This window comes from Wolbachia endosymbiont of Laodelphax striatellus (assembly GCF_007115015.1).
In the GTDB taxonomy this organism is placed as follows: Bacteria; Pseudomonadota; Alphaproteobacteria; order Rickettsiales; family Anaplasmataceae; genus Wolbachia.
The window spans coordinates 279698-337368 of the sequence record NZ_MUIX01000001.1 but is presented as its reverse complement, the minus strand read 5'-3'; the positions used below and the strand labels follow the sequence as shown (position 1 = coordinate 337368).

Here is a 57671-nt window from a genome sequence, read left to right as displayed (position 1 = left end):
TAACATTTGCTCCATTTTTTATTAGCTCTGATACCATTTTTGCATTGCTATTTTCAGTAGCCCAATGTAAAACACTCCATTGAGAAAATGGCCCTTTTGAGTGAATATTGATTTCTTTTGCTTTACACAGAGCATTGAATACATTTATCAAGTTAAAATCCATAGCTAAACACAATAATGCGTATTGATCATACCCACTATGTATATCGTAATTTAATGTAAACCAATAATTTACATTAAATCTAGCTTTCTTCCACTCGTGATACACATCTTTACTTGCTTTCTTTAGCTTCTCTATTGCCTCTAGTATCTTTTGTGTATCTAACATCACTGGCATTTTCTCTGATGTTTTTCGCACATTCAGTACATCTTCTGTCGTCACTGCTTTTGATTTTTCTGATGTCTCTTGTACACCTAACTTTTTTAGTACTCTCTTTAATATCTTTTGTGCATCTGATACTCCTTGCTCTTTTAGTATTTTTTCTGATTTCTCTAATGTCTGTGGTATATTCTGCACTTTTAGTCTCTTTTTTAATGGCTCTGGTGTCTCTTGCACTATTGGAATCTCGTTTGATATTTCTAATTTATGCGATACCCCTTCTAACATTCTTAATACTTCTTTTCTCTCCAGTATCCTTGCTTTATTTAGTAGCTCTTTTATTTTTTCAATTACATTATCTTTGCTTAAATCTGCCTTCTGATCAACTATACCTAGTATTATTTCCCATTGCTCATATGACATTACCATAGCTTTACCTCATACTATAGAATATTATTCTTAACGCTATACATTATGATGTAATGGTCAATATATTTTTTCTATAAGTGCAACATTAGAGACTAAAGACCTGTGAAAACCAAGCTTGCTTAAAACCACTTAATTGGGTACAATTATAAGTTTTAAGGCAGCAAAATGACAGCTTTTATTCCTTTGGTTATTTTTTTAATCTTGTACCTTGGAAGTGGTATCTACTTTTCCTTTATCGGAATTGATAATCCGCTTCGCCAAGTTTCACCAGTAATTTGCCTACTACCTGCATTATTTTTTGCTGTTGCGCGCAATACAAGTAAAATTCAGCATAACATCGATACTGTTATTGAGGGTATGGGTGATAAAAATACCCTTACTATGTGTTTAATTTTTCTATTTTCTGGAGCATTTTCTGTGGTGACTCAATCAATTGGTAGTGCAGATACTGTTGCTGATTTAATTCTCAATTTTCTTCCAGCAAGATTACTACTGCCTGGAGTATTTTTGGCTTCCGCTTTTATATCAACTGCAATTGGTACGTCTATGGGAGTTGTTGTACTAATGGTACCAATAGCTGTTAACTTAGCGAAAAGTGGGGCTTTTGGTCTTGAAATAGGAACTGCAACTGTAGTTGGAGGTGCCGTATTTGGTGATAATCTTTCAATGATATCTGACACTACTATTGCATCTATTTCTTCACAGGGGGCCACGATAAAGGATAAACTTAAAGTGAATTCTAAAGTAGCATTTGTTGCCAGCGTTATAACGCTTGTCTATCTGGCAATTATGGCAGATAGTACAAAAATTATTCCTACATCAAATTTAGATTATTTATCAGTAATAAAGATTATTCCTTACATTTCTTTAATAATTATGGGGTTATTTGAAGTAACTACTTTAGTCACAATAACTGTAAATATAATTATTGCTAGTGTACTAGGGATAATTTTTTTTGACTATACTATCGTTCAACTCTCTCATAACATATATGATGGGTTCACAAAAGTAAACGAGATAGTGATATTCGCTCTATTTATTAGTGGATTAAGCCATATAATGTATAAGCAGGGTAAAGAGGCATTACATAGATTCATCGATGAAAGTAATATTACAAAAACTAAAGCTGAATTTGTAATAGCTGGAATAGCATCTATGTTTACTATCTTAGTTGCTAATAATACAATTGCTATTTTACTAAGTGGCGATATTGCAAAAAGGCTTGCGCAAAAACATGATATTCCACCGTATCGCAGCGCATACTTATTAGATATTTTTGCTTGCGTTACAAAAGGTATCTTACCTTATGGTTCCCAGCTGCTGCTAGCAGGTAGCATTGCTTCTGTTTCACCTATTTCTTTGTTAACGCAAGTATATTACTGCTTTATTTTGGCAGCAGTTACAGTAGGTGAAATAATCATCAATGGCAGACGTTGCGCGGCTACAACTTAATGTACGAAGATTTCTCTTCATGTTACATTTTTGTGCCCATAAGAAACGAGTTGCCATTTTCATCAGCTACTTGGATAATAGATATATTCACAAAATTGTTCCATTTTTCTCAATAGGTTTTGGTTTTCTTTTCCCCTTATTAGAAGAGCATAAAACTTAGCTTTTTAATAAATCTCATTTTAACTCCAATACACTAACTATGAAACAATCTATATTGCCATCAAAAACGGAATTTATATTGCCAACTTCATGTCCAGTCCTTAAATCCTTTACCATTTGATACGGATGCATAACATACGATCTGATCTGATTTCCCCAACCTATATCGCATTTCTTGCCATATTCTTCGGCCATTTTCTGTTCTTTTTTTTCCAATTCAATTTGATATAAACGTCCTTTAAGTAGTTTAAGTGCTTCATCTTTATTTTTATGTTGAGAACGACCATTTTGGCATTGAGCTACAACGCCTGTTGGAATATGCGTAATACGTACCGCGCTTTCAGTCTTATTTACATGCTGACCACCTGCTCCAGAAGCACGGTAAGTGTCGATCTTTAAATCCTTTTCATCCACAACAATATCTATTGAATCTTCAATCACTGGAGTTACTCCTACACTTGCAAAACTGGTATGACGTTTACCATTTGCATCAAATGGTGATATTCTAACCAATCTATGAATTCCACTTTCGCTTTTTGCCCACCCGTAAGCTTTTTCTCCGATGATCTTTATTGTTGTAGATTTTATACCAACTGCATCACCATCTAATTTTTCTACAACTTCAACTTTAAAATTGTGATAAATTTCTGCCCATCTTGTATACATGCGCATGAGCATCTCAGTCCAATCATTGCTCTCTGTTCCACCAGCTCCTGAGTGGATTTCTAAAAAGCAGTTATTGTTATCTGCTTCACCAGTAAATAAGGATTCTGTCTCTTTAAGTTTGATTAATTTCTCTAGCTTTACTAACTCACCTTTAACTTCAGAAAAAAATTCTTCATCATTCTCATCAATAGCAGATTTCATCAAGCTGATAGCATCGTTGTAATCGCTTTCTAGCTTTGAAAACGATTCTATGTCATGCTTAATTTTAGAGCGTTCTTTTAAAATTTCTTGTGCTTTTTGATTGTCTTGCCACAGATTATCATTCGACGCTTGAGAATCCAGCTCTTCAAGACGCAACTTCAATTTTTCTATGTCAAAGACACCTCCTGATAAGAGAAATACTTTTATTTAAGCCTTGAAAGTATTCAAGGATTTCTGGATGGGTTTTCATTATACTTTAGACTTTAATATATTTATTATCACTAACAATAACAGCAAACAAAATAGAAATTTAACCATATAATAGTTAATTCAAAATAATTTTATTATACTTGAATGTTCAATAAAATCAAGTGTGTATATTTATAAAAAAAATAAGGTAAAGTAATGAATATTAAAACAAGTTCTCATTATGGTTTAGACAAAAAGGCTATTGATGATTTAATAGAGTCTCTCGATAATCAAGAATTAGAGAATGTTCGTAATATTGTAAAAACGATAGATAGTGTTCAGTTAGCTTATTTTTTATCTACTTCGATCAGTGATCACAGGGAGAAATTAGTTAATATCCTCGATCAACATTTGTTAAGTGATGCCTTAGTACATGTAGTACCGGATTTACAAGTAGAGATCATAGAAATATTGGGAATAGAAAATACAGCAAAGTTACTAATGCTTCTTGATGTAGAAGATATAGTAGCCATAGTGAAAGATTTGGATAGAAAGTCTATAGAAAACGTACTTAACTACTTACCCAATGCAACTCAAAAATTAGTAGAGGAATTGTTATCATACCCAGAAGAAAGTGCAGGAAGGTTGATACATAAAAATATGGTTATAGCTCCGTATTATTGGACGATAAATCAGCTAATGGAATTCTTGCGCAATTATAAAAAAATACCAGAAACATTTTACCAAATCTTCATCATTAACTCGAAATTAGAACCTATAGGTAGTTTCAACTTAAATAAGGTAATATCTCACTCAGGAGAAACAATAATAAAAGAGATAATGAGTCAAGATATAAAAATAATTAAAACTGGAATGGACCAAGAAGAAGTAGCAAGAATATTTAAAGATTACTCTCTATTATCAGCTCCAGTAGTAAATAAGAGTGGTAAAATTATCGGTGTAATCCTTATTGAAGATGTAATCAAAATTGTTCAGCAAGAAGCAGAAGAGGATGTACTCAAAATAAGCGGTGTATCATCTAAATCTGATATAAATGCTCCTATACATAAAACTATAATTAAAAGGCTACCTTGGTTATTATTTAACCTCTTAGCTGCAACAATATGTTCTATAGTAGTTGGCTTTTTCGATAACGTAATAGAAAGTTTTATAGTACTACCAATAATTATGCCAATAATTGCATCAATGAGCGGAAATGCAGGATCCCAAACAGTAACACTAACTATCCGTGCAATCGCAACAAAATATCTAACTGAGCAAAATGCAAAAAGAATACTGATGAAAGAATTTTTAATAGGTCTTATAAATGGAGTGATTTTATCTACAATTTCGCTCGTAGTATTAGCAATAAGGTTCCATAGTTTAAAAGTAGAGATCATTTTCGTAGTTTCCATGATTGCAATGTCGATTATTGCAACATTTATCGGCACTTTCATTCCTATAATGCTTCATCGTTTAAGATCCGATCCTGCTGTTTCGTCTTCAATCTTAACATCAGCAACAACTGATATTCTCTCAGCTCTTATATTTTTTGGTCTAGCTACGATCTTTTTATTAAATAGCTGAATCTTGCTATATAAAAATTGCTTTACAAGCTTTAACTGCCACGTTATCATTGCTTCTAGATGTACCGCAGAAAAAATTTATGGTGCGGTTGTTGTAGATGAAGTTTAGATTTAACTGAAAGTATATTAAGTTTAATCCTAAAAAGTTTAAAAGATAAAAGAAAGGGTAGTGTTAATCAAGTAATACATCCTAATCTTTTTCTCAGTCAAAATAAATGTATAAAGTACATGAGTCTATAAATTTGGCTGTTTTAGTTTTAAAAATACAAACTAAAATAAAATGCTAAAATATGCTAAAAAGTTCTTGCTTTGCTAGATCTTTTTAGCCATAACAAAATTATATTTTACGTAATAAATGTGTGGGGTATTATGTTAAAGACATCACATTCTGTAGATTATTTTAAACAAGCAGTTAATCGATCTGAGTTAATAAAAGATACACTATCATCTAGTAGTCAACAAATACCTATTGATTTAGATTTGCCGGAAGATTTTATAATAGGGGAATCAATTGGAGAAGGAGATTGTTTCTTTGATGCAGTTGCACAAGGACTTAATCAATTAAAGCCTTTAGGGACCTTTACTGCAAAACTTGAAAGCTGATCTTCTTTTGTTTTGGGAAATTTAGGCAACTCAATAAATATAAAGTAAAAATCTTTTAAATCATGTTCATTAGTATTTTCATCGCGAATAGTATGCTTTGATTTGTACTCAGACTTATCAGGAAATAAAATACAATCTGCTATAGCAATAAAAATAATTTCCTTAAGATCATGGTATTGATCACCTTTATCAGCCTGTCTTGAGTAAGCTTTAGCAGCATAGTATTGGGCACGTTTTTCAAAGCCTTTGGTTTTAGCGACCAGGTCAGGTAAGGAAGCAGTATTACTACTACTCCCTCCCTTAGAAACGCAGCATGCAGGTTTCCCCACACTACGCTTGAGCCCCTTATCTAAGTTCTTCTTTTCTAGAACCGGCTTGTCCTTCATGATTCCTCAGGAAACATCATTCTTAATGGTGACACCAACAGTAGAGAACCTTCTCTTGAAAAGGAGCTTGCTAACATTCTTGTTCGTTTCACTCTCTCATCAAAATACTTTTTCCATTTTAAGTCAAGGGGATTTGCATCCGCTCTGATTTTAACATGTCGTCTGATAGGTATATCAATCAGCTTAAGCAGTCTTAAATACCGTATCTCTTTTGGTTTGTTCTTGCATATGGGTGCAGCAAAAACCCATTGGCGTTGACCCATTACTTTGAAGTAACGATTCTTTATCCAACGTAATCCTTTACGAGGATGTCTTTTCTTTGCCCATTTCCATAAACTATGCCAAATTTCATTGTCGATCTTTCTAAACGCTTTTTTAGCACACACATGGTGATAGTAATTTCCCCATCCTCTCAGTAGAGAGTTGAGTGACTTAATTACTATAGCCTGAGTGTTCGCTATATTTGCTTTTATCAATGTACGTGCTTTATTAAGAAGTCTTTTAATACTTTCTTTCGAAGGTTTAATAATTAACTTCTTATTATATCTACGTACATTACAACCAAGAAAGTCAAACCCTGTTGTAATAGATGTAATCTTTGTCTTCTCTTCTGACAGAATTAAACCTCGCTCATGAAGAAAGGATGATACTAAAGGCTTAACTTCCTTTTCCAGTACTTCATGTGTGAAACCTGAAATAATAAGGAGAGTAGACCAGCGGAACTTCTCCACCAGTCTCTCGCAGAACTGTACGGAAACCTCTCGGTTTATACAGCTCCCATTATTTAGCCCTTTGATCCTAACCCAAGTGTCCAATGATAGAAAATATTTGGAGACCTCTTTCTCACTTTTCCTAGAAATTGCTTTGCTAGTCTTCCATGATCTCGAAGTTTCTTATATTTGGTTCTGACCCATCTTATGAGGTATCTCTCTATATTTCTGAGAGATGTATACATCTCCGATTTATAAAACCTGCCATAGTACTGAAACCAGCCTCTGACTATTGGATCTATTTTCTTCGATATTTCCTCTAATGTGGTCCACGTAATCCGATGTATTCTCCATGACTTTATGGTTTTCTTGATCTTCTTCTTGGCTTTGTTGCTGATTGCAGGTAGAAATGAAACATAACACTCCCCCTTCTTATTCTTTGCTCCTCTAGCTCTAAAGGTATAGCCCAAGAAATCAAAGTTTTGTGTAGGAAACTCATCTCTCCTATTACCATCCTTACAGTACACTATCTGTGTCTTTTCGGGATGTAACCTCAATTTACACTTAGCCAATCTTTCTTCGATCATTACTTTCATAAATTCTGCCTGTCTCTTAGTTCTGCAGTGCACTATCGCATCATCCACATACCTCTCAAATGGTACTGTCGGGTAGTTCTTTTTCATCCATATATCAAACACATGATGCATGAATATATTAGAGATGATTGGGCTAACTGAACCTCCTTGCGGAACTCCTTTATCCCTAACTACCTTACTGCCATCTGCTTGCTGAATGGGGGCTTTCATCCACCTCTCAACATACAGTATGACCCATTTGCAGTCTGTGTGTTTCTTGATAGCCTGCATTGCTAAATCGTGGTCCAGATTGTCGAAGAATCCAGATATATCCAGATCTACTGTCCAATCATTTTTCCAACATCTCTTCCGTGCTGTATATACCGCATCCAATGCAGACTTATTTGGTCTATAACCATATGAATCCTCGTGAAATTTCGGCTCTACTATCGGTTCAAGATACATAGTAGCGGCTGTTTGTGCTACCCTGTCGGACACTGAAGGAACACATAAAGTTCTTTGTCCTCCCGTATCTTTCGGTATTGCAACAGCTTTTACTGGCTCGGGAAAATAACTTCCGGATGACATCCGATTCCATAGTTTGTACAAATTATCTTTTAGATTTTCCTCAAACTTTGTTATCGAGACCTCATCTACACCTGCAGCACCTTTATTTTTCGATACTTGTTTATAAGCTCTCCAAATAAGTTGCTTCGGTATATCAAAAGACTTTGTTTTATTCATTAATTCCTCCCATTACGGTTGACAAAATAATTAAAACTAAATAACTCAGCTCCTTCGCTCCATTTCCATTACAGAAACTTCTTCACTACTATGAGCTAATCCGCCCCTGTTTTTCGCATCGGTACTCTCATCCNGACTATCACTTGCAGCCCATTTTCATCTCTACAAAGAACATCGACAATGCTTTGTTTTTTAGAGGCAATATCAGGGTCTTGAATAGTACTTAAAAACTCTATATCCTTTATTGCACTTTTACCAGTGAAGCCAAGAATATCATTAAGAAAGTGAATAAGGATGTCCTTATTTTTTTCAGTACCAAAGATGCGCTTGAACGATATATCATTTTTTGGATCGAGAAACTTAGAAAGAGCCATGAGAAATTAACCAAGAAAGCATTAATAATTATACACAATTGTGAAGAAATATTCAACTAAAATGCAAACATTTTGTATATCTTTATTTGGTAGTATTAACTTGTATAATATTTATGGTAAATATCTCGATAAGGTATCAAATAGCACAAAAAGTAAGGAGCTGGAGGTTAAAAAGAAAATATATTCTGAAAGATTTAGTAGGCAAAACAGGCATAAACTATCATACACTGATAAGATACGAGCAAGGAACATGTGGCATTCCAACTGAAAGGCTAAAAGTGATAGCGGACGCATTATCAATTTCTATTAAAAATCTTTTTCCAAGACAAAAAGTACTCAAAGAAAACAGTTGTTTTGACAAAGCTAAGACCCAGGAAATGTATAATTTTATAGAAAAAACAGGAGGACACAAAGCAATTTATGCATTAACCAAATCTGTCCGAGCTGAGGAAGAAAGTAATATAAAAGCAGCAAGAATAAAAATTGCAAAGAATCTAGTTAAAGCAGGGTTTGATAATGACATTATCTATCGAGCAACGGGCTTATCAATTGAAGAATATGCTGATAAAGAGAGATACGAACCAAACGGAGGACAAGAGATAAAAAAGTGGAGAATAATTAGAGGATATACACAAGAAGAATTAGCAAAAAAGCTTAATATAGGTTCCTCACAGATACATCACTATGAACAAGGTAGTGTTACTATTTTAAGTGAAAGGTTATGGGAAATAGCAGAAAAGTTATCAGTGAATGCTGAAGATCTGATGAAGAAATATGAAGAAGATAATTATAAAGCAGAAAAAGAGCTATTAAGTTGGGTGAGAGAGTCTAAAAAAATTGACAATCAAGAATCACGAGATGAACTGGACATATGGGTAGAATTTTTATCGCAAAGAAAGCAAATTTACAAAGAAAAGATTTACAAAGCAGAGGCAAGAAAGGTTGCGAATAATTTACGTATGTTGGACGTTTCTATTGATGCTATTTCTAAAATAACAGATTTATCTATTAAGGAGCTTGAAAATTATGCTTTCAAAACTTAGCCTGGGTTAAAAACTGCAGTAGTTTACTTATGCATAAATAATATATTAAGATATAAGCAAAAGTAGTTAATATATCTACTCTAAACCCTTGTTTAGCTCTGCAGAATTTGACGTATCAAGATAAAACATCACAGAATTTATCTATCAGTTCCTGATTGTCCTCTATCATTGCCTTTGCCTCTTGTTGAAGAGATTTGATATTTTTTGATGTAATATTATCCATTTCAGGTGATGCTATTTTTAATTGTGATTGTATACGTATATATTTATCAGCTATAACTTGATCAAGTTGGTAATTTACTGAATCTAAACTTGAGGCAAACATCACATGTAATAGTGGTTTTATCCAGCCTATTTTTCCAAATCTCTTTGAATTGGCTATGCCTATGCTTCTATCTGTTCTTCCAGTACCTATCGATAACAGTAGAATATCATTATTTGGAAATAACCTCTTACCACTTGCATATGCACAAGCCGCTGGATTATTTGCAAATACCCCGCCATCCACTAATACTCTGTCTATCTGGTCAATTTTTAGATGTTTTGGTATGAAATAAGTAGGGGCAGCCGTTGCAGCTCTGAGTGCATCTTTCAGCTTAATATTACCTTCACATGGTAGATCATACGATTCCAAAATAAAAAGCTCTCACGCTTGCTGGTTTTGGGTACAGGAAATGGCTGTATCATTTAAGTTTTTAATGAAGTGTGAGATTAAGTGGATATTAATTTATTTAAAAATAGAAAAGAGCAGTTAGTGCATTGCAGTAAAAAAAAGAAGTGTATCTGCAAGCACTGGCTTTAGTTTTAAAAATACAAACTAAAATAAAATGCTAAAAAGTTCTTGCTCTGCTAGATCTTTTTAGCTATAATGTAATTCAATATAATGAATACATGGGGCGTTAGATGAATTGTATTATGTACATCATTCAGAAAGCAATCCTGGCTTTTTTAAGAATATACCTAGTCTAGTAAGAAATCAAAAGAAAGGCACACTGTTACTCAGCAATCAAAGTTACTTAGGGTTACCGTAAGACTTCTACAGCAAATTGGTTTGGTACAGCTGCATAAGAATCAAATGAATTAGATGTCAAAACCGATCTTCAGAAAAGAGGTTTACGACCAAACAATTCAAATATGAATATTAAAATATAGGGGGCTTTATGTTAAGTAAAGAAAATACAAAGGAACAAGTAACAGATAATCAATCTAGGTTAATAAGAATGCAAAAAGAAGACACACTGCCATCTAGTAGTCAGCAAATATTAAAGCTGCCAGAAGGTTTTACAATAGGGGAAGCAATTGGAGGAGGGGATTGTTTCTTTCACGCAGTTGCACAAGGACTTAAGCAATTAAAACCTGAAATGAACTTTACTGTGAAGTCTTTGAGGGAAGTTTGTAGGAAGCAAGCTTTAAGTAGTCAAGAAATGAAAAAAAAGATTATAGCAGATGCTAGAAACCGTGGAGATTCTAAAGTAGTACTTCCAGAGCCTGGTATTGATAATGATGAATTATGGAAAACTTATTTGATTTATATAGAATACAGTATTGAAGATATAGAAAAAATGCAGAGGGATAATAAGGACGTGTTTTCATCATTAACTGGTTTAAAGTATGGAAGTACGTTGCAGATTCCTATATGGGGTAGGCCTGAAATTGAGGGAAGAATGATTTGTAATGAATATAATGTTAAGCTGCATGTTATTGAAGATCTTCCCATATATGGATGGTCAGGGTCTCTTATTGATGGATTAGGATCCAAATTTGTAAGTACAGATTATAATGAAAAAGATACTATACATATAATAAATGGAGGATATTCTCATTTTGAGCCAATACTCAGAAAGGAAGTTCAGAAAACATTACCTTATTCTGACCTAACTCAAGTTCAGAGTATGTTGAAAGAACTGTCCTTGGAGCAAATATATGAAGAATTTATTAATACTATAGAGGACTGTAGTCTTTTAGAAATGGAAAAGCTTGAAAAGCTAAAAGTTTTTTTTAGAGCAAATCCAAGGTTGGATGTTAATTGTCAGGTTAATCAACGTGGTGATACACTGTTACATATTGCTGTTTGTAATGACGAGTTAGAAATTATCAGGTTTCTATTGAGAAAAAGAGCTAACGCTAATATTTTAAACATGGAGGGTAAGACTTCCATAGACATCGCTAGAAGTAATAACAGGAAGGGTATTGCTAAGATACTGCAACCACTTGTTTCGTATAAAAGAATTGATGTCCCAGGAGATGGTAGTTGCCTATTTTGGTCTGTTGCTTTAGCTTATTTAACTCCTGTAAAATTTGACAATAATAAATTCTGCAAGAGATTTTACCAATTATTTGGAGACGGCCATGATGTACAAACAATCCAAAGGCTAATCCAAGGTGATGTACATATTTGCCAAAATGATATGCTAAGGTGGTTAGTAGAGAAAATATTTCGTGAAAGAGTTGTTGAAAAAATGCGTTTGTTTCAAGAGGAATTGAAAGACGAGATTAGTATGATAGACTTTTTTGAGAGTAAAAATGAAGGTTATATAACAAATGGTAGCTTTAAAGAAAAATTTCTTTCTGATTTTGGCTCTGAAATTGAAGTTAAGCAGCAGTATGGAATCGAGTCTAGTAAACTCCAGCCTAGCCACTTCAATAGTAATGCAGTAGATGACATTTGTATTGAGCTTGAGAAGATAAATAACCCTAAAAAGGTTCGTAAATTTCAATTTGAAGCATATTTAGAATGTGAGGAGTCCTAAAGCTTGGGGTGGTACATATGAGATAAAAGCAATGTCCCAGCTATTAGAAACTGCAATAACAGTATGTAAGGAAAATTCATCCGAAACTTATGGTAAACAAAGAGAATGTCATAATAATGAAATACGCTTGTTTTATAAAAATAGGAATCACTGTCAATTTTACCAAACAGAATATTCAGATTTAGTAAAGTTTGTTCAGAGCTTTGTACAATCATTTGAAATGAAGCTTATTATATATTCTACATTTGGAGAGATGATAAGAAGGAAAAAAGAAGTGCTTCCACAAGAAGTAATTAACAAAGATTTCGTACGAAGCATCTTTGGATTTTCAGTATGTAGAGGTGTAAGGACAATAGGTGGTGAGAGAGCATATAGGAGCAGAAGTTTTTCTTGTCTATCAGATTTAATAGAAATGTTTGACAGTTGTAAGCTCATTTTTAGGAAAGTGTTAGTAGATGCTGGGTGTGATATTTTTCAAAGCTTTGAAGCACAACTTGAGAAAATTGGTTTTGATCAAGTTTCAAGTGTAGTAGAGGATATTGTGGATAAGATAATTCAATATTATATTCAAAAAGAATATGATAGGAGTGTAGATGGTGCAAGCATAGTTGAAGCTCTTGTTCTAGATAAATATTCACAGAAAATACATGGTAAAGTGGTACAGTATGGAAAGAGGAGTTATAATATCATAGATCTGTATGAAAATATTGGAATTGTAACGGGGAAAGAAGACTCTCTTATCTATTATGAAAAAAGAGATAAATCTAGTCAGTATGGTTATCGTCGTCTTTTTATATGTGAGAAGTTGAGAAAAGTGTATGATGAAGTAAAAACTACAAGTACGGAATTTGAGGATTACGTATATACTTTAGATCAACAAAGCTTTGTAAACACTGTGGAAGAGGTATTCTCTATTGTTAATGAAGAGATTCAAATACCAAGTAGAGAAAGATGGAATAATCTTGTAAGACAGGTTAGATCACACATTGAGAAAGAAGCAGAGTCTTTATTTAAGGGAAGCATGCTTCTTTATAGAAAAAGAAGAACAAGCCTACTCTATCGTCAAGAATCCTTAATTATACCAGAAAAGAGGCTCAGTAAGGAGCGAGATACGAAAGAAAGTATAGAGCGGCTAAAAAAGGCTGAGAAAAATCTTGAATATGTGTCTTTAGTAAAAGACAGTATAGTAAAGTTGCAAGATTTAAGTTATTGTTCCAAGCTAGAACAAATATTTAAAAGCCGTACTGAAGAAATTTCTCAAGAGTATAAGAAATTCTTTAAATTACAGTATAATGACACAAAAGAAACTAAGGAATTTCAGCTTAGTATAAAGGGAGTTAATCAATCTTTCTTTTCTATAAAAAGATTCAAATCTAAATTGAAGAAACAGAAGCTTAAAAATGTGTGTCCCACAGTAGATGACTTTACAGGAAGGCAAGAGCAAGTAAAAAAGATATGTCAAGAACTGCAAAAGGAAAAAGGGGCAGTGGTAGTAATAACTGGTAAACATGGTATGGGCAAAACTCAACTGGCTAGAAAGTGTGCTGAGGAAAGTAGAGAAAGTTATAGCCATATCTATGAGACAGAAGACAGCAACATGTTACCTATAGAGAAGCGTTTTTCTTCTTTAACCAAAAGGAAGTTAGGTATATATATGGAAGAAACAAAATCACTAATAGGAAGTAAAAAATGTCTAATTATTTGTCATAATGCTAAAAGAGAAGACATAGAAGAGGTTCTAGAGGTAGAGGATAGAGTAGGTTTTGATTTTTTATTCACTTTTCCTGATCAGCCTTGTAAAGGCGTAGTAGAAGTCGCTTTGGATGCTTTTGAAGAAGATCAAGCTGTACAACTTACCAAAAGAATTTTAGGAATAGTAGATAAATCACAAGACAAACAAATAAAATTATTTGTAAAAAAGCTTGAAGGTTTTCCATTAGCTATAAAGCTAGCAGCAGCTTATATTAGAAATAGTAAGTTAAGTAATTCAAAAGAAGCATTTGGAATTCATGAATATTTAATAAAATATGAAGATCTTGATCAGGTAATTCCAAAAAACAATAAGCAGGACAAATATGATAGGGTTTTATTAGTAACAACAGGCATTTCCATGGAGGTAATGGAAAAGAAAAATGGTGGAGTACCTTTTAGGTGTTTGAAAGTTATGGCTAATTTGGGTAATAGCTACATTGACCCTGATATGTTTTTAGTTTTGGTTGAACTAGATTCTACTTTCAAATTGATGGAAAATTATTCTCTGCTTGATATAGAAATGATAGGCAGAAAAAAAATGTATGTTATACATGAATCGATAAAAGAAGCCATACGTTCTCAAATCGCTGAAGATCAAAAGGAGGATATACTTCTAACTGCTGTGGAAATATTTGAAGATGAATTTAGCAATTTGTTGGAAAAAAATGATACTTTGCATCTTATAGCCTTAGTTGATTACCTTGGAAACTATAACACTTTTAAAGAAGAAGAGCCTTTTGTGATTAGATCTATCACACGTTTACATTTAGAGGGCGAGTATAAGGAAGTTGTCGGGCTTTCAGCAAGAGTATTGCCGATTATTGCATCTTCAACGGAAAATTCTTTGAAAATTAGATATTTATGTACCCTTGCGTTAGTTGCATTAGGAGATTGCTCAGGGTTAAAAGAGCTTTTTGAACTCAGAAAAAGCAGCTACAGGGGTTATTTTGAGCAAATGCTTCTAGATCATTTTATAGTTATTACTTACACCATGGAAGAGAAGTATGATTGTGCATTAGATTATTTACGAAATTGTGCTCCTCTACTTTCTATCAGTGATAGCTTATCAAGTAGATTGGCAATTCTATCAATTGATTTGGCTAGAGTATTTGTAATGAAGGGAGAATATCTATTTGCATTTACAGTATTGTACTACGTTGAGCATTTTAAAGTAGAATTTAATTCTACGGAAAAAGATGATTTCTATCAAGATTTTTTTAAAAACCATGACCTATTGTATTTTTCATGCCTCAAATACACCCGGGCCTTAGGAAAACTTTATAGCATTCAAGATGAAAAATACTTCTATCTTACAACAACATCTCCACATATCAACTTACATAAATTGAATTCATCAGTTTTACAAGAATGTTTACTTGATATTCTAAAATACCAAAAGCAAAGTCCTTTCATACGTAGAAGTCCTTTTATTGAAAAAATGATAAGTATAGAAGATAAAAAAAATCTATTAGATGAAGTGTTAACGGAGTTCAACGACTTGATTAGCTCAGGTGAGTTGTATGAAAGCAATCATATAGGTTTTTATAAAAATCTTATACAATTATCTGTTGGGTATAACTATCTTGGAAAAAAAGGGGCATCACAAAAGCTTCAAAACATGCAAGAGTTACAGGAGAAAAGAATAGGGTTAAATTATCTTGGCACTACACAAGAAATGTCTATTGAAAGTGAAAGAAAAAAATATTTAGAAAAGGAAATAGAGAAAAAATCATTTTTTCCACAATCCGAAGTAGTTGATTTTGCTGTTGGTAATACTTTTAATGTTATTCTGAACATTCTCAGATATGAAGATATTGTAAATCTTCATGGTAGAAATAGTATAAACCTTTTACACTATACTGGTGTCACTGCTAGCTCAGATATTATTGAATACCTTACAGATAAATGGGCTAATGTGAATCTAAAATTCAGTGGTCTCTTAAATATTGTTCCTAGCCTTTTAGAGCAAGAAGATTGCATAAATCTACAAGATAGTCGTGGTAGGGGTTTTCTGCACTATGCTGTTATTGCTGGTCACCTAAATATTGTTAAATACTTTGTAGAAAAAGGAGCTAATGTAAATCTACAGGATAGAAATGGTATTAGTCCTCTACACTACGCTTTTATCGCTAGTCGCTTAGATATTATTGAATACCTTTTAGAGCGAGGGGCTACTATGAATCTAGAATGCAAAGATCTTTTGCTTTATTGTATTGCTATTCATGGCCAAAAAGCGCAATCAATTATGTCCTCAGGCCCTTGTTCTTCGGACTTAAAAGTGCAATCACATAAGAAACGACAGAAGACAACTATACATTTAGATAAGTCTAAGAAAAGGAGATTAGAAAATACAAGTGCAACATCTCAGGAAAATACGCCTAATATACAACTGCTTCAAGGTAACATATCAGACATATCAATGCAATTTGAAGATCTTGATCATAGAATGCAAGGTGACATTTGTAATAAGTTAGAGGAAAAAGTTAATAGTCAATTGGAAAATAGTGACTCACAGCAGTTAGTTGACAATAGGTACTGGTGCATGCAATAAAATGAAGGAGCATAAGTGATAAGGTATCCGTACCTTCATTTAACAGAATGGCGCTAGACCAACGCATCCCAAGACAAACTCTTCTCACATCTCTTGGTTTTGAAGGCTAGAAATGGACATATTACTTAAGTTTTTAACATTGTATGCTGCTAAATTAGTAGCAATTTATCTTAAGAGTCCTGAACAGACAAAATCTTTGAAACCAAAAAGAAACTTCTTTCTAAAATAATTGCATATAGCTGTAACGGTTAGTTTTTTATGAGAAAAAACTTGTTGTATGCCAAAAATATCTATGCTATAGATAATGTATTTTACATAATTTAGTAGCAACTTTGGAGGGTTTATGAGAGGAATTGATAGAAAATTATTCGATGCTGTAGAGCAAGGCAATCTTGATAGAGTGCAAAGATGTCTTAATGAAGGAGCTGATGTATTGGCAAGAAATAATCATCATACATTATTACATGCAGCAGTTAGTAGTAATAAAGAAGAAATAATAAAATTAGTTTTAAATAAAATCAAAGAAACGCAGAGCCAGTATATTGACGCTAAGGATACAGAAGGTGATACGCCATTGATGTGGGCTGCTGAAAGTGGGAGGGTAAATGCAGTAGAGGTATTATTAGATCATGGTGCAAGTACTGAAGTAAAAAATAATGATGGTATGACAGCATTACATTGGGCTGCAAAAGAAAATGAATCGAGAGTTGCAAAACTTCTAATTGATAAGGGGGCTGATGTGTATGCTGAAGATAAGGATGGTAAAAAGCCAATCGACCTTGCCAGAGAGAGAAATCATTCAAGTGTTGAGAAATTACTTTATGAAACCCCAGTTGCGGATTAATCAATACAGTAAAATCTAGAAATAGAGGGCTTTTTAGACTTCATAGAATATGAAACTAATGTGGAAAAGATGTGCACCAAGAAATTTATTGGAGACCTGTGTCTTGAATGCTCAAGATCAAGTCTGTTTTTGAGGTAACCAAAAACTGTTTCAATAATCGACCTTTTTCTTAAAAAAATCTTTTCTTCAAGAAGCATTAATGTGTTTTTCATACCTTTTTTTACTTTGGTAACGAGTTTTATTCCTCTATCGAAGAGTTTTGCAAAGAGCTCTTTCTTTATATAGTCCTTATCACCAAACAAAAGACCAGTCAGTTTTTCAGTTAATTTTGGTACTGGTTTTCTGTCGTCAACGTTACCTTTAGTCATTGTAACTCCTTGAATTTCACCTTTTTCATTAATTACCATATGCAATTTAAAACCCAAAAACCAGCCATATGTAGTCTTTCCAAGCTTTGCCAATCCTTTGAAAACTTTGTTTCTTGAGATTTTTTTTGGATGGCAAACAGCGATAGAAGTTGCATCTATGTACGAAATTCCGGTCATTTTTGAGTGCTCACAAAGCCACTTTAACAAGAGCACTAAATACCATAAAACCCTAGATTTTAGCCTAATAAATCTACTATATGTTGGCAAATTTTGAAACTCAGATCCATGTAGTGCTTTCAAATAATATGTATAGAAAGATTTAAAGTCCTCACATCTAGATTGTTGATAAAGTAAAATTATAGTAAGAATTTCAGAATGCGTAATCCCTGGCGTTCTGGTAGGTTTTTTACTGTTTGGCAGGAGTTTTTCTGCGAAATTTTTGTTTATAGCCTTGCAAAAATCGTCTACAAAGCAAAATAATTCTGTTACATTTTTATTCATGGGTAACCTCTCTATTTTTTGATAATATGTTTCCGGAGTTTAGTGTGCCGTAGAGACACAAGGAATGTTCAAGTAAGAGCAAACTAAGTGCAAAAGCTACGCAATAGATGGGGGTGGGCCCCTCGGAGCCGGCTTACAAGAGCAGGCTTCAAACAACCATAAGCTGCTTTGGTAAAAAGCTAAGGTAGTGAGCGTTATGGAAAAGGCGCAAATATGCGTCATGTGTAAAATAGAGAGATGAATGAAAATGAACCACTGATAAAGTGTCGAAAGGAATTGGATGATGTCAAAACCAGGGGTTAGACTTAACCTGGGATAAATCTATCGGGAGCTTGTTTACTGGATAGATGGCGTCCGGCATAGAGGTGGCATGAATCTATTTTGGGCTATTGCGTGGAACTGCGGGAACCTGTCGTTTCGATGATAAGGGAGAAATCCAAGGAGCTGATCTCTGAGGATGAGAGTACCGATGCGGAAAACAGGGGCGGATCAGCTCGTAGTAGTGAAGAAGTTTCTGTAATGGAAATGGAGCGAAGGAGCTGAGTTATTTAGTTTTAGTTATTTATCAACCGAAAGGGAGGAGTTAATGAATAAAACAAAGTCTTGTGATATACCAAAGAAACTTATTTGGAGAGCTTATAAACAAGTATCGAAAAATAGAGGTGCTGCTGGTGTAGATGGGGTTTCGATAACAAAGTTTGAGGAAAATCTAAAAGATAATCTATACAAACTATGGAATCGTATGTCATCCGGAAGTTATTTTCCAGAGCCTGTAAAAGCTGTAGCAATACCGAAAGATATGGGAGGAGGACAAAGAATTTTATGTGTTCCTTCAGTATCAGATAGGATAGCGCAAACAGCAGCAACAATGTATCTCGAACCGTTAGTGGAGCCAAAATTCCATGAGGATTCATATGGTTATAGATCGAATAAATCAGCATTGGATGCGGTAGATACAGCGCGTAAGAGATGCTGGAAGTACGATTGGGTGGTAGACCTTGATATATCAGGGTTCTTCGACAATCTGGATCACGAATTAGTTTTGCAAGCTATCAAGAAACACACAGACTGCAAATGGGTCATACTATATGTTGAAAGGTGGATGAAATCCCCTATACAACTTGCAGATGGCAGTAAAGTAGTTAGGGATAAAGGAGTTCCGCAAGGAGGTTCAGTTAGCCCAATCATCTCTAATATATTCATGCATCATGTGTTTGATATATGGATGAAAAAGAACTATCCGACGGTACCATTTGAGAGATATGTGGACGATGCGATAGTGCACTGCAGAACAGAGAAACAGACAGGATTTGTGAAAGTAATGATCGAAGAGAGATTGGCTGAGTATAGGTTGAAATTACATCCTAAAAAGACACAGATAGTGTACTGTAAGGATGACAATAGGAGAGATGAATTTCCTAAACAAAGTTTTGATTTTCTGGGTTACACATTCAGACCCAGGTTAGCAAGAAATAAAATAGGGAAGCATTTTGTTTCATTTCTCCCAGCAATTAGCAACAAGGCCAAGAAAAAGATTACTACAACCATAAGATCATGGAAAATGCTACGAAATACGCATATAACATTAGAGGAGATATCAGGAAAAGTAAATCCAATAGTCAGAGGCTGGTATCAGTACTATGGCAAATTTTACAGAACTGAGGTCTACAAATCTCTAAAGAATGTAGAGCGGCATCTAGAAAAGTGGGTCAAAAGGAAATATAAGAGACTCAGGAGTCACGGAAGACTAGCAAGACAATTTCTAGGAAAGGTGAGAGATAGGTCTCCAAATATTTTCTATCATTGGACACTAGGTTTAGGGTCAAAAAGGCTAAATAATGGGAGCTGTATAAGCTGAGAGGTTTATGTACAGTTCTGCGAGAGACTGGTAGGGGAAGTTCCACTGGTCTACTCTCCCCCTATTTTCCTGGCTTTTTCACTAACTTCTAATCCGCAACTGGGGTTATAGAAGCTGGAATTCCAGTGTCAGCTACTTTAGATAACACCAAAGGGGCTAGTCGAATTTTTTAGGCATAGATCACAATGTCCGTACAGTAAGCACTGATCATTTTTTGTATAAGTTACCTTTGCAAATGTTTGTACAGCTGTAACACCCATCTTGAAAACTTCTTGTCGCTTTTAACCTGCTTAAATTTCTAAAATCAATCTATTTGGATCTTCTATGTAATTTTTGATTTTCACAAGGAAAGTAACTGCCCCTTTACCGTCAACTATTCTGTGGTCGTAAGAGAGAGCAATGTACATCATTGGTCTGATTTCAATTGAGCTACCTACAGCAACTGGTCTATTTTGTATTGAGTGCATGCCAAGTATTCCAGATTGGGGAGGGTTGATTATTGGAGTAGAAAGAAGTGAACCGTATACACCACCGTTTGAGATAGTAAATGTTGCACCTTCCATTTCCGATACTTGCAGCTTACCTTCTCGTGCTTTTTTGCCAAGGGCAACTAAAGTTAGTTCAATTTCAGCAAATGACATTTGATCAGCATTGCGAATAACCGGTACAACAAGAACTTTATCAGTGCCAACAGCAACACCTATGTCATAGTAATTTTTATATATGATTTCATCACCTGAAATTTCAGCGTTAATCTCACGAATTTCTTTTAGTGCTTGCACTGCTGCCTTTATAAAAAACGACATGAAACCCAGTTTTATTCCATATTTCTTTTCAAAAGTTTCTTTATACTTTGCCCTCAGATCCATGACGTTTTTCATGTCAATTTCATTGAACGTGGTCAGTATTGCAGCAGTATTTTGCGATGCTTTCAAACGAGCAGCAATGACTTGCCTTATTTTGCTCATTTTCACTCGTTCTTCTCTTCTCTCTCCACTTGCTACGCTTTTTGGCGATTCATATTGTTTTACCGCAGGTTGTTCAGCCTTACTCATATGGTCTATCACATCTGCTTTGGTTACTCTGCCTCCCATGCCAGTTCCTTTTACACTTTCTGCACTGATTGCATTCTCTTCCATAATTTTACGAGCTGAAGGGGCGTCTTTTTTAGCAGCGCTTTCGCCCTTATTTTCTTCTTTCATTTCTTCTTTTATTTCTCCTACAGCAAGTTTTGCCAGTAACTGATCAGGGCTAATTACATCATCTTCTTTCACAAAAAATTCGGTTATTTGTCCTGAAGCTTCTGCAGTTAATTCGAGTGCTGTTTTGTCAGTCTCAATTTCAAAGATCAAGTCATCTACTTTTACTGCTTCGCCAATATTTTTCTTTATTTTTATTATACCTTCCGTAACTGATTCACCACCAAGAGTTTTTGGCGCTCTTATTTCTATAATTTTGCTCATAAAATAACTTCTATATAAAACTTTCTATAAATTTATACATGAAAAGAGACATGTAATAAACTAATAAATTCATTAGGCCTTTTGTCATAATGCTTGATTATTTCTTTTTATATATTTATTTAAAATTAAAATACTAAGTAAATTGAAATAAGATTATGGATTTTGATAAAGCAGGCAACTCAGAAGATTTAGATAATGAAAAACTTCAACTAATATGTAAGGCTTACAACAGAGAATTACTATCAAATAAAGAAACTGTTGATAACATCAACAATTACGATGATGAAATGTTTAGGTCCATGCTAAAAGATGCACCTTCGAGGGAAAAGATTCTAGAAATACTAAAAGGTGGGGAGGTTTGCAATATCAACAATGAATTCGAAAGTAGTGATAGTGAGGAGAATGAAAAAGATTATGGATATTATGATAATTCTGATTACGAGGAAGATGAAAAAAATGATCCGAATAGCTTCGCTAAAGAAGCACTAGGAAATAAAGGAATTAATGAAAAACATGTTGATGATGTTCAGTTTTGCAACGATGCAGATGTGGGAATACCACTAGAAAATCAAAATGCTATTAGGAATATCCGTTTTATTCAATGGATGATAGTTGAGAGTGATGGTAAGCTTAGTGAGCAAAATGTTACAGAATTACTAAAAGATTCGAGTTCTATTGATCGAATTAACTCTCTTGATGATAAAAAGCTTCAACTTATACTCAAGAGTGATAAGTTTAGTGGTGAAAATATTATAGAGTTATTAGGAAATCAAAGAGTTGTTGAATACCTCTATTTTATTGATTATGAAAAATTTGAACTCATTCATAATAGTGATAAGTTTAATAGTAGCAAGTATGCTAGTAGCAGTCACAAGGTTATAAGGTTGCTAGAAAATCAAGAGCTTGTTAAGCACATCAATTTTATTGATTATGAAAAACTTCAATTCATACTTTGTAATGATAAGTTTCTTCTTAGCGATATTATAATACTACTAAAAAATCAGGAGGTTGTTGAGAATATCATTTCTTTTAACATTGAAAAATTTCGACTCATATTTTATAGTGATAAGCTTAACTGTGTAGATACAATAGAATTACTAGAAAATCAGAAAATTGTTGATTGCATCGATTCGATTGCTCTTAAGAAATTAGAACTCATATTTAATAATGGGAATTTTAGTTTTAAAAATATTATAAAAACACTAAAAGATCAAAAAATTGTTGATTGCATCAATTCAATTGCTCCTGAGAAATTAGAACTCATATTTAATAAGTTTAGTTCTCAAGATATTATAAAAGTACTAGAGGATCAAGATGTTGTTAAGGGCATCAATTCTGTTACCACTAAAGAGCTAAAAGCAATAACAGATAATGTTACTGGTAAGGTATTTGTCAATATATTTAAAAATTTTAAACCTAGCGTAAAGTCGACTTTGAGGCTTGCTATACTCCTGCGTAAAGCTGGTAAAATTACAGATATTAATATCGATTACTTGAACAACAAGGAACGTATTTACGAAGATATAATTAAATATGTTCCCCAAGAGCTGGACATAAATATAGAGTCACTTATACCACTCCCTACATTTAAAAGATATACTGAATGCGAAGAACCTGTGTCAAAATTATATAATTTATCTTTAGAGCAGGTTATTGAGAATATAAATCCAAATAAAAGAGCCAGGTATTCCTAACACCACTAAATTCATTTGTTTATAATAATTTCACTATATCGTAAAACCATCTATATCAGACTATTTTTACTATATTTTCTTGGTAAAATCACTGGCAGCTGACACCGAGGTTGAGAAAATTTTTGTAATATAGACTATCAATGATTTTTCAGTAATAATATAGTTTTAGGTGGATATAGTGAACGTTTCATACAGAGATATAGACATTAAGCTAATTAGAACAGGTTGAATTCAAATGTTGAATCTAGAATCTCTGCCAAAACATCTAGCAATTATTATGGATGGTAATGGTAGGTGGGCAAACAATCAAGGAAGGGTAAAAATTGATGGCTATAGAAAAGGCAGTGAGGTTGCATTTGATATTGCTAAGCATTGCACAGTCCTGGCCATACCTTACTTAACTTTGTATGCATTTTCCATGGAAAATTGGCTCAGATCTGAAAACGAAACAGACTACCTATTTAATTTATTTTACTCCACTTTAACTAATGAAGATAAAATGAAATTCATTTACAATTGTAACATTAAGTTAAATTTTATTGGCAATTTAAGTCTATTGCCCAGTAAAATATTCGATCAAATTAAAAAAGCAGAAGAAGTGACACATAAGAACGATGGTCTATTACTCACTGTTGCAGTTAGTTATGGAGCAAAGCAGGAAATTATACATGCTATCAACAACGTCATAAAAGGAAATATTGATTGCGTATTGGAAGAGGAATTTGAAAAATTTCTGTATACTAAAGATTTGCCAAAATTGGATTTATTAATTCGCACTGGTGGCGAAAAAAGGTTAAGCAATTTTTTATTATGGCAAGCAGCTTATGCTGAATTGTATTTTTGTGATACTTTGTGGCCCGATTTTTCTTGTCAAGATTTGACCAAAGCACTAGAAGATTATACAAAAAGAGAAAAAAAATATGGTAGATAATAACTTTATGGTTAGAATATTGTCCTCAATAGTAATATTACTCATATTTTCTTTTGCTACATATTTCAGTGATTTATCATTTTATCTACTAATTTTTTCAATTGCAGTTTTATCTTCTTTTGAATGGTATAATCTAACTCAGGGCAATAGAATCTTATACATTTTCGCATTACTATTAATCGCACTACCAAATGCCTCGCTAATATGCCTATATAATCTACCACAGGGAAAATATGCATTAGTATGGCTTATCTTAACTATTTGGAGCATCGATATTGCTGCCTATTTTTTCGGCAAAAATTTTGGTAAAACTAGAATTTGTCCAATCATTAGCCCTGGGAAAACTTGGTTAGGACTTTTTGGTGCAGTCTTAGCTGGAATAGTGTGTGCAATTTTTGGCTCAATATTTTTGAGTTTATTTCCAATTTTTTATTCTCCAATAATTGGTTTGATAGTTGCTATTCTAGCCCAACTTGGAGATTTCACTGAGTCACTCATCAAAAGAGTTTACAATGTTAAAGATAGTGGAGGTATTATACCAGGCCATGGAGGAGTACTTGACCGTATGGACAGTTTCATCTTTACTGCCCCCTTTATTGCTATTTACATAAGCTAAAGAATGAAGTGCTATTAACCTTTGGTCCTTTCCTTTTTATTCACTGCTTTCACCTCAACAAATTGAAATTCTTCGGAGTTCACTATTTCACTCATGGGCTTACTGCAATAAGGACAATACATTTCTCCTTCTTTATGTAAATATACTACTGGATGACCAGAACCATCATCATTCTCATCACCACGGCAGCAAACTATTAGATTATTATCCCTCACTTCTGACATACTGCTCCTTTATTTTATAGTATTTTGTACATCGAGCATAACCGCTTTGAAGTGGAGAAAACAACAAATATTTATTCTCCATTTTTTACCCTATTTAGATTAATCAATTCGCTTTGGACACTTTTTGATACAAAATTGCTAACATCTCCTCCTAATCTCGCTATTTCTTTCACAAAAACTGATGAGATAAATTGAGTATCTTCAGATGCAGGAAGAAATATAGTTTCGATTTCAGGAAGGAGTTTATAGTTTACCCAGCTCATTTGAAATTCATAATCAAAATCTGATACTGCTCTGAGCCCCCTGATAATAACAGAAGCATTTTGCTCTTTGGCAAAATTCATTAATAATCCATTGAAAGATATGACATCTGCGTCAATTCCTAGTCCTTTCACTTCATTTTCAGCCATGCTTGTGCGTAGATTTATGTTGAAACTAGTATGTTTGTTAACATTTTCTGCAACACCAATTACTAACTTATCGACTAGCTTACATGCTCTTTTTATTATGTCAAGGTGCCCCAAAGTTATAGGATCAAATGTACCAGGATAAATTCCTATTTTGTTATTAATGTTCATTCTTTGTTTCTATACTTCAAAAACTTTTGATGGACATGATAACGTTTTTTGTCTAAAAATGAAAGTACGTAGTTGGCCTGATAGCTCAGTTGGTAGAGCAAAGGACTGAAAATCCTTGTGTCGCTGGTTCGATTCCTGCTCAGGCCACATTCTTTTTCTTAATGTTCTATAGTATATTATAGTATTAATATAATTATTTAGGAAATAATGTATAAATGTTACAATAGAATATTTAATATACTATTAATTACATTTCTACTATTAAGTAATATCGCTTATAGTGAAAAAGTAAACAAAGAATTATCTGCTTTGACAGCGGAAAATGCAGTAAGTTATAATATAATTGTTGGTTTATTGCAAACAGATGAATCTCAAAATATTTATGAGATATTCAATAATTTTGGGGTTAAAACTATATTCATTGACTACGACAAAATAATTAATCTAAAAGAAATCCAAGAAGAGTTCGCAAAACAAGATGAAATATTGGCAAAAAAGCTGATACTAGATCGAATAAAAGTTGAAGTTGCAAAATTTATCAAAGAGCAAAAGATAAATAGAATATTTATTTCAGATAACTTTCATTCAGCTCTTAACCCTTACCGCCAGATTGTGAATGAAGCAATTGTAAAAATAGTAGATGACAATCCTACAATTCATTTGCTTGCCATATGCGGTGGTTTACAAGACATTATGTATGCAAAAGAAATTGAAGTAACAAATGTTGTTAATGATGAGAAGAATCATTTAAAATCAGCACAAAAAGAGAATATACCTCTTCAGCAGATAAAAATTGTTCCAGGTAGTCGTTTGGAAAAAGTGGTAGCTAGATTTTTACTACCTAATCAAAATGGCTGGTTTTCAACTTATTTTCCGAATGCTCATTCAGGTAAAGTAAATAATACTACAGAGAATAGAAGAAGGCTAGAGCTACTTGGATATAAAATTGCAGCATTTGCCAATGACGGGGTAATAGAAGCTATCGAAGATAAGCATGGTAATATTTACTTTCAAAGTCATCTAGAAGCCCTTGTTGTCAAATCAGATAAAAACTCTCGTCTGTCAAGCCAAAAGGCACGTCAGGTTTCAACACTAGTTACTATAGCGATTATAAATGATTTTCTTCATCGCATTTAATGCTAAAATAAGTAAAATCATTTAATGTCATGCTAGTGCCTTTTTTCTTGTCATCCAAGTAGCTGACACCATCATAAAGGAACCAGTGTCAGCTAATTGAATAACAAGAGAAGAACTACTGGAAAGAAATGGGTGTCATTCCAGCGCATGACGCTGGAATCCAGATTTATTTAAAGTTAAGTCTTCTGGATCCCAGTATCTAGACACTGGGATGATAAGAAAAGTCTACTTGAATAACAAGAGAGGAAGTACTGGTATGACACTTTTGGTGGAACACACATAACTGTACGAACATTGTTATACAACAGTGGTTTATATAAACCCCATAGCATGTCGAACGAAGCTTTTTTTAAGAAAATCTGAATTTTCAACTACCATTAAACCAAGATTGCTCAGAACTTTAACGCAAAGTATTCTGTTGGAAAATATTCTATTTAGTCCATCAGTTGCAAGTGCCATAGTAAAATTATCAAAGTATCTATCACGTGAAATTTTCTTCAATAGATAATTACTGCCAACATCAATGCCAGAAGATTTTGCAGCAGTTATTTGTCTAATAACACTCTCTACATCTCTCATTCCAAGGTTAAGTCCTTGACCTGCAACCGGGTGGATCGAATGTGCTGCATCGCCAATCAGCAAAATTCTGCTTTTATGCAGCTTCCTCGCGAAAGAAAAACTCAAAGGATAAAGTCTTCTTTCACCCTCTAATTCAATTTCTCCCAAATAAGAACCAAATCTTTTTTTGAGTTCTATGACAAATTCCTCTTCGGATAAGCTCATCAGCATTTTTGAAATTTCGCATTTTTCTGTCCAAACTATTGAAGAAGTATAGCCACCTTTCATTGGCAAAATTGCAAATGGACCACCAGGAAAAAACCGCTCTACAGCTAAGTTTTGGTGATATAGTTCATGTTTTACATTAAATACCATGCTATTTTGTTTATAATCAAATTTTATCATTGGTATAGAAAACAACTCTGGCAACTTAGAGTTTTTACCTTCAGCACAGATAAATAGTGATGATATCAATTTTTGATCATTATCAAGAGTAGCTTCCATGTATCCTTCGTCACAAGAGATTGTTTTATAGGAACGTGGAGAATATATATTGAGTTTATGCAAAAAATTGTTGTTGATTGCATTCCATATAATAGCGCTCTTGATTACATAACCCATTGGCTCTTCACCAACCATTTTATGATCATAATGCATAGTAAATGGGCTATTTCCATCTAATATGCATATATCAAGTATTGGTTCAGCTTCGCCTTCTAAGAGGCGCCAAATCCCTAATTTTTCTAGTATTTTTTTTGATCCTTGAGAAATAGCGAATGCTCGATTATCATTGACTGTGCATGGTAGACTATTTTTTTCAATGACGGCTACAGATACAGAATCATTACTAAGACCAATAGCAGTAATAAGACCAATTAGCCCACCACCTGAAATGATTACATCGTAACTCATTTTATTTACCTAAAATTATATTTTATCCGTTTTGAGGATAGTTTAAACAAACTTCGTAGATGCTGGACTTCTTATTACTACCTTAGTATACCTCAGATTAGTAATAAAGTATTAATTATTTCATGCTAAAATAGGTTTTCTTTTATTAAGGAAAACAGCTTATGACTATAGGTTGCAAAAAAGAATTGTCAAATTGCATTTCTAGGTACAGAGAAGAACTTGCAGAAAATAAAGCAGCAATTAGACAAACTTTAACTAGCGATAAAATTAATATAAGCGATTACTTTTATCAGGGTGATAAAATCTGTAACAAAGAGCTGTTTAACATAGGAAGTGAGTGTCAAGATACAAAATATGGTAGTCGACAAGAATATACGTATGATGAGTGGAAGGAAAAAATTGAAAAACCTCATGCTAGAGATTTGCAAGAAACGTTAAAAGGCAAAGATTCGCAAGAAGCGTTAAAAGGCAAAATATTAAAGAGTTTTGAGGATTATAAAAAGTATTATGAAAATGCTACTGAAGCTATAAAAAGAGAATTAGACATAGATTCAAAATTAAAGGCAATACTCAAAGAAAAGCAACAACCAGAAACTGATGAAACTCGAGCATATCATGACGTTATACGAGGTTTATATGAAAATGGAGACATGCGCTCTCAACTAAAGTGCAATGATCTTGATTGTTTTAATAGAACAATAGAAGATAATCTATCTCAAAAAAAATCCGAGCTAGCTGCTATAAAGGATGACTTTTTGGATAATACGCAAAATATTTTTCAACATATTCAAGTTGAAGATAGTATTTTTTAGAGAAATAAGATTATGCTATTTTTTAAATGAAATTTCTTAAGTGGTAGATTGTTTTTTACAGCTATAGGTGAGGTAGCTATCACTACTGAAATGTAACAAATAAAATACCAATCTTAAATATTGATATATTTCACGATAGTTTCTTAACTTGACACACATGCTTTTTTGAACATTCTCGTTTGTCAAATAGTTTCTGGCATACTACACAATCTGTACTGCAGGTTTTAACTTACTTTTACGCAGTATTGATCATTCTTGAAAAGCAATCTAACATTTTTTATTCCTTGATTACGAAGCTTTGATGCAGCTGATTTAGCTGCCTGAGCGTTTACAAAAAATGCTATGTATCCCTTGCTTTCTGTACTGTTTTGTTTTGGGTGACGTTTCTGCATTTCTTTTTCATATTGCCTTTTGTAATGAGGAGTATTTTGTATCAATTGTTCTGACCTCTGTCTTAAGTACTCGACTTTTACCTTCGCAAGCCCAGACTTATGAAGTCCTAAAACTTGTGCTGCTTTTTCTGACAAGTCTATTATTCTACCTTCAACAAACGGTCCTCTATCATTAACTCTTATAACAAGCTTTCTTCCATTTTCTAAATTAGTAACACGAACAAAGCAGGGTAGGGGCAAGGTCTTATGTGCTGCAGAAATCAAGTGACGATTGAACACTTCACCGTTAGCTGTAATTGTGCCATGATCTTCTATTCCATACCACGATGCTATTCCTACTTCCTCATAACAGCTACAGTATTTTGGGTGGTAGGTGATACCATTTATTGTATAGCTATTGCCAATTTTATAATGACCTGCGGTGTGATTACACCTATTGCTAAAACTACAACTACTCATCAAAACGAATATTAGACATAGAAAGGCTAGTTTTTTTATCATTGTACTTAGTGAAATGGTTCGATACCATGAGGATTTTAAATTATACTATAATAAATTTAGTAATAAGTAAACGTCTACTGCCAAATATGCACAGCACTAAAAAAGAAGTAATACATATAATCGGTATAGGTGGAATTGGAATGAGCGCAATTGCTGAAATTCTTCATAATTCCAGTTATAAAGTTCAAGGCAGTGATACGCGATCAAACGACAATATAGATAGGTTACAAAAATTAGGTATAGAGGTCTATATTGGTCACGATGCAAGTAGTATTAGACAAGCTCAAATAGTTGTACATTCTTCCGCAATAAAACCTGATAATGTGGAGCTAGTTGCAGCAAGAAATAACAATAAAACCGTTTTGCATAGGTCAGACATGCTGGTTAAAATTATGAAAGGTAAATATGTGATAGCAGTTTCAGGTTCAAGTGGCAAGACGACGACGACAGCTATGATTGCTTCCATTTTTGATCATTCTGGTGCTGACGCCACTGTAATTGTTGGAGGAATATTAAATTCCTATCAGAGTAATGCAAAACTTGGCAAAAGTGACATTTTCTTAATTGAGGCTGATGAGTCTGATGGAACTATGTTAAAAATTCCTTCAGATATTGCTGTTGTAACAAGTATTAATGACGACCATATAGACCATTACGGTACATTTAACGACATCAAAAATGCGTTTTCTAGATTTGTAAACAACGCGAATTTTGCTATTTTACCTGATTCTGCAGACATCAATCATGATGCGAGTAATTCTATAAAGTTTTGGTTTGGAAATGGTAAAATTAGAGCTAGCAACATCAAACAACACAATAATAGCATAGAATTTGACGTGCTGATTAGTATAAACGAAAGTAATCGTATTCCATTGTCCACTACTCGAGTAGTTGAGAGGGGTGGAATAAAAGCAGCCCTTTCTTCATCACCTCAATGCTTGAAACTGGATTCTCGTTTCAATGTTAAACAAGATACTACAGAATTTAAGAGGACAATCCCTAGAAAATCTCTACATTCAAAAAAAGTAAATCGTACTAATGCTATTTGAACAAGCTAGCGTAAAAGTAAGCTAAATTTTTTAAGGTACAAAAATAGCAAGAAACAGTTGTTTGAAAAAAATTGGAATTTGATTGGATTGCTGAAAATTGGCTCTCAAACTTTAGGCGCATGAGCAAGATAATACTCTTTAACTAATATAGATTAGTGATTTGGAAGAGATACATCTAGAGCAGCCGGCAAAGTTACAATACATATTACCGCAATAACTAGAAATGAGAAGGATCTATATGGTGATTATAGATTTTTCCAGATCTTGAAAACAATAAATAGACAGTAAATTAGAACTACTGCAAAAAAAACAAGAATAGCTGCACTGATTACTTAACCATTGTAAACGTAGCTTGTTAAGCCGATAAAAATAGCCATAACAAAAGCTCTAATGAACGAGAGTGCAGAAGAAGCCGTACCTTTAATTTCAGGAAAAACGTTTATTGATGCGTTAAAAACCACTGGCTGGCATATTGCACAACCAATAGAAAAAATAATCATAGATAGTGTTACTAAGTAGAAAGAATGGGGCATAATTACACTGAGTATTACAAACAATAGAGATACGATAGCACCCACGCTCGTACCAGAAATTACACACCATACGGCTCCAAATTTTTTGAGGATCTTAATGGAAAATAGGCTAATTAGTGAGAAGGACCCAACTATTGCACCTTGATGTAGTGCATAAATAGTACTGGATAAGCCAAAAGTTTCCATATACAAAAAAGGTCCGCAAGTAATGAATGACATATAAGCAGCAGAGAAGAGGCTCTGCTGCAAAGACAGAACCATAAATTTTGAACTCGATAATAATTTTCTGTAATCTTTCATCATTTTTTTCAAACTGAAAATATCGCGGTCCTTTTTTGTTTCTGGTAACAGAAAAAGCAGTAAAATCGAAGAGATTAAACAAAGTATTGCAACAGTTGCATAATTACCACGCCACCCTACAATTTCATTGATGAAACTGCCTAACACTGGCGCAATTGCCATGACAACTGTTAGAACAGAATTCATGATTCCAATAAATTTTATTGCTTTGTCACCCTGATAACTGTCTGCAACGATTGCAAACACAACTACAGATGTGCTTGCACCAATACCTTGAATAAAACGAAAAATTAAAAGAGAAAAAACCGACGGTGCAAAAACACAACCAACAGCGCCGATTAATAACAAAGTGTTACCTATGATCATAATCCTTCTTCTGCCATAACATTCAGACAATGGACCAAAAAATAACCCTCCTATGCAAAAGCCTAGGAAATTATAAGCAATAGTTAATTGAATTGTTCCTTCTGATACGTTAAAATAGCGTACTATATCAGGAAAACTAGGTACAGAAATATCAATTTCAATGAACTTAGCAATTAGAGATAGGATTAATAGGAACGGTAGTAACACTTTAAATCTTTAATTAATGAATAAAAATATCACATTTAAAGCGTTGAAAGAAGAACATTTTTCACTATTATTAAGATGGCTAGAAGCACCCCATATAAAGAATTGGTGGGATGCGGATATAAATTGGACACCAGAGTTAATTGAGAAAAAATATAGCAACTACGTTAAAGGATTCAAACGTTTGAAATCTAAGACACAAATTATTGAAAAACCAATGCACGCATTCATTATTAATTGTGATGGAGTTGATATTGGTTATATTCAATACTATAACAAACATGATTTTCCACCTGAGCAGGGCTACGATACTTCTGAGCTTCCAGAAAGCTGTGCTGCTATAGACTGGTATATCGGAGAGCTGGATTATGTGGGCAAAGGCATTGGTCCACAAGCTTTGAATATATTTTTAAACGAATTTGTCTTTAAAGTTTCTGAAAATGCTTTTGTTGACCCAGATACAGCAAATGTTCGTGCAATCCGTGTTTACGAAAAAGTTGGATTCAAAAAAATTATGGAAAGTAATAGTGCGATTTTAATGATTAAGGCAAGAATTTCTGATTAAATTATTACAAGTGGTTTACAAAAACATACAAGAGGCTTTATACAAATTTAACATAATTTTATCATAAAAATATTATTCTTAGGTCCTCAAATTTTGGCACTCAGTGAATCTTTTTTTACTAACTATGAGTTTAATCAATTGGAAAATAAATTTTATTTACTTTTACAATACCTTAAAATCTAATATCACTTTATCAGTCAAAGGTATCACAATAGGCTAGTATGTTCTTTACTCTTTTTCTAAAAATATTACCTATTTACATTACAATACTTATTGGTTATTTAGCAGGAAAATACCTTAAAATTGATAGAAACACTATATCCCAAATACTCTTTTATATAGCTAATCCAATAGTGATTTTATACGGAGTATCTCATACAGAAGTTAATTTAAAAGTAATTTCTCTGCCGATTTTGATATGGTTTATAGGTAGTACTATGTCCTTATCAGTGTATTATCTTTCTTCTTTTTTATTTAAGGACAACACGAGAAACATATTAGCGTTTAGCTCGGGCAGCACAAGCATGGGTTATTTTGGTCTACCGATTGCCATGGCTTTATTTGATGAAGATTCAGTGTCTGTGTATGTTGTCTGTTACATAGGAATGGCACTATTTGAAAATAGCTTGGGATTTTATATAGCTGCAAATGGTATCTATACTGCAAAAGAATGCGTATTAAAGTTACTCAAACTTCCTTCATTATATGCGATGATTCTAGGTTTCTTTTTAAGTATATATGATATACAAATACCCACTTTTTTGACGGATGTTATGATAAATATCAGAAGTACATTTATCACATTAGGAATGGTGCTGCTTGGAGTAAGTATTGCACAAATTACAAATTTTAAAGTAGATTGGAAGCTTGCCTTGACCACTATTGTAGCAAAGTACATATTCTGGCCGTTATTTGTTTTGGGAATTGTCTTGCTAGACAAGCATGTTACAGGTATATACGATGAAAGCATCTATAAAGCACTGATGTTACTGGCTATTATTCCGATTTCTGGGTCCAGTATAATACTTGCTAATATTTTAAATTACCAACCAGATAAAGCTACTTTATTGCTCCTAATTAGTACTGCAGTGGGACTATTTTATGTTCCACTTATAATATCATTATTTTTTACTAAACTTGTCCCTTTTTGATCAAAAATTTAAGCGCTAGGCCTATTCACAAAACTTGAATTTATACTAGACTTCTTGGATAATCATAAAAGAAACTAATCCTTTTTTCCTCTCTTTTCTTATTTTTTCATACAGAATAGGAAGTTATCAATTGATGGAATTTTCGCAATAATGTCAATAGCACTAAGATTTCCTACATCTTTTAGCAGGTCTATAGTTGAATTTGGATGTTCTATGAGCAGCAACAAATAAATGTAACTTGCCTTTTTCTATATGATGCTATTAACCGAATAGGTATTCATTTGACATTTCCATATCTTTGTTATCATTAGTAATACTAAAGGGAAAACTAAACTTAATAAGATTTGGAAGCATATTGTTGTTCCATGATTCACGTAATGCTGCTATGCCTTCGTTGCAGACGTTGTCATAAAGTAAATTAAATTCTTTAATATTTGAAAAACTACCATCCCTTAGCGCACTCATTAATATTATTCCACTTTCAACATCAATATCATTAGAAATTAAATCAAGTTTAACAAGATTTGGAAAGTTACCATTCTTTAACAATTTAGTGATTGCTATTGAGCCTTCTGCGCCAATAATGCTAGAAGTTAATTTACACTCAGTAATATTTGGAAGATTAATATTCTCTAATGCTTCATTTAAAACTTCTCCGCACTGAGCATCAATATAACAATTAGATAAAGTCAAGCTTGTAATATTTTGCTTTTTCTGTAAAAAGTTTACTAGCTTTTCCATATATACATATAGATTATTTAACTCTAAGGTGTTACTATTAACATATTGATTAAAATCAACTTCCATGGTTTCTATAAGTTATAGAGCTGCTAATTATAGCATAAATTTAAATAATTGTCAACCTTATGAACAACTAACTTTACTCCTTTTTAACCTGATACCTATGCTTTGTTTCAAATTTCCATCAAAAAGTAACATTACCCCCTCCAGCCAACCTTTCTGCTTCATTTCGTGAAATCAATGCCTCAATAAATTCATCTAGTTCACCTTCTTTTATAATCTGTTCTAATCGATGTGAAGTCAGATTAATTCTATGGTCTGTAATTCTTGATTGTGGAAAGTTATAAGTTCTTATACGCTCAGAGCGATCTCCAGAACCAATTTGACTTTTTCTCATTGTTGATCTTTCCATTTCTTTTTTTTGTCTTTCAATTTCATATAACCTAGCTCTCAATACCTTAAGTGCTTTAGCTTTATTTTTGTGCTGCGATTTTTCATCCTGTTGTATAACAACTATCCCTGTTGGCAAGTGAGTAACCCTTACTGCACTATCGGTTGTGTTCACTGATTGCCCGCCAGGGCCACTAGACCTGTAAACATCTATTCGCAAGTCTTTTTCTTCTATTTTAAAGTCAACCTCCTCAACTTCAGGTAATATTGCAACAGTGGCTGCTGAGGTATGCAACCTTCCTGAGGATTCAGTTTCTGGCACTCTTTGTACTCTGTGCACCCCTGACTCAAATTTCAGTCTTGCAAAAACTTCTGTTCCATTAATGAGTGCAGAAGCTTCCTTATAGCCACCTATACCTGTATTAGAAATACTTATTGGCTCAAACTTCCAATTTCTTCTTTCTGCATATTTTTGATACATACGAAATAACATCGCTGCAAATAATGCTGCTTCTTCTCCGCCTGTGCCTGCCCTAATTTCTAATATTGCATTTCTTGAGTCATCTTCATCTTTGGGTAATAATGCCAACTTTAGTTTTGCTTTTACTTTCGGTAATAGTATCTTTTGCTTCTCAAGAAGTTCTTCTTTTGCTAACTCTTTTATATCACCATCGCTGTTCTCATCTTTCATGATTTCTTCTAAATCTGAAATTTCCTCTTTTAATATATTATATTCATCGATTATCTCGATAATTGGTCTGAGTTCAGAGTACTCCTTTGAAAAACTAACGAATTCTTTTTGACTCAAATTGGTAGGGTTTTCCAGATTTCTCTCTACATCAGAAAACTTTTTTTTTAAGTCTTGTAAATTATTCTCTATATCCATATAGTACAGGTCTAGTTTTCAGCTGTTTAAGTAAGTAATATATACTGAAATAAAAAATTTCTTATATCAAGCAATAACACTATAATTGTCTCGAATATTTCTACCTAAGTATAATGGCAAAACAGATAACATCAATCTGCAGCTTCATATTTGGAGCTTCAGACAAAAAATCATTACCAGATGAGTCAGCTCCAGAGATTGCATTTGCTGGTAGATCAAACGTAGGAAAATCAAGTTTAATCAACTTGCTGATAAACAGCAAAAAAGCTGCAAGAGTTTCTTCTAAACCTGGATGCACTAGACAAATAAATTTTTACTCTATGTACAATGATAAGTTTAGGATTGTCGACCTACCGGGTTATGGCTATTCTTGTGCAAGCAAGGAAGAAGCAGTACAATACTTAAACCTAATTGAGTACTATCTAATTCACAGGAGAAATCTAAAAAGAGTGTTTGTGCTTATAGATAGCAAGGTAGGATTAAAAGAAATAGACAAAGACTTTGTTTATTGGTTAATATGTAATAATATTGACTTTAATATTGTGCTAACAAAAATAGATAAAGTGAATCAGGAAAGTCTAGATACTATTCTAGAAAATACTCAAAAGTGGGTTAATAATGAACATGTATCAATTCATCAAATAAGCATTCGTGTTAAGCATAAAATCACCAAGGTAAGAGATGAGTTTTTCAAATTTACAAGATAAAAAAATGAAAAGTGATGAATCTTTAAATGGTAAGATGCCATTGAAGGAAAAAACAGAAATATTATTTGAAGTTCTGTCTAACATACCTAAATTTGTAGGCGAAACTTTTATCATCAAATGCAGCAGTGTAATAATTTCAGATGAAACGCTGCTTAGTGCTTTTGCGCATAATGTTGTTCTGTTGAAACAGCTTGGTATAAATCCGGTGGTAGTTCATGACGGAGAATATGAAATTAACTCAGTGTTAAAAATGCTAGGTATGAATGATAAGTTTATAAATGGTGTCAGACTTACAGACAAAAGCACTATGAAAATCATTGAAATGGCACTGTGTGGTTCAATTAACAAAAAAATTGTTCAGCATATAAATTCTGCTGGTGGTTCAGCTATTGGACTATGTGGAAAAGATGGCAACCTCATAAAAGCTGAAAAGATAAGCACTACGCTTAGGGAAAATAGATTAAATAATATTGAAAAAATACTAGACATGGGATTTATCGGTAGACCAACTGAAATCAATCCTGATATATTATTCTTTATTGAAGAATCAGATTCTATACCAGTTATTGCACCTATCGGTTATGGAAAAAATGGAGAAACATATCATATTGATACTGATAGCACTGCAAGTGCAATTGCACTTGCAGTTTACGCATCTAAAATGATAATCTTGAGTGATACAGATGAAGAAATAAACAAAGTTGGCAATGGAAGAGTCTTGATTAAAAATTTAAAAGAATCGATTGATTGTGGAAAAATTAAAGGAGAAAAATTTGTTGAAAGGCTTATGTCATATACTAAAATGGTAGAAGAATGTGCAGGGGTTGTTCACATAGTTGATGGTAGAGTACCTAACATTATACTTGATTTATTTACTGAGAATAATTCAGGTATATCAATAATGGATGATTAATAGCTGTACTGCTTATAACCATATGAACATTGAAAATTTTGGGAATGTTCAAAAAAGTGTGTCAAACTGAGAAGTAAAATATAATTGAGATAAAAATGGAGGTTTGACATGAGTCAAGTAAATGGAACTACTGGATTGGTAAACTATAAAGAATTAGAAACCTATCATCTATAAGGGAAGGAAGAGACCGTCTTGTTAGTCAACAAAAAAATTATAAAAATTGCTCAAGCTGCATAATAAAATCAAAAAATACTTCCAATCCACATCCTGTGTAGCGGGTATACAGATTATAGTTAGTGGATATGTTTATAAGTAAATTTCTTGCCTACATAGAACTAATTTGCTTATAAACATATCCACTAACCAACAACATTTAATAAATTTGTGTAAGATACTATTTCACATAAGATATGATTGGAGCATTTTTTGATTTTAAACTTCAGTAAACCTTCTAACTCTATAGTTCTTGATATGAAAAGCTTTTTTTGAACTTAAAACACCAAAAACAATATGGAGTAACTTACGCATTGCAGCACCAACGATGGCCATATTATGCTTACCCTTTTCCTTTAATCTTTGGCAAAAGCTCATAATGATAGGATTGTGATTCTTAGCTACTATGGCAGGAAAATACATTGCCTTGCGTAGTGTTCGTGAACCTAATTTACTTAATCTGGTCTTGGCATATACAGATGAACCTGATGTTATATTTCGTGGTATAGTTCCAGCGTATGATGCAAATTATCTGGCATTTATAAAAGCTTTTATGTTAGAGCTAAAATAGCTATTCTCTCCTATTCCTGGAATAGTTAATAAAAGTTGAAAATTCTCTAATAACTCTTTGTGTTGCTTTAATAGTTCACGTATGGAGCTTTTTATTGTTTCTATTTTTTGCTCTACATTCATTGCAACAAGCATTTGCAACTTCTTTAGGTAGTCTCTCTTTTTTTTAGATGATTGTTTATTAATGTTAATTCATCTTTTAGCGCGGTTGAGCAACGATAAAGATGTTTTAGTTTTTTCAATTCAGGAGATGGTGATGTCCAACGAGTAGTTTCCTGTCTTTGACAATAATCAGCAATAATTTCTGCATCGGTCTGATCATTCTTTTGTCGTATAAGCTTGCATAAGATTTAATACAATAAGGATTTACAACACTAACAAAATGTCCAGCATTGTGAAGAAATTCAGACAAAGCTTCGCTCAGTGGATTCCATGCAAGCTTTTGCTTCTTTTACATTATGTTTTTGTAGAAAGCTCAGCAGACCTTGAAACCCAGAATCATCGTTCTTAAAGCTTCTTCTCCTAGTTTCACATTTCCCTTTTTTACTTATAAATGAGAGAAAAACATCAAAGCGATCTTTTGATATGTCTATGCCCAAAAAGTTGTTGATCATGTATAACCCCATACGTTACCATTAAAAATGAAAAGTAAGGCTAGTTTTGTGGATACAGAATTAGAACCATTTAGATTTTGCTACGATACCGTCCAGCCTGTACTCTTGAGAAGGGAACTCTTATCTACCTTACAGATTTTATATCTAAGACCGCTGACAGAGTTCTTCCCTTCTCCATCTAATGCTTGAGCTTAAAACATTAAATGCTTTTTACAAGATACAAGACCAACGCATCCCAAAACGAACAGTTCTCACGCTTGCTGATTTTAGTTACCGGAAATGGCTGTATTGTTTCAGTTTTGAGTAATATGTAAAGTTGAATTAGTACTTAAAAATAGAAAGAGAAATTAGTACATTGCAGTAAAAAAACAGAAGTGTTTTTGCAAGCAATGGCTTTAGTTTTAAAAATAAAAACTAAAATAAAATGCTAAAAAAGTTCTTCCTATGCTATTTCTTTTTATCCATAATATAGTTATATTTAGTCTAATTAATATTGGAGGCATTATGTTAAATGCATCATGCTCTGTAAATCATGCAGAGAAAAGCCTAAGACTTTTAAAGCAGCAAACACCTTATCAAACTAGATTGATAAGTGAAGATATATCATCATCTAACAGCCAGCAAACATTAAAGCTGCCAGAAGGTTTTACAGTAGGAAAAGCAATTAGAAGAGGGGGTTGTTTCTTTGATGCAGTTGCACAAGGACTTAAGCAATTAAAGCCTGAAACAAACTTTACTGTGAAATCTTTGAGAGAAGTTTGTAGGAAGCAAGCTTTAAGTAGTCAAGAAATGAAAAAAAAGATTATAGCAGATGCTAGAAACCGTGGAGATTCTAAAGTAGTACTTCCAGAGCCTGGTATTGATAATGATGAATTATGGAAGACTTATTTGATTGGTATAGAATACAGTATTGAAGATATAGAAAAAATGCAGAAGGACAATAAAGATGTGTTTTCATCATTAACTGATTTAAGGTATGGAAGTACGTTGCAGGTTCCTATATTTGGCAGACCTGAAATTGAGGGAAGAATGATTTGTAATGAATATAATGTTAAGCTGCATGTTATTGAAAATCTACTCTATTCAGAGTGGTCAAGTTATCTTATTGATGAGCTAGGATCTAGATCTGTAAGTAAAAATTATAATGAAAAAGATACTATACATATAATGAATAAAGGAGGTTGCTATTTTGAGCCAATCTTGAGAGAGACACCATTAATGAGTGAAGTACAGAGAGAATTTATTAGTATCATAGAAGACTCTGATCGTATAGCATCGAACAAAATGAATCTGTCAAACCAGGAAGAAACTCATCAATTTAAGTTTCTAGTAGTTTTAAGTATAGTTGTGAAGGAAGCGCCTCATGCAGTTATAACCGGAATCTTCACTGGTGCCATAAGTGCCCGTCGTTTAGCATGGTTTTGGAGGAACGGTCAAATCATTGATGGAGTCCTTAGACTACCTCGGTTAGGAGATTGTATTATATCAACCGTCCCAAGCTGAAGCGTTTCCCTGCTATAAATTATATGAAGGAGTTACCATGAAAAAAACAAAAAGTAAATTAGAAATAATGAACCCTAACGCAGCAGGAATAGATGTTGGTTCGGCTATACATTATGTGTGTGTACCAGAAGGAAGTGATGAACAGCATATACAAAAATTTAGCTGCTTTACAGAGGACCTTCATAACATAGCAAAATGGCTAAAAAAGTGTGAAGTTACTACAGTAGCCATGGAGTCAACCGGAGTGTACTGGATTCCTTTGTTTCAAGTACTTGAATCATATGGACTTGAAGTAAAACTTGCAAATGCAAGACATGTAAAAAATGTACCTGGAAGAAAGTCAGATGTCCAGGACTGCCAATGGCTTCAACAACTACACAGTTATGGGTTAATCGAAGGATCATTTAGGCCAGATAATCAAATGTGTGTATTGCGTAGTTATGTGCGGCAACGTAAAAACTTAATTGAAAATGCTGCTACACATATTAATCGTATGCAAAAGGCGTTGGTACAAATGAATATTCATTTACATAAAGTAATAAGCGATATCACTGGCGTCACAGGAATGCAAATTATTAAAGCAATAGTAGAAGGTGAAAAGAATCCCGAGAAGCTAGCTGAATTCAGAAGTGTGAATATGAAGAACGACAAAGCTACTATAGCAAAAGCATTAACAGGCGATTATAGAGAAGAACATTTATTTGTACTGAAACAAGAATATACAGCATATACTTTTTTTCAAGAGCAAATAACTGAATGTGATAAAAGCATAGAAAATTACTATAAAACATTTGAAACAAAGTCCGATGAGAGTAGAGAGTTAGGTAAGGAAAAAAACAAGTCTAGAAGAGGCAGACCAAACTTCACCTTGCGTGAGAAATTGTATAGGATAACCGGAATAGATTTTACTAAAATTCCTGGATTTGATATACTAACTGTACAAACTATTATTTCAGAAGTTGGCATTAACCATAATAAGTGGCAATCAGAAAAGCACTTTACTTCATGGTTAGTACTTAGCCCTGCTAACAAGATCACAGGAGAAAAAGTATTTGGGACAAAAACTCGTAAAGTCATTAATCGCGCTACAAATGCCCTGCGAATGGCTGCTTATGCTGTGGGAAATAGCACAAGTGCATTAGGTGCATATTGTAGGAGATTAAAAAGACGGCTAGGAGCAATAAAAGCAATTACTGCCACAGCAAGAAAATTAGCATGTATTTTTTACCAAATGTTGAAGTATGGACAAGAGTATGTGGAAAAAGGAATGAGTTATTATGAAACACGCTACAAAGAGAAAATTGTGAAAAATTTGATCAAGAAAGCGCAGGAGTTTGGCTACACACTAGTTCAACAAGAAGAGTTGATTAATGGAGTTTCTTAGGAGAAGTAGAAGTTGTAGCATGGGGAAAAAGTCGTGAAAGTTGGTCAATAGACTATCGAGTATTTGAAGGAGATACAGGAGGTGGAGAAGTATGGGGAAAGCTTTCGGAGCTCCTCAATCATCATTTTATTGGTGAAAATGGGCTTGAATATATGATAAGCATGATGGCGGTAGATGCTGGATATGCAACACAAGAAGTATACAATTGGGTAAGAGGTCATCAAGGCTCTGGAAGAGTAATGGCAGTAAAAGGTGTAAATAAAGCATTAGTACCACTTAGCAGCCCAAGTAGAGTTGATATAACAGTTGGTGGTCAAAAGCTAAAAAGAGGAATAAAGCTTTGGCCAGTGGGAGTATCGATATTAAAGTCAGAGCTTTTTCAATTACTTAATGTTTTAAAAGAAGAAGAGGGAAAAGCTCTACCTGGATACTGTCATTTTCCGGAGTATGCACCTGAATATTTTAAGCAGCTAACGGCAGAGCAATTAGTCAGCAAGGTAGTAAAAGGATACACCAAACAAGAGTGGCAAAAGGTAAGAGAAAGAAATGAAGTGCTGGATTGCCGAATTTATGCGAGAGCAGCATCTATTGCGCTTGGAATTGATCGTTGGCCAGAGAGTAAATGGAATAGTTTGAGTGGAAAAATGGAAAGTAAAAAGCCTAAAAAAGTGAGACAAAGTAAATGGTTGAATGAGAAGTAAAATGTACAATCAGGAATATTTAAGTCAAGTCGAAGAAGCGATAAAAAAACTGCAAAGCGGAGAGCGAGTAGTATCAATTGCATATGGTGACCATGTGGTGAGATATGCTGAAGTTCAGATAAATGACTTGCTGAATTTACGGCAACGTATTAAGGCTGAACTGAAAGTTGCAGGTGTGAGACCGAAGAGAAGAATTGTGATTGCGACAAGTAAGGGAATTGACAAAATTGTGTAAAAATGTTATAGTTTAAAATTGGTATTTTCTAGTTAAAATATGGATCAAAGTCAAGAAAGGCTTAATGTTAATGTAAATTTTGAGGGGGAATTTGCTCACTACCTTATAGAAATGGCAAAAGTTCAAAATAGAACTATAGAAGAGGTTGTAAAGGACCTAGTGGAAGAAGAAATTGAAGCAAGTAAATTATCTGAAGAAGATGATGAAATAGATGAAGTAGATATAAAGTTGGCTAAGCTTTCTCTTGAGCGTGATGCTAGAGGTGATGAAGAAATTAGAAGTGAGGATGTAGATTGGAATAGAATATTATCTGCAAAAACAGTCTAAAGGTGGAGATACAAGCTGAGATACGATATTATCTATTCAAAAAAAGTTCTTGAGGAAGACTTTCTTGCATTACCACCAACGATGAGATCTAGAGTGAGAAGAGCTGTAGATAGTCGTCTTGCAACCAACCCTAAAGCAATAGGTAAAGCATTATCGCATGAATTCAAAGGGTATTTTAGGATACGAGTAAGTGATTATCGTGTAATTTATAGGATAAATTACTCAAAACACACAGTAACTATTACTGCAATGGGACATCGGAAGGACATTTATGAACGCAGCCCAGAATAAGCGTTGGTATTTGTGCAAGAGCCTCATGCATAATTTATAAAGTGTTAACAGCCAGACTCTCCAGCAGCTTGCTGTAATTTTTTAATGTCAAATTGCGCAACAAACTGCTGCATAATCAAAGAGGCAAAATGCTATTAAAATCGTTCAAACAACTATTTAGTAAGCCAAAAATCAAAAGCTCAGCGTGGGATGCAGCAGGCTCAGGAAGAAGATTTTTTCACTTTCAACCAGAGTTAGGAAGTATAAACAATTTGCTGTCTCAAAGCCTTGAAACTTTACGTAGTAGATCACGTGATATGGTGAGAAAAAATCCATATGCAGCAAATATTATTGATACAATAGTAAGTAACTCTATTGGAACAGGAATAAAACCACAATCAAAAGCAAAGAATGCAGAATTTCGAAAGAAAGTGCAAGAATTATGGCTAAAATGGACAGATGAAGCAGATAGCTGTGGAATAAGTGATTTTTATGGATTACAAGCTCTGGTATGTAGGAGCATGATAGAAGGTGGAGAGTGTTTTGTACGCCTCCGACATCGTAAACTCGAAGATGGATTTTCTGTACCATTGCAACTTCAAGTATTGGAATCAGAGCATTTGGACAATAAGAGCAATCAAACACTAGCCAATGGTAATGTAATAAGAAACGGGATTGAGTTCAATAGACTTGGGCAAAGAGAAGCATATTACTTATTTAGAGAACACCCTGGTGAAAGTACGTTTGGAGAATCAGTGAGAGTACCAGCAAACGATGTTTTACATATATATAGACCACTAAGACCTGGGCAAATTAGAGGAGAGCCATGGCTTTCTAATATACTGCTGAAGCTTTATGAGCTTGATCAATATGATGATGCAGAGCTGGTGAGAAAGAAAACTGCAGCAATGTTTGCTGGATTTATTACAAGACTCGATCCAGAAGCAAATATCATGGGAGAAGGTGAAGCAAGTGAGCAAGGAGTAGCATTATCTGGCCTAGAACCTGGAACAATGCAGCTTTTAGACCCAGGAGAAGATATAAAATTTTCAGAGCCGTCTGATGTTGGAGGAAGTTATGAAGCATTCATGAGACAGCAACTGAGGGCAATAGCGATTGGTACAGGGATAACATATGAGCAGCTAACAGGAGATTTAACAGGCGTTAATTATTCATCAATCAGAGCTGGATTAATAGAGTTTCGTCGTAGATGTGCTATGCTGCAACACAACATTATGGTATTTCAATTTTGCAGACCAGTATGGAATAGATGGCTAGAATTAGCGTTAGTATCTGGAAAACTTTCTATAGCTAAAGATTTAACAAGTGAGTCATTGAAAGAAGTAAAATGGATACCACAAGGGTTTGATTGGGTTGATCCTTTAAAAGACCAGCAAGCACAACAAATGGCAGTAAGAAATGGCTTTAAAAGTCGATCAGAAGTAGTATCAGAAATGGGTTACGACGTAGAAGAAATTGATCAAGAAATAGCAGAAGATCAAAAGCGAGCAAATAGTCTCAATTTAATATTTGATTCTGATGTTGGGGGAAACAATGTTTCTAAGTAGACCATTAATGCTTGAAGCAAAAAGTTTTGAACTACTATCGCTTCATAGTCAAAAACAACCTATCTTTAAAAACGTAAAACACTATGTAAAGAACAATATAGAAAAGACAGCAATAATACCAATACATGGCATTTTAACTAAAAAACCAGAAGCTTTTGATGATTTTCTAGGTATGACATCGTACGAGAAGATACAAGAGGAAATAGAAGAAGCTTTAGAGGATGAAAAAGTGGAAATAATTCTTTTGGATATAGATAGTCCAGGAGGAGAGGTCAATGGAGTGTTTGACCTGGCTGATTTTATTTACGAATCAAGAGCAAAAAAGAGAATTGTGGCATTAGCAAATGATGATGCTTACTCTGCTGCATATGCTATAGCGTCAAGTGCTGAAAAGGTATTTGTGAGCAGAACTTCAGGAGTAGGAAGCATAGGGGTAATAGCAAGTCATATAGATCAAAGTGGATTTAATGAAAAATGTGGAATAAAATATACCACAGTATTTGCAGGAAGTAGAAAAAATGATTTAAATCCACATGAGCCAATGACGTCTGAAAGTCTGGAAAGCTTACAAAAAGAAGTAGACCGACTATATGAAATGTTTTTGCAGCTAATAGCAAGGAACAGAGGTCTTTCAATTGAAAAGATTCGATCAACAGAGGCAGGGCTATATTTTGGGGAGAAAGCAGTAGAAATAGGCCTTGCAGACGGAATGACAATTCTTTCATCTATTAATAAAAACAGGAGTATTACTATGAATGAACAAACTACAAATGACCTAGAAACTGATAATTTAACCAAGTATCGTACTGAAGTTCTTGAATTAATACGTTTATGTAATTTATCGAAGATGCCAGAAAAGATAGGAGAATTTATTGAGCAAAGTGTAAGTGTTGAGCAAGCTAGGGAAGTTTTAATGGAATTACTTGCAGAGAGAACAAAGAAGACAGAGATACTGAGTGCAATACCACAGAATTCAGGAGAAGATTTGATGATACAAGTAGCTAAAGCTAGAGCACAATCAAGTATTTAAGTTTTTTTATAACCGCCGCGTACAACAATTATAAACATGGCGGTAAAACTAAAGGGGAAAATAAATGAGGAAATTTTATGAGTTGTATAACCGAACAAAATAATCTAGGTGACTTATTAAAGTATGAGGCATCAAGTCTATATTCAAGAGATCAGATAACAGTAGCCAAGGGACAAAATCTTAAACTTGGTACAGTTGTTGGTAGTGATAAGGATAACATGATTAAGATAATAAATCCAACTGCAACAGATGGTACACAAACAGCAATAGGTGCGATAGTAAGTGATGTAAATGCGACAGAAAATGCCAAAGCAGTAATCATTACACGTATAGCAATGCTAGCAGATCATGCAATTGTGTGGCCAACAGGTATCACTGAAGAGCAAAAAGCTGCAGCAATAAAGCAACTTGAAGGACGAGGGATCATTGTCCGCAAGGGAGTGTAACTTAAATTAATAAGGGGGAAAAAGAATGCAAAATCCATTTACAAATACAGCATTTAGCATGACGGCACTAACAAATGCGATGAATATATTGCCGATAAATTATGGACGAGTTGAAAATTTAAATTTATTTCCAAGTAGGTCAGTAAGATTTAGACATATTACCATAGAAGAACATAACGGAGTTTTAAGTTTACTACCAACGCAAGTTCCAGGAGCACCAGCAACAGTAGGAAAAAGAGGAAAAAGAAAGGTAAGAACGTTTACGATTCCACATATTCCACATGATGATGTAGTGTTACCAGAGGAAGTACAGGGAATAAGGGCATTTGGATCAGAGAGTGAACTTAAAGCGCTGGCAGATGTAATAACTGACCATTTGCAGCTAATGAGAAATAAACATGCAATAACATTAGAGCATTTGCGAATGGGAGCGCTAAAGGGAATCATTCTTGATGCTGACGGGTCAGAATTATTAAATCTGTACAACGAATTTGAAATAACACCAAAAGTAGTAAATTTTGCACTAGGAACAGCGACAACAGATGTCAAGCGTAAGTGTTTGGAAGTACTCCGGCACATAGAAGATAATCTAAGTGGTGAATATATGACAGGAGTTCATGCCTTGGTAAGCCCTGAGTTTTTTGATGCACTCACTTCTCATGCTAAAGTAAAAGAAGCATATGAGAGATGGCAAGAAGGTGCAGCACTAAGGAACGACATGAGATCAGGATTTACATTTTGCGGAATAACATTTGAGGAATATAGAGGGCAAGCAACTGATCCTGAAGGAAATGTGAGAAGGTTTATAGAAAGAGAAAGTGGAAACTGTTTTCCACTAGGAACAGCGAGCACATTTACAACATATTTTGCACCAGCAGACTTTAATGAGACAGTAAATACTCTTGGACAGCCACTCTATGCAAAACAAGAACCAAGGAGGTTTGATAGAGGAACTGATTTACATACGCAGTCAAATCCTCTGCCAATGTNTGAGTTCAATAGACTTGGGCAAAGAGAAGCATATTACTTATTTAGAGAACACCCTGGTGAAAGTACGTTTGGAGAATCAGTGAGAGTACCAGCAAACGATGTTTTACATATATATAGACCACTAAGACCTGGGCAAATTAGAGGAGAGCCATGGCTTTCTAATATACTGCTGAAGCTTTATGAGCTTGATCAATATGATGATGCAGAGCTGGTGAGAAAGAAAACTGCAGCAATGTTTGCTGGATTTATTACAAGACTCGATCCAGAAGCAAATATCATGGGAGAAGGTGAAGCAAGTGAGCAAGGAGTAGCATTATCTGGCCTAGAACCTGGAACAATGCAGCTTTTAGACCCAGGAGAAGATATAAAATTTTCAGAGCCGTCTGATGTTGGAGGAAGTTATGAAGCATTCATGAGACAGCAACTGAGGGCAATAGCGATTGGTACAGGGATAACATATGAGCAGCTAACAGGAGATTTAACAGGCGTTAATTATTCATCAATCAGAGCTGGATTAATAGAGTTTCGTCGTAGATGTGCTATGCTGCAACACAACATTATGGTATTTCAATTTTGCAGACCAGTATGGAATAGATGGCTAGAATTAGCGTTAGTATCTGGAAAACTTTCTATAGCTAAAGATTTAACAAGTGAGTCATTGAAAGAAGTAAAATGGATACCACAAGGGTTTGATTGGGTTGATCCTTTAAAAGACCAGCAAGCACAACAAATGGCAGTAAGAAATGGCTTTAAAAGTCGATCAGAAGTAGTATCAGAAATGGGTTACGACGTAGAAGAAATTGATCAAGAAATAGCAGAAGATCAAAAGCGAGCAAATAGTCTCAATTTAATATTTGATTCTGATGTTGGGGGAAACAATGTTTCTAAGTAGACCATTAATGCTTGAAGCAAAAAGTTTTGAACTACTATCGCTTCATAGTCAAAAACAACCTATCTTTAAAAACGTAAAACACTATGTAAAGAACAATATAGAAAAGACAGCAATAATACCAATACATGGCATTTTAACTAAAAAACCAGAAGCTTTTGATGATTTTCTAGGTATGACATCGTACGAGAAGATACAAGAGGAAATAGAAGAAGCTTTAGAGGATGAAAAAGTGGAAATAATTCTTTTGGATATAGATAGTCCAGGAGGAGAGGTCAATGGAGTGTTTGACCTGGCTGATTTTATTTACGAATCAAGAGCAAAAAAGAGAATTGTGGCATTAGCAAATGATGATGCTTACTCTGCTGCATATGCTATAGCGTCAAGTGCTGAAAAGGTATTTGTGAGCAGAACTTCAGGAGTAGGAAGCATAGGGGTAATAGCAAGTCATATAGATCAAAGTGGATTTAATGAAAAATGTGGAATAAAATATACCACAGTATTTGCAGGAAGTAGAAAAAATGATTTAAATCCACATGAGCCAATGACGTCTGAAAGTCTGGAAAGCTTACAAAAAGAAGTAGACCGACTATATGAAATGTTTTTGCAGCTAATAGCAAGGAACAGAGGTCTTTCAATTGAAAAGATTCGATCAACAGAGGCAGGGCTATATTTTGGGGAGAAAGCAGTAGAAATAGGCCTTGCAGACGGAATGACAATTCTTTCATCTATTAATAAAAACAGGAGTATTACTATGAATGAACAAACTACAAATGACCTAGAAACTGATAATTTAACCAAGTATCGTACTGAAGTTCTTGAATTAATACGTTTATGTAATTTATCGAAGATGCCAGAAAAGATAGGAGAATTTATTGAGCAAAGTGTAAGTGTTGAGCAAGCTAGGGAAGTTTTAATGGAATTACTTGCAGAGAGAACAAAGAAGACAGAGATACTGAGTGCAATACCACAGAATTCAGGAGAAGATTTGATGATACAAGTAGCTAAAGCTAGAGCACAATCAAGTATTTAAGTTTTTTTATAACCGCCGCGTACAACAATTATAAACATGGCGGTAAAACTAAAGGGGAAAATAAATGAGGAAATTTTATGAGTTGTATAACCGAACAAAATAATCTAGGTGACTTATTAAAGTATGAGGCATCAAGTCTATATTCAAGAGATCAGATAACAGTAGCCAAGGGACAAAATCTTAAACTTGGTACAGTTGTTGGTAGTGATAAGGATAACATGATTAAGATAATAAATCCAACTGCAACAGATGGTACACAAACAGCAATAGGTGCGATAGTAAGTGATGTAAATGCGACAGAAAATGCCAAAGCAGTAATCATTACACGTATAGCAATGCTAGCAGATCATGCAATTGTGTGGCCAACAGGTATCACTGAAGAGCAAAAAGCTGCAGCAATAAAGCAACTTGAAGGACGAGGGATCATTGTCCGCAAGGGAGTGTAACTTAAATTAATAAGGGGGAAAAAGAATGCAAAATCCATTTACAAATACAGCATTTAGCATGACGGCACTAACAAATGCGATGAATATATTGCCGATAAATTATGGACGAGTTGAAAATTTAAATTTATTTCCAAGTAGGTCAGTAAGATTTAGACATATTACCATAGAAGAACATAACGGAGTTTTAAGTTTACTACCAACGCAAGTTCCAGGAGCACCAGCAACAGTAGGAAAAAGAGGAAAAAGAAAGGTAAGAACGTTTACGATTCCACATATTCCACATGATGATGTAGTGTTACCAGAGGAAGTACAGGGAATAAGGGCATTTGGATCAGAGAGTGAACTTAAAGCGCTGGCAGATGTAATAACTGACCATTTGCAGCTAATGAGAAATAAACATGCAATAACATTAGAGCATTTGCGAATGGGAGCGCTAAAGGGAATCATTCTTGATGCTGACGGGTCAGAATTATTAAATCTGTACAACGAATTTGAAATAACACCAAAAGTAGTAAATTTTGCACTAGGAACAGCGACAACAGATGTCAAGCGTAAGTGTTTGGAAGTACTCCGGCACATAGAAGATAATCTAAGTGGTGAATATATGACAGGAGTTCATGCCTTGGTAAGCCCTGAGTTTTTTGATGCACTCACTTCTCATGCTAAAGTAAAAGAAGCATATGAGAGATGGCAAGAAGGTGCAGCACTAAGGAACGACATGAGATCAGGATTTACATTTTGCGGAATAACATTTGAGGAATATAGAGGGCAAGCAACTGATCCTGAAGGAAATGTGAGAAGGTTNTGAGTTCAATAGACTTGGGCAAAGAGAAGCATATTACTTATTTAGAGAACACCCTGGTGAAAGTACGTTTGGAGAATCAGTGAGAGTACCAGCAAACGATGTTTTACATATATATAGACCACTAAGACCTGGGCAAATTAGAGGAGAGCCATGGCTTTCTAATATACTGCTGAAGCTTTATGAGCTTGATCAATATGATGATGCAGAGCTGGTGAGAAAGAAAACTGCAGCAATGTTTGCTGGATTTATTACAAGACTCGATCCAGAAGCAAATATCATGGGAGAAGGTGAAGCAAGTGAGCAAGGAGTAGCATTATCTGGCCTAGAACCTGGAACAATGCAGCTTTTAGACCCAGGAGAAGATATAAAATTTTCAGAGCCGTCTGATGTTGGAGGAAGTTATGAAGCATTCATGAGACAGCAACTGAGGGCAATAGCGATTGGTACAGGGATAACATATGAGCAGCTAACAGGAGATTTAACAGGCGTTAATTATTCATCAATCAGAGCTGGATTAATAGAGTTTCGTCGTAGATGTGCTATGCTGCAACACAACATTATGGTATTTCAATTTTGCAGACCAGTATGGAATAGATGGCTAGAATTAGCGTTAGTATCTGGAAAACTTTCTATAGCTAAAGATTTAACAAGTGAGTCATTGAAAGAAGTAAAATGGATACCACAAGGGTTTGATTGGGTTGATCCTTTAAAAGACCAGCAAGCACAACAAATGGCAGTAAGAAATGGCTTTAAAAGTCGATCAGAAGTAGTATCAGAAATGGGTTACGACGTAGAAGAAATTGATCAAGAAATAGCAGAAGATCAAAAGCGAGCAAATAGTCTCAATTTAATATTTGATTCTGATGTTGGGGGAAACAATGTTTCTAAGTAGACCATTAATGCTTGAAGCAAAAAGTTTTGAACTACTATCGCTTCATAGTCAAAAACAACCTATCTTTAAAAACGTAAAACACTATGTAAAGAACAATATAGAAAAGACAGCAATAATACCAATACATGGCATTTTAACTAAAAAACCAGAAGCTTTTGATGATTTTCTAGGTATGACATCGTACGAGAAGATACAAGAGGAAATAGAAGAAGCTTTAGAGGATGAAAAAGTGGAAATAATTCTTTTGGATATAGATAGTCCAGGAGGAGAGGTCAATGGAGTGTTTGACCTGGCTGATTTTATTTACGAATCAAGAGCAAAAAAGAGAATTGTGGCATTAGCAAATGATGATGCTTACTCTGCTGCATATGCTATAGCGTCAAGTGCTGAAAAGGTATTTGTGAGCAGAACTTCAGGAGTAGGAAGCATAGGGGTAATAGCAAGTCATATAGATCAAAGTGGATTTAATGAAAAATGTGGAATAAAATATACCACAGTATTTGCAGGAAGTAGAAAAAATGATTTAAATCCACATGAGCCAATGACGTCTGAAAGTCTGGAAAGCTTACAAAAAGAAGTAGACCGACTATATGAAATGTTTTTGCAGCTAATAGCAAGGAACAGAGGTCTTTCAATTGAAAAGATTCGATCAACAGAGGCAGGGCTATATTTTGGGGAGAAAGCAGTAGAAATAGGCCTTGCAGACGGAATGACAATTCTTTCATCTATTAATAAAAACAGGAGTATTACTATGAATGAACAAACTACAAATGACCTAGAAACTGATAATTTAACCAAGTATCGTACTGAAGTTCTTGAATTAATACGTTTATGTAATTTATCGAAGATGCCAGAAAAGATAGGAGAATTTATTGAGCAAAGTGTAAGTGTTGAGCAAGCTAGGGAAGTTTTAATGGAATTACTTGCAGAGAGAACAAAGAAGACAGAGATACTGAGTGCAATACCACAGAATTCAGGAGAAGATTTGATGATACAAGTAGCTAAAGCTAGAGCACAATCAAGTATTTAAGTTTTTTTATAACCGCCGCGTACAACAATTATAAACATGGCGGTAAAACTAAAGGGGAAAATAAATGAGGAAATTTTATGAGTTGTATAACCGAACAAAATAATCTAGGTGACTTATTAAAGTATGAGGCATCAAGTCTATATTCAAGAGATCAGATAACAGTAGCCAAGGGACAAAATCTTAAACTTGGTACAGTTGTTGGTAGTGATAAGGATAACATGATTAAGATAATAAATCCAACTGCAACAGATGGTACACAAACAGCAATAGGTGCGATAGTAAGTGATGTAAATGCGACAGAAAATGCCAAAGCAGTAATCATTACACGTATAGCAATGCTAGCAGATCATGCAATTGTGTGGCCAACAGGTATCACTGAAGAGCAAAAAGCTGCAGCAATAAAGCAACTTGAAGGACGAGGGATCATTGTCCGCAAGGGAGTGTAACTTAAATTAATAAGGGGGAAAAAGAATGCAAAATCCATTTACAAATACAGCATTTAGCATGACGGCACTAACAAATGCGATGAATATATTGCCGATAAATTATGGACGAGTTGAAAATTTAAATTTATTTCCAAGTAGGTCAGTAAGATTTAGACATATTACCATAGAAGAACATAACGGAGTTTTAAGTTTACTACCAACGCAAGTTCCAGGAGCACCAGCAACAGTAGGAAAAAGAGGAAAAAGAAAGGTAAGAACGTTTACGATTCCACATATTCCACATGATGATGTAGTGTTACCAGAGGAAGTACAGGGAATAAGGGCATTTGGATCAGAGAGTGAACTTAAAGCGCTGGCAGATGTAATAACTGACCATTTGCAGCTAATGAGAAATAAACATGCAATAACATTAGAGCATTTGCGAATGGGAGCGCTAAAGGGAATCATTCTTGATGCTGACGGGTCAGAATTATTAAATCTGTACAACGAATTTGAAATAACACCAAAAGTAGTAAATTTTGCACTAGGAACAGCGACAACAGATGTCAAGCGTAAGTGTTTGGAAGTACTCCGGCACATAGAAGATAATCTAAGTGGTGAATATATGACAGGAGTTCATGCCTTGGTAAGCCCTGAGTTTTTTGATGCACTCACTTCTCATGCTAAAGTAAAAGAAGCATATGAGAGATGGCAAGAAGGTGCAGCACTAAGGAACGACATGAGATCAGGATTTACATTTTGCGGAATAACATTTGAGGAATATAGAGGGCAAGCAACTGATCCTGAAGGAAATGTGAGAAGGTTTATAGAAAGAGAAAGTGGAAACTGTTTTCCACTAGGAACAGCGAGCACATTTACAACATATTTTGCACCAGCAGATTTTAATGAAACGGTAAACACACTAGGACAACCACTTTATGCAAAACAAGAGCCAAGAAGATTTGATAGAGGAACAGATTTACATACGCAGTCAAATCCTCTGCCAATGTGCCACCGCCCGGCCGTTTTGGTCAAGGTCGTTGCAACATAAAAATACTGATAGAGCAACAAAAAGGCAGTTAGTATTCTATCAGCATATAGCATACTGATGAAAACTTAATGAATAAAATAGAAGAATGCAAGAGAGTATTAAGCGATTATTTAAAGATTGTCTTATCCATTTAGGGGAGTTAGCTTTATATGAGTCAAAGAATAAGTCATATATGGTACAGGTATTAAAGCAACAGCCAGATAAATTATACGAGATTGGTGAAGGACAATTTGTGGGAGAGATGCTTTTTCTTGAGGTAAGCATTTTTGATATACTGAGGCCAATTGTAGGAGATATTTTTGTTATAGGTGATTGCAAATACAAAATACACACACCACCACTTAGAGATAAATCTGGAATGGTCTGGCGAATCGAAGCGTATGGGGTGTAAAATGTCTGTGCATATAGAAGTTGAGGTAATAGAAAGTGTAAATGCTAAAAGAAAAAAAATAGAATTAGCAACGGTAAAGGCATTAAACAAAACGGCACTATGGTTAAAAGCGCAAGCAGCTAAGGAAATCAGTGAGGAAAAGAAAAGTTTGATAAGAAAGAGATTAAGAATTTTTAAGGCGAAAACTAGCAGATTAGACGTGTTAATTAGAGCAAATCTCTATGACATTAGAGCATCGACAATTGGCAAAATACAAAAAACAAGAAGAGGATCGAAAGTAGGAAAGCATGAGTTTATAGGAGGATTTGCAGCAGTTATGCCAAAAGGAAATAGCGGTATTTTTAAACGTGAAGGAAGAGCAGCATTACCAATAAAGGAAGTTAAGTTGCCACTCGAACCTGAGGCTTCAAGGATAATAGGAAATCTTGTTAATTATGAGGTTGAGGAAGTATTTACAAAATTTTTTGAACGTGAATTGAGCTATAAAGGATGAATTTGAAAGATTTACATCAAGCAATTTGCAGCACACTGAAGGAAGAAATACCGGCTATACAGACATGTGAAATTTATCCAGCAATAAGAAAAGAATTATTAGCGCCAGCGGTATTTGTAGAGCTTGTGAGTTTAGAATCGGGAAAAGATCCTGGAACAGGTGAACTAGCTCTGAGGGTAAGATTTGAGGCAAGAATAGTAGTTGATAGTACTATAGAAAATGCACCTATTATTGTCAGATCTTTAGCTGCTGAGGTTGCAAGAGTAGTGAACAAGAATACCTGGGAAAAGAATGTATCTCCGGCTGAATTTCTTTCTGCAGAGCCTGATGGATTTAGACCCGAATTAGATGCATATTTGGTGTGGATGGTTGATTGGAGTCATCAGCTTCATTTAGGTAAATCAGTATGGGAAGAGGGGAAAATTAAACCACATACAATAAACGTAGGAAATATAAATGTTGGATCATAGTTTTGCGATTTCAGAGCTGAATAGGAAGCTAGCAAACGTTATTCGTATAGGAATTGTAAAAGAAATAGATTATGAAAAAGCAAAAGTAAGAGTGAAAATAGGAGAATTTTTAACAGATTATTTACCGTGGATAACAAGTAAAGCAGGAAAAGATAGAGATTGGTCTCCGCCAGATATTGATGAACAGGTTATGATATTTTCTCCTCTTGGTGAATTATCATTAGGAGTGGTATTAGGAGGAATATATCAGGAAAAATACCCTGCACCAGAGAATAAAAAAGAAATAAATAGTGTGAAGTTTCAAGATGGAACAAGATTGTTATATGATAAGGAAAAACATCATTTAGAGATTGAAGTAGTAGATAAAATAACACTGAAAGCTGGGGAATCGAGCATAGAAATGACAAAAAGTGGAATAAAACTGAAAGCAGAAAGGATCGACTTAAATTGAACAAAGGAATAGTGAGGTTAGGAGACTACTGTGGAGAAGCTATACCACATTTCTGCATTAGCGGAAGTAATAATGTTTTTGTAAACGGTAAGTCAATGTGTAGACAAGGAGACAGTTTTAGTGAAGGAAAAGTAATGATTCAAGGATCAAAAACAGTGTTTGCAAATGGTCTTAGTGTAGGAAGAGTAGGAGATATAGTTTCATGTGGTTTTAAAGTAATAAAAGGCAGTGAAAGCGTTTTTGCAAAATAGAAATGAGGGGTATGGATGCTAAAACAGGAAAAGCTTTAGAAGGAATAGAGCACTTAAAGCAATCGATAATTGATATATTAACCAACTCCAGTAAACAGTAGAATAATGTAAGTTAAAAATATGATATAAAGGAGATAAGAGGGAAGATAACTCCACTCACTATAGGAATGGAGTTATCACGGGCGTGTGCGACCGCTAGAATAATGGCTATACAACCGTGCTCATCAAGGTACACTAGCCCTATCTCTCGATACGTTTGAATAGTTGTGTGGGACATACATATGCACCCGTTTACAATCTTAAATTAACTAAAACTAATCGAGGTTATTATGATTACATCTTATCAAAATTTTATTGGCATTGATATCGGAAAATTTAAAAATGTTGCTGCAGTTCACAACCAAAAGAACACTATCAAGTTTGATAATAATGCTGCTGGTTGGCAACAATTGTTTCAAAATTTTTCAAATATTCTACCTAATTCTTTTGTAACTTTGGAAAATACAGGAAAATATGAGCTTGGCTTAGCACACTTTCTGGTTGATAAGAATGTTGCTGTACATCGAGCTAATACTCGCAAAGTAAAAAGCTTTACCTTATCTCATGGAATTTTAGCAAAGTCTGATCAATCAGATGCAAGAGCCCTTGCTCAATATGGATTTGAGCGTTATAGTACTCTATCTCTATTTGTGCCTATGTCAAAAGAACAAACAGCCTTAGCTGCACTTTGTCAACGTCGTGATGACCTTACACAAATAAGAGCTCAAGAGAAATGTAGACTGAAAGCACCTGAAAACGACTATATAAAAGAAAGTTGCCAAAAAACTATTGACTTTTTTAACAGTCAAATAGATGAGCTTAATGATGCCATACAAAAAATTATCGATGAGAATCCAGAGTTAAAAAAGCGCCAAAAAATCATAAGAACAGTACCAGGAATAGGTAAAAAGTTATCACAAGATTTTGTATGCTTGATGCCAGAACTTGGCTACTTAAGCAGGCAAGAAGTTGCTAGTCTTGCTGGAGTTGCCCCGCATCCAAAAGAAAGTGGTAAAGCTATTGGTTATCGCAGAATAAGTGGTGGCAGAAGGAACGTTCGTGAAAAGCTTTTTACATCTGCGATGGCTGCTTCAAGGACTAAATCTGCACTTGGTGCTTTTTATTCTGCTCTCATTGGTAGAGGTAAAAAGAAGATGGTAGTCATAACAGCTCTAATGCGCAAAATTATAGTGATTGCTAATGCAAGGCTTAAAGAAGCAATTAACGCAAATTTTTAAAATCTGCATAAGAAAATAGGTTAATGAATATGCGCGCCACACAAATTTAAAGCACATATTCATTAATCATAAGATCTAAGCAGTGGTAGTTGTTTGATATAAATTTCTTTCTGTAATGAACTAGGGTTTTTATTGCCAAAAATACGTTTTTCAATTGAATAAGAATACAAAACTATAAATAAGAGTTGTAATAAGACTAAATTCAAAAAATTTTAAAAAACATAGTTGATGAG

Annotated in this window: 53 protein-coding genes, 1 tRNA gene and 8 pseudogenes (1 of these 62 cut by a window edge); 45 read left to right on the top strand and 17 right to left on the bottom strand. The window is 34.2% G+C overall.

Annotated elements, in window-relative coordinates; all coding sequences use genetic code 11:
- On the bottom strand, positions 1–742 hold the 5' portion of the coding sequence (locus BVG17_RS01580; RefSeq protein ID WP_241654124.1) for an ankyrin repeat domain-containing protein. It extends 1601 nt beyond the left edge of the window; the window shows 742 of its 2343 coding nt (coding positions 1–742); its start codon is at positions 740–742; its stop codon lies beyond the left edge, outside the window.
- A 171-nt stretch (positions 743–913) separates the two neighbouring features.
- Here BVG17_RS01580 and BVG17_RS01575 point away from each other — a divergent pair, with 171 nt between their 5' ends.
- Positions 914–2200 (top strand): Na+/H+ antiporter NhaC family protein, encoded by a 1287-nt coding sequence (locus tag BVG17_RS01575; RefSeq protein ID WP_063631158.1) that lies wholly within the window; start codon positions 914–916, stop codon positions 2198–2200.
- Positions 2201–2374: 174 nt separating this feature from the next.
- On the opposite strand, the gene prfB is transcribed toward BVG17_RS01575, so the two are convergent.
- A protein-coding gene (prfB, locus tag BVG17_RS01570) for a peptide chain release factor 2 (RefSeq protein ID WP_241654123.1) occupies positions 2375–3476 on the bottom strand; the annotation gives its coding sequence in 2 pieces (ribosomal slippage) (positions 2375–3409 and positions 3411–3476; 1101 coding nt in all).
- Positions 3477–3631: 155 nt separating this feature from the next.
- Here prfB and mgtE point away from each other — a divergent pair.
- Positions 3632–5002 (top strand): magnesium transporter, encoded by a 1371-nt coding sequence (mgtE, locus tag BVG17_RS01565; RefSeq protein ID WP_063631159.1) that lies wholly within the window; start codon positions 3632–3634, stop codon positions 5000–5002.
- A gap of 368 nt (positions 5003–5370) precedes the next feature.
- Complete coding sequence (locus tag BVG17_RS01560) at positions 5371–5604, top strand: OTU domain-containing protein (protein WP_063631160.1); 234 nt, start codon at positions 5371–5373, stop codon at positions 5602–5604.
- Here BVG17_RS01560 and BVG17_RS01555 read toward each other — a convergent pair.
- The 4 genes and pseudogenes from BVG17_RS01555 to BVG17_RS01540 form a co-directional block, all read right to left on the bottom strand.
- Positions 5580–5990, bottom strand: a pseudogene (locus tag BVG17_RS01555) (PD-(D/E)XK nuclease family transposase); the annotation flags it as partial. The gene BVG17_RS01560 and the pseudogene BVG17_RS01555 overlap by 25 nt on opposite strands.
- The gene (locus BVG17_RS01550; RefSeq protein WP_241654096.1) at positions 5987–6721 is read right to left on the bottom strand and encodes a group II intron maturase-specific domain-containing protein; all 735 of its coding nucleotides are present in this window, start codon (positions 6719–6721) and stop codon (positions 5987–5989) included. The gene BVG17_RS01550 and the pseudogene BVG17_RS01555, both read right to left, overlap by 4 nt.
- A gap of 53 nt (positions 6722–6774) precedes the next feature.
- Positions 6775–8019, bottom strand: coding sequence for a group II intron reverse transcriptase/maturase (ltrA, locus tag BVG17_RS01545; RefSeq protein WP_143688722.1), 1245 nt, complete (start codon positions 8017–8019; stop codon positions 6775–6777).
- A 134-nt stretch (positions 8020–8153) separates the two neighbouring features.
- A partial coding sequence (locus tag BVG17_RS01540) for an Rpn family recombination-promoting nuclease/putative transposase (RefSeq protein WP_241654122.1) occupies positions 8154–8393 on the bottom strand: 240 nt, incomplete at its 3' end.
- Between the two features lie 113 nt (positions 8394–8506).
- Between BVG17_RS01540 and wmk the strand changes: the two genes are divergently transcribed.
- Positions 8507–9436 carry a WO male-killing family protein Wmk gene (gene wmk / locus BVG17_RS01535; RefSeq protein ID WP_143688835.1) on the top strand — a complete coding sequence of 310 codons (930 nt, stop codon included), beginning with the start codon at positions 8507–8509 and terminating at the stop codon, positions 9434–9436.
- Between the two features lie 115 nt (positions 9437–9551).
- On the opposite strand, the pseudogene BVG17_RS01530 reads toward wmk, so the two are convergent.
- A pseudogene (locus BVG17_RS01530) lies at positions 9552–10046 on the bottom strand (patatin-like phospholipase family protein); the annotation flags it as partial.
- Between the two features lie 550 nt (positions 10047–10596).
- Between BVG17_RS01530 and BVG17_RS09435 the strand changes: the two are divergent.
- The 3 genes from BVG17_RS09435 to BVG17_RS01520 all read left to right on the top strand — a co-directional run bounded on the left by BVG17_RS09435 (position 10597) and on the right by BVG17_RS01520 (position 17333).
- Positions 10597–12186, top strand: a complete 1590-nt coding sequence (locus tag BVG17_RS09435; RefSeq protein WP_241654121.1) for an ankyrin repeat domain-containing protein — start codon at positions 10597–10599, stop codon at positions 12184–12186.
- Between the two features lie 31 nt (positions 12187–12217).
- The gene (locus tag BVG17_RS01525; protein ID WP_241654120.1) at positions 12218–16489 is read left to right on the top strand and encodes an ankyrin repeat domain-containing protein; all 4272 of its coding nucleotides are present in this window, start codon (positions 12218–12220) and stop codon (positions 16487–16489) included.
- 343 nt (positions 16490–16832) lie between these two features.
- Entirely contained in the window at positions 16833–17333 is a 501-nt protein-coding gene (locus BVG17_RS01520; protein WP_143688834.1) for an ankyrin repeat domain-containing protein, read from the top strand.
- Here the strand turns inward: BVG17_RS01520 and BVG17_RS01515 are convergent.
- Entirely contained in the window at positions 17330–18202 is an 873-nt protein-coding gene (locus tag BVG17_RS01515; RefSeq protein WP_143688832.1) for an IS982 family transposase, read from the bottom strand. The genes BVG17_RS01520 and BVG17_RS01515 overlap by 4 nt on opposite strands.
- A 420-nt stretch (positions 18203–18622) precedes the next feature.
- On the opposite strand from BVG17_RS01515, the gene BVG17_RS09955 reads away from it, so the two are divergent.
- Both BVG17_RS09955 and ltrA (BVG17_RS01510) read left to right on the top strand, forming a co-directional pair.
- A complete protein-coding gene (locus BVG17_RS09955) occupies positions 18623–18745 on the top strand; it encodes a hypothetical protein (protein ID WP_255446080.1) in 123 nt (40 codons plus the stop codon).
- Positions 18746–18788: 43 nt separating this feature from the next.
- Positions 18789–20060: a group II intron reverse transcriptase/maturase gene (ltrA, locus tag BVG17_RS01510; protein ID WP_143688811.1), complete on the top strand. Its 1272-nt coding sequence runs from the start codon at positions 18789–18791 to the stop codon at positions 20058–20060.
- 290 nt (positions 20061–20350) lie between these two features.
- Here ltrA (BVG17_RS01510) and odhB read toward each other — a convergent pair whose 3' ends face one another.
- On the bottom strand, positions 20351–21523 hold the full coding sequence (gene odhB / locus BVG17_RS01505; protein WP_063630493.1) for a 2-oxoglutarate dehydrogenase complex dihydrolipoyllysine-residue succinyltransferase: 1173 nt from the start codon (positions 21521–21523) through the stop codon (positions 20351–20353).
- A gap of 155 nt (positions 21524–21678) precedes the next feature.
- Here odhB and BVG17_RS01500 point away from each other — a divergent pair, with 155 nt between their 5' ends.
- From BVG17_RS01500 to BVG17_RS01490, 3 genes are all read left to right on the top strand, one after another.
- A complete protein-coding gene (locus tag BVG17_RS01500) occupies positions 21679–23217 on the top strand; it encodes a hypothetical protein (protein WP_241654119.1) in 1539 nt (512 codons plus the stop codon).
- Positions 23218–23452: 235 nt separating this feature from the next.
- On the top strand, positions 23453–24148 hold the full coding sequence (gene uppS / locus BVG17_RS01495) for a polyprenyl diphosphate synthase (RefSeq protein WP_063630495.1): 696 nt from the start codon (positions 23453–23455) through the stop codon (positions 24146–24148).
- The gene (locus tag BVG17_RS01490; RefSeq protein WP_063630497.1) at positions 24138–24764 is read left to right on the top strand and encodes a phosphatidate cytidylyltransferase; all 627 of its coding nucleotides are present in this window, start codon (positions 24138–24140) and stop codon (positions 24762–24764) included. Before uppS ends, BVG17_RS01490 begins: the two co-directional genes overlap by 11 nt.
- Before the next feature lie 14 nt (positions 24765–24778).
- Here the strand turns inward: BVG17_RS01490 and BVG17_RS01485 are convergent, their stop codons facing one another.
- Positions 24779–24988, bottom strand: coding sequence for a zinc-finger domain-containing protein (locus tag BVG17_RS01485; protein ID WP_006013766.1), 210 nt, complete (start codon positions 24986–24988; stop codon positions 24779–24781).
- A gap of 71 nt (positions 24989–25059) precedes the next feature.
- Positions 25060–25566: a pantetheine-phosphate adenylyltransferase gene (coaD, locus tag BVG17_RS01480; RefSeq protein WP_063630499.1), complete on the bottom strand. Its 507-nt coding sequence runs from the start codon at positions 25564–25566 to the stop codon at positions 25060–25062.
- Positions 25567–25640: 74 nt separating this feature from the next.
- On the opposite strand from coaD, the gene BVG17_RS01475 reads away from it, so the two are divergent.
- Positions 25641–25713: transfer RNA gene (locus BVG17_RS01475), tRNA-Phe, on the top strand.
- Between the two features lie 60 nt (positions 25714–25773).
- On the top strand, positions 25774–26703 hold the full coding sequence (locus BVG17_RS01470; RefSeq protein ID WP_063630501.1) for a gamma-glutamyl-gamma-aminobutyrate hydrolase family protein: 930 nt from the start codon (positions 25774–25776) through the stop codon (positions 26701–26703).
- A gap of 312 nt (positions 26704–27015) precedes the next feature.
- On the opposite strand, the gene ubiH is transcribed toward BVG17_RS01470, so the two are convergent.
- Positions 27016–28173: a 2-octaprenyl-6-methoxyphenyl hydroxylase gene (gene ubiH, locus BVG17_RS01465; protein ID WP_063630502.1), complete on the bottom strand. Its 1158-nt coding sequence runs from the start codon at positions 28171–28173 to the stop codon at positions 27016–27018.
- Positions 28174–28334: 161 nt separating this feature from the next.
- On the opposite strand from ubiH, the gene BVG17_RS01460 reads away from it, so the two are divergent.
- Positions 28335–28985 (top strand): hypothetical protein, encoded by a 651-nt coding sequence (locus tag BVG17_RS01460; protein WP_063630504.1) that lies wholly within the window; start codon positions 28335–28337, stop codon positions 28983–28985.
- Between the two features lie 224 nt (positions 28986–29209).
- Here the strand turns inward: BVG17_RS01460 and BVG17_RS01455 are convergent, their stop codons facing one another.
- Positions 29210–29878, bottom strand: coding sequence for a septal ring lytic transglycosylase RlpA family protein (locus BVG17_RS01455; protein ID WP_063630505.1), 669 nt, complete (start codon positions 29876–29878; stop codon positions 29210–29212).
- Positions 29879–29904: 26 nt separating this feature from the next.
- On the opposite strand from BVG17_RS01455, the pseudogene BVG17_RS01450 reads away from it, so the two are divergent.
- Positions 29905–30733, top strand: a pseudogene (locus tag BVG17_RS01450) (Mur ligase domain-containing protein); the annotation flags it as partial.
- A gap of 526 nt (positions 30734–31259) precedes the next feature.
- On the opposite strand, the gene BVG17_RS01445 reads toward BVG17_RS01450, so the two are convergent.
- On the bottom strand, positions 31260–32333 hold the full coding sequence (locus tag BVG17_RS01445; protein WP_143688831.1) for a multidrug effflux MFS transporter: 1074 nt from the start codon (positions 32331–32333) through the stop codon (positions 31260–31262).
- Between the two features lie 16 nt (positions 32334–32349).
- Here BVG17_RS01445 and BVG17_RS01440 point away from each other — a divergent pair, with 16 nt between their 5' ends.
- Complete coding sequence (locus tag BVG17_RS01440; RefSeq protein WP_063630509.1) at positions 32350–32895, top strand: GNAT family N-acetyltransferase; 546 nt, start codon at positions 32350–32352, stop codon at positions 32893–32895.
- 221 nt (positions 32896–33116) lie between these two features.
- Positions 33117–34046: an AEC family transporter gene (locus BVG17_RS01435; RefSeq protein ID WP_063630511.1), complete on the top strand. Its 930-nt coding sequence runs from the start codon at positions 33117–33119 to the stop codon at positions 34044–34046.
- A gap of 261 nt (positions 34047–34307) precedes the next feature.
- Here BVG17_RS01435 and BVG17_RS01430 read toward each other — a convergent pair whose 3' ends face one another.
- Positions 34308–34853, bottom strand: a complete 546-nt coding sequence (locus BVG17_RS01430; RefSeq protein WP_241654117.1) for a leucine-rich repeat domain-containing protein — start codon at positions 34851–34853, stop codon at positions 34308–34310.
- Positions 34854–34971: 118 nt separating this feature from the next.
- A complete protein-coding gene (gene prfA / locus BVG17_RS01425; RefSeq protein ID WP_063630512.1) occupies positions 34972–36063 on the bottom strand; it encodes a peptide chain release factor 1 in 1092 nt (363 codons plus the stop codon).
- Positions 36064–36173: 110 nt separating this feature from the next.
- Between prfA and yihA the strand changes: the two genes are divergently transcribed.
- Positions 36174–36770, top strand: coding sequence for a ribosome biogenesis GTP-binding protein YihA/YsxC (gene yihA, locus BVG17_RS01420; RefSeq protein ID WP_410543218.1), 597 nt, complete (start codon positions 36174–36176; stop codon positions 36768–36770).
- Positions 36745–37683 (top strand): acetylglutamate kinase, encoded by a 939-nt coding sequence (gene argB, locus BVG17_RS01415; protein WP_241654116.1) that lies wholly within the window; start codon positions 36745–36747, stop codon positions 37681–37683. Before yihA ends, argB begins: the two co-directional genes overlap by 26 nt.
- Before the next feature lie 432 nt (positions 37684–38115).
- On the opposite strand, the pseudogene BVG17_RS01410 reads toward argB, so the two are convergent.
- A pseudogene (locus BVG17_RS01410) lies at positions 38116–39080 on the bottom strand (IS110 family RNA-guided transposase).
- A 504-nt stretch (positions 39081–39584) separates the two neighbouring features.
- Here BVG17_RS01410 and BVG17_RS08935 point away from each other — a divergent pair.
- From BVG17_RS08935 to BVG17_RS01290, 25 genes and pseudogenes are all read left to right on the top strand, one after another.
- Entirely contained in the window at positions 39585–40583 is a 999-nt protein-coding gene (locus BVG17_RS08935) for an OTU domain-containing protein (RefSeq protein ID WP_177429428.1), read from the top strand.
- Positions 40584–40620: 37 nt separating this feature from the next.
- Positions 40621–41967, top strand: coding sequence for an IS110 family RNA-guided transposase (locus BVG17_RS01400; protein ID WP_143688718.1), 1347 nt, complete (start codon positions 40621–40623; stop codon positions 41965–41967).
- A 2-nt stretch (positions 41968–41969) separates the two neighbouring features.
- Positions 41970–42668, top strand: a pseudogene (locus BVG17_RS01395) (terminase gpA endonuclease subunit); the annotation flags it as partial.
- A gap of 1 nt (position 42669) precedes the next feature.
- A complete protein-coding gene (locus BVG17_RS01390; protein WP_143688830.1) occupies positions 42670–42903 on the top strand; it encodes a gpW family head-tail joining protein in 234 nt (77 codons plus the stop codon).
- 39 nt (positions 42904–42942) lie between these two features.
- A complete protein-coding gene (locus BVG17_RS01385; protein ID WP_143688829.1) occupies positions 42943–43230 on the top strand; it encodes a hypothetical protein in 288 nt (95 codons plus the stop codon).
- Positions 43231–43323: 93 nt separating this feature from the next.
- Complete coding sequence (locus BVG17_RS01380; RefSeq protein ID WP_237350101.1) at positions 43324–43521, top strand: type II toxin-antitoxin system RelE family toxin; 198 nt, start codon at positions 43324–43326, stop codon at positions 43519–43521.
- Positions 43522–43649: 128 nt separating this feature from the next.
- Positions 43650–45068: a phage portal protein gene (locus BVG17_RS01375; protein ID WP_143688827.1), complete on the top strand. Its 1419-nt coding sequence runs from the start codon at positions 43650–43652 to the stop codon at positions 45066–45068.
- A complete protein-coding gene (locus tag BVG17_RS01370; RefSeq protein WP_143688824.1) occupies positions 45055–46098 on the top strand; it encodes a S49 family peptidase in 1044 nt (347 codons plus the stop codon). Before BVG17_RS01375 ends, BVG17_RS01370 begins: the two co-directional genes overlap by 14 nt.
- A gap of 77 nt (positions 46099–46175) precedes the next feature.
- A complete protein-coding gene (locus tag BVG17_RS01365) occupies positions 46176–46544 on the top strand; it encodes a head decoration protein (RefSeq protein WP_143688823.1) in 369 nt (122 codons plus the stop codon).
- 25 nt (positions 46545–46569) lie between these two features.
- A pseudogene (locus BVG17_RS09175) lies at positions 46570–47533 on the top strand (major capsid protein); the annotation flags it as partial.
- A gap of 1 nt (position 47534) precedes the next feature.
- Positions 47535–48426: phage portal protein (locus tag BVG17_RS10480; protein WP_143688928.1), on the top strand; the 892-nt coding region annotated here is incomplete at its 5' end.
- Positions 48413–49456 carry a S49 family peptidase gene (locus BVG17_RS10475; RefSeq protein ID WP_143688824.1) on the top strand — a complete coding sequence of 348 codons (1044 nt, stop codon included), beginning with the start codon at positions 48413–48415 and terminating at the stop codon, positions 49454–49456. The genes BVG17_RS10480 and BVG17_RS10475, both read left to right, overlap by 14 nt.
- Positions 49457–49533: 77 nt before the next feature.
- Entirely contained in the window at positions 49534–49902 is a 369-nt protein-coding gene (locus tag BVG17_RS10470; RefSeq protein ID WP_143688823.1) for a head decoration protein, read from the top strand.
- Positions 49903–49927: 25 nt separating this feature from the next.
- A pseudogene (locus BVG17_RS10465) lies at positions 49928–50706 on the top strand (major capsid protein); the annotation flags it as partial.
- Between the two features lies 1 nt (position 50707).
- Positions 50708–51599, top strand: an 892-nt coding sequence (locus tag BVG17_RS01340) for a phage portal protein (protein ID WP_143688928.1), incomplete at its 5' end; no start/stop codon positions are given.
- The gene (locus BVG17_RS01335; protein ID WP_143688824.1) at positions 51586–52629 is read left to right on the top strand and encodes a S49 family peptidase; all 1044 of its coding nucleotides are present in this window, start codon (positions 51586–51588) and stop codon (positions 52627–52629) included. The genes BVG17_RS01340 and BVG17_RS01335, both read left to right, overlap by 14 nt.
- 77 nt (positions 52630–52706) lie before the next feature.
- Positions 52707–53075 carry a head decoration protein gene (locus BVG17_RS01330; protein WP_143688823.1) on the top strand — a complete coding sequence of 123 codons (369 nt, stop codon included), beginning with the start codon at positions 52707–52709 and terminating at the stop codon, positions 53073–53075.
- A 25-nt stretch (positions 53076–53100) separates the two neighbouring features.
- Positions 53101–54105 carry a major capsid protein gene (locus BVG17_RS01325; protein ID WP_143688822.1) on the top strand — a complete coding sequence of 335 codons (1005 nt, stop codon included), beginning with the start codon at positions 53101–53103 and terminating at the stop codon, positions 54103–54105.
- 85 nt (positions 54106–54190) lie between these two features.
- Positions 54191–54496, top strand: a complete 306-nt coding sequence (locus tag BVG17_RS01320; protein WP_143688821.1) for a head-tail joining protein — start codon at positions 54191–54193, stop codon at positions 54494–54496.
- A gap of 1 nt (position 54497) precedes the next feature.
- Entirely contained in the window at positions 54498–54989 is a 492-nt protein-coding gene (locus tag BVG17_RS01315) for a phage tail protein (protein WP_143688820.1), read from the top strand.
- Positions 54986–55459 carry a hypothetical protein gene (locus tag BVG17_RS01310; protein ID WP_143688818.1) on the top strand — a complete coding sequence of 158 codons (474 nt, stop codon included), beginning with the start codon at positions 54986–54988 and terminating at the stop codon, positions 55457–55459. Before BVG17_RS01315 ends, BVG17_RS01310 begins: the two co-directional genes overlap by 4 nt.
- Entirely contained in the window at positions 55446–55910 is a 465-nt protein-coding gene (locus BVG17_RS01305) for a phage baseplate assembly protein V (protein WP_015588267.1), read from the top strand. Before BVG17_RS01310 ends, BVG17_RS01305 begins: the two co-directional genes overlap by 14 nt.
- Positions 55907–56161: a PAAR domain-containing protein gene (locus tag BVG17_RS01300; RefSeq protein ID WP_143688817.1), complete on the top strand. Its 255-nt coding sequence runs from the start codon at positions 55907–55909 to the stop codon at positions 56159–56161. The genes BVG17_RS01305 and BVG17_RS01300 overlap by 4 nt, the downstream gene beginning before the upstream one ends.
- A gap of 2 nt (positions 56162–56163) precedes the next feature.
- A pseudogene (locus BVG17_RS01295) lies at positions 56164–56269 on the top strand (GPW/gp25 family protein); the annotation flags it as partial.
- A 221-nt stretch (positions 56270–56490) separates the two neighbouring features.
- Positions 56491–57438 (top strand): IS110 family RNA-guided transposase, encoded by a 948-nt coding sequence (locus tag BVG17_RS01290; protein ID WP_063630491.1) that lies wholly within the window; start codon positions 56491–56493, stop codon positions 57436–57438.
- The last annotated feature ends 233 nt before the right edge of the window (positions 57439–57671 follow it).

Coding starts and splice junctions, on each gene's coding strand:
- BVG17_RS01525 (WP_241654120.1), top strand. CDS start 12,218: ATGTCCCAGCTATTAGAAACTGCAATAACAGTATGTAAGGAAAATTCA.
- BVG17_RS01370 (WP_143688824.1), top strand. CDS start 45,055: ATGTTTCTAAGTAGACCATTAATGCTTGAAGCAAAAAGTTTTGAACTA.
- odhB (WP_063630493.1), bottom strand. CDS start 21,523: ATGAGCAAAATTATAGAAATAAGAGCGCCAAAAACTCTTGGTGGTGAA.
- BVG17_RS10470 (WP_143688823.1), top strand. CDS start 49,534: ATGAGTTGTATAACCGAACAAAATAATCTAGGTGACTTATTAAAGTAT.
- BVG17_RS01315 (WP_143688820.1), top strand. CDS start 54,498: ATGTCTGTGCATATAGAAGTTGAGGTAATAGAAAGTGTAAATGCTAAA.
- argB (WP_241654116.1), top strand. CDS start 36,745: ATGAGTTTTTCAAATTTACAAGATAAAAAAATGAAAAGTGATGAATCT.
- BVG17_RS08935 (WP_177429428.1), top strand. CDS start 39,585: ATGTTAAATGCATCATGCTCTGTAAATCATGCAGAGAAAAGCCTAAGA.
- BVG17_RS01390 (WP_143688830.1), top strand. CDS start 42,670: ATGTACAATCAGGAATATTTAAGTCAAGTCGAAGAAGCGATAAAAAAA.
- BVG17_RS01575 (WP_063631158.1), top strand. CDS start 914: ATGACAGCTTTTATTCCTTTGGTTATTTTTTTAATCTTGTACCTTGGA.
- BVG17_RS01455 (WP_063630505.1), bottom strand. CDS start 29,878: ATGATAAAAAAACTAGCCTTTCTATGTCTAATATTCGTTTTGATGAGT.
- uppS (WP_063630495.1), top strand. CDS start 23,453: ATGTTGAATCTAGAATCTCTGCCAAAACATCTAGCAATTATTATGGAT.
- BVG17_RS01325 (WP_143688822.1), top strand. CDS start 53,101: ATGCAAAATCCATTTACAAATACAGCATTTAGCATGACGGCACTAACA.
- ltrA (WP_143688722.1), bottom strand. CDS start 8,019: ATGAATAAAACAAAGTCTTTTGATATACCGAAGCAACTTATTTGGAGA.
- BVG17_RS01520 (WP_143688834.1), top strand. CDS start 16,833: ATGAGAGGAATTGATAGAAAATTATTCGATGCTGTAGAGCAAGGCAAT.
- BVG17_RS01435 (WP_063630511.1), top strand. CDS start 33,117: ATGTTCTTTACTCTTTTTCTAAAAATATTACCTATTTACATTACAATA.
- BVG17_RS09955 (WP_255446080.1), top strand. CDS start 18,623: ATGATAAGGGAGAAATCCAAGGAGCTGATCTCTGAGGATGAGAGTACC.
- BVG17_RS01290 (WP_063630491.1), top strand. CDS start 56,491: ATGATTACATCTTATCAAAATTTTATTGGCATTGATATCGGAAAATTT.
- BVG17_RS01440 (WP_063630509.1), top strand. CDS start 32,350: ATGAATAAAAATATCACATTTAAAGCGTTGAAAGAAGAACATTTTTCA.
- BVG17_RS01460 (WP_063630504.1), top strand. CDS start 28,335: ATGACTATAGGTTGCAAAAAAGAATTGTCAAATTGCATTTCTAGGTAC.
- mgtE (WP_063631159.1), top strand. CDS start 3,632: ATGAATATTAAAACAAGTTCTCATTATGGTTTAGACAAAAAGGCTATT.
- BVG17_RS01320 (WP_143688821.1), top strand. CDS start 54,191: ATGCAAGAGAGTATTAAGCGATTATTTAAAGATTGTCTTATCCATTTA.
- BVG17_RS01335 (WP_143688824.1), top strand. CDS start 51,586: ATGTTTCTAAGTAGACCATTAATGCTTGAAGCAAAAAGTTTTGAACTA.
- BVG17_RS01375 (WP_143688827.1), top strand. CDS start 43,650: ATGCTATTAAAATCGTTCAAACAACTATTTAGTAAGCCAAAAATCAAA.
- ltrA (WP_143688811.1), top strand. CDS start 18,789: ATGAATAAAACAAAGTCTTGTGATATACCAAAGAAACTTATTTGGAGA.
- BVG17_RS01400 (WP_143688718.1), top strand. CDS start 40,621: ATGAAAAAAACAAAAAGTAAATTAGAAATAATGAACCCTAACGCAGCA.
- BVG17_RS01305 (WP_015588267.1), top strand. CDS start 55,446: ATGTTGGATCATAGTTTTGCGATTTCAGAGCTGAATAGGAAGCTAGCA.
- BVG17_RS01560 (WP_063631160.1), top strand. CDS start 5,371: ATGTTAAAGACATCACATTCTGTAGATTATTTTAAACAAGCAGTTAAT.
- BVG17_RS01365 (WP_143688823.1), top strand. CDS start 46,176: ATGAGTTGTATAACCGAACAAAATAATCTAGGTGACTTATTAAAGTAT.
- BVG17_RS01485 (WP_006013766.1), bottom strand. CDS start 24,988: ATGTCAGAAGTGAGGGATAATAATCTAATAGTTTGCTGCCGTGGTGAT.
- wmk (WP_143688835.1), top strand. CDS start 8,507: ATGGTAAATATCTCGATAAGGTATCAAATAGCACAAAAAGTAAGGAGC.
- BVG17_RS09435 (WP_241654121.1), top strand. CDS start 10,597: ATGTTAAGTAAAGAAAATACAAAGGAACAAGTAACAGATAATCAATCT.
- prfA (WP_063630512.1), bottom strand. CDS start 36,063: ATGGATATAGAGAATAATTTACAAGACTTAAAAAAAAAGTTTTCTGAT.
- BVG17_RS01310 (WP_143688818.1), top strand. CDS start 54,986: ATGAATTTGAAAGATTTACATCAAGCAATTTGCAGCACACTGAAGGAA.
- coaD (WP_063630499.1), bottom strand. CDS start 25,566: ATGAACATTAATAACAAAATAGGAATTTATCCTGGTACATTTGATCCT.
- ubiH (WP_063630502.1), bottom strand. CDS start 28,173: ATGAGTTACGATGTAATCATTTCAGGTGGTGGGCTAATTGGTCTTATT.
- BVG17_RS01500 (WP_241654119.1), top strand. CDS start 21,679: ATGGATTTTGATAAAGCAGGCAACTCAGAAGATTTAGATAATGAAAAA.
- BVG17_RS01515 (WP_143688832.1), bottom strand. CDS start 18,202: ATGAATAAAAATGTAACAGAATTATTTTGCTTTGTAGACGATTTTTGC.
- BVG17_RS01430 (WP_241654117.1), bottom strand. CDS start 34,853: ATGGAAGTTGATTTTAATCAATATGTTAATAGTAACACCTTAGAGTTA.
- BVG17_RS01330 (WP_143688823.1), top strand. CDS start 52,707: ATGAGTTGTATAACCGAACAAAATAATCTAGGTGACTTATTAAAGTAT.
- BVG17_RS10475 (WP_143688824.1), top strand. CDS start 48,413: ATGTTTCTAAGTAGACCATTAATGCTTGAAGCAAAAAGTTTTGAACTA.
- BVG17_RS01470 (WP_063630501.1), top strand. CDS start 25,774: ATGTATAAATGTTACAATAGAATATTTAATATACTATTAATTACATTT.
- BVG17_RS01385 (WP_143688829.1), top strand. CDS start 42,943: ATGGATCAAAGTCAAGAAAGGCTTAATGTTAATGTAAATTTTGAGGGG.
- BVG17_RS01490 (WP_063630497.1), top strand. CDS start 24,138: ATGGTAGATAATAACTTTATGGTTAGAATATTGTCCTCAATAGTAATA.